At 39.9% G+C, this 57,671-nt stretch carries 54 protein-coding genes and 1 pseudogene (2 of these 55 running past the window's edge); 22 read left to right on the forward strand and 33 right to left on the reverse strand.

Features of this window, described 5'->3' with window-relative positions; translation table 11 throughout:
* Both FTU13_RS17420 and FTU13_RS02480 read right to left on the reverse strand, forming a co-directional pair.
* Positions 1-153: the 5' end (the start) of a hypothetical protein gene (locus FTU13_RS17420; RefSeq protein WP_257226681.1), read on the reverse strand. The gene continues 435 nt to the left of window position 1, outside the view; the window shows 153 of its 588 coding nt (coding positions 1-153); the start codon lies at positions 151-153; its stop codon lies beyond the left edge, outside the window.
* Positions 154-482: 329 nt separating this feature from the next.
* The gene (locus FTU13_RS02480; protein WP_180126205.1) at positions 483-1,106 is read right to left on the reverse strand and encodes a LysE family translocator; all 624 of its coding nucleotides are present in this window, start codon (positions 1,104-1,106) and stop codon (positions 483-485) included.
* A 171-nt stretch (positions 1,107-1,277) separates the two neighbouring features.
* Between FTU13_RS02480 and FTU13_RS02485 the strand changes: the two genes are divergently transcribed.
* On the forward strand, positions 1,278-1,733 hold the full coding sequence (locus tag FTU13_RS02485) for a DIP1984 family protein (protein WP_180161094.1): 456 nt from the start codon (positions 1,278-1,280) through the stop codon (positions 1,731-1,733).
* A 226-nt stretch (positions 1,734-1,959) separates the two neighbouring features.
* On the opposite strand, the gene FTU13_RS02490 is transcribed toward FTU13_RS02485, so the two are convergent.
* Positions 1,960-2,163: an NF038215 family lipoprotein gene (locus FTU13_RS02490; protein ID WP_180023154.1), complete on the reverse strand. Its 204-nt coding sequence runs from the start codon at positions 2,161-2,163 to the stop codon at positions 1,960-1,962.
* A 306-nt stretch (positions 2,164-2,469) separates the two neighbouring features.
* Here FTU13_RS02490 and FTU13_RS02495 point away from each other — a divergent pair, with 306 nt between their 5' ends.
* The 5 genes from FTU13_RS02495 to FTU13_RS02515 all read left to right on the forward strand — a co-directional run bounded on the left by FTU13_RS02495 (position 2,470) and on the right by FTU13_RS02515 (position 8,109).
* On the forward strand, positions 2,470-3,018 hold the full coding sequence (locus tag FTU13_RS02495; RefSeq protein WP_180059305.1) for a TetR/AcrR family transcriptional regulator: 549 nt from the start codon (positions 2,470-2,472) through the stop codon (positions 3,016-3,018).
* 6 nt (positions 3,019-3,024) lie between these two features.
* The gene (locus FTU13_RS02500) at positions 3,025-4,674 is read left to right on the forward strand and encodes an MFS transporter (protein ID WP_180126202.1); all 1,650 of its coding nucleotides are present in this window, start codon (positions 3,025-3,027) and stop codon (positions 4,672-4,674) included.
* 62 nt (positions 4,675-4,736) lie between these two features.
* Positions 4,737-5,855, forward strand: a complete 1,119-nt coding sequence (locus FTU13_RS02505; RefSeq protein ID WP_180126200.1) for an HlyD family secretion protein — start codon at positions 4,737-4,739, stop codon at positions 5,853-5,855.
* Between the two features lie 130 nt (positions 5,856-5,985).
* Positions 5,986-6,876, forward strand: coding sequence for a 1-aminocyclopropane-1-carboxylate deaminase/D-cysteine desulfhydrase (locus tag FTU13_RS02510; protein WP_180126198.1), 891 nt, complete (start codon positions 5,986-5,988; stop codon positions 6,874-6,876).
* Between the two features lie 33 nt (positions 6,877-6,909).
* Positions 6,910-8,109, forward strand: a complete 1,200-nt coding sequence (locus FTU13_RS02515) for an NAD(P)/FAD-dependent oxidoreductase (RefSeq protein ID WP_180126196.1) — start codon at positions 6,910-6,912, stop codon at positions 8,107-8,109.
* A gap of 95 nt (positions 8,110-8,204) precedes the next feature.
* On the opposite strand, the gene FTU13_RS02520 is transcribed toward FTU13_RS02515, so the two are convergent.
* The 4 genes from FTU13_RS02520 to FTU13_RS02535 all read right to left on the reverse strand — a co-directional run bounded on the left by FTU13_RS02520 (position 8,205) and on the right by FTU13_RS02535 (position 11,083).
* The gene (locus FTU13_RS02520) at positions 8,205-8,366 is read right to left on the reverse strand and encodes a hypothetical protein (RefSeq protein WP_162689753.1); all 162 of its coding nucleotides are present in this window, start codon (positions 8,364-8,366) and stop codon (positions 8,205-8,207) included.
* A 124-nt stretch (positions 8,367-8,490) separates the two neighbouring features.
* Entirely contained in the window at positions 8,491-8,673 is a 183-nt protein-coding gene (locus FTU13_RS02525; RefSeq protein ID WP_111884901.1) for a hypothetical protein, read from the reverse strand.
* A 68-nt stretch (positions 8,674-8,741) separates the two neighbouring features.
* Positions 8,742-10,520, reverse strand: coding sequence for a mechanosensitive ion channel (locus FTU13_RS02530; RefSeq protein WP_180126194.1), 1,779 nt, complete (start codon positions 10,518-10,520; stop codon positions 8,742-8,744).
* Between the two features lie 284 nt (positions 10,521-10,804).
* Positions 10,805-11,083, reverse strand: coding sequence for a hypothetical protein (locus FTU13_RS02535; protein ID WP_111884899.1), 279 nt, complete (start codon positions 11,081-11,083; stop codon positions 10,805-10,807).
* A gap of 361 nt (positions 11,084-11,444) precedes the next feature.
* On the opposite strand from FTU13_RS02535, the gene FTU13_RS02540 reads away from it, so the two are divergent.
* The 5 genes from FTU13_RS02540 (at position 11,445) to FTU13_RS02560 (ending at position 15,389) form a co-directional block, all read left to right on the forward strand.
* Entirely contained in the window at positions 11,445-11,867 is a 423-nt protein-coding gene (locus FTU13_RS02540; RefSeq protein ID WP_078192409.1) for a hypothetical protein, read from the forward strand.
* 337 nt (positions 11,868-12,204) lie between these two features.
* The gene (locus FTU13_RS02545) at positions 12,205-13,152 is read left to right on the forward strand and encodes a transporter substrate-binding domain-containing protein (RefSeq protein WP_180120498.1); all 948 of its coding nucleotides are present in this window, start codon (positions 12,205-12,207) and stop codon (positions 13,150-13,152) included.
* Positions 13,153-13,222: 70 nt separating this feature from the next.
* Positions 13,223-13,966, forward strand: a complete 744-nt coding sequence (locus FTU13_RS02550; RefSeq protein ID WP_078192284.1) for an amino acid ABC transporter permease — start codon at positions 13,223-13,225, stop codon at positions 13,964-13,966.
* Positions 13,966-14,649, forward strand: a complete 684-nt coding sequence (locus tag FTU13_RS02555; RefSeq protein ID WP_180126192.1) for an ABC transporter permease subunit — start codon at positions 13,966-13,968, stop codon at positions 14,647-14,649. The genes FTU13_RS02550 and FTU13_RS02555 overlap by 1 nt, the downstream gene beginning before the upstream one ends.
* On the forward strand, positions 14,646-15,389 hold the full coding sequence (locus FTU13_RS02560; protein WP_373423824.1) for an amino acid ABC transporter ATP-binding protein: 744 nt from the start codon (positions 14,646-14,648) through the stop codon (positions 15,387-15,389). The genes FTU13_RS02555 and FTU13_RS02560 overlap by 4 nt, the downstream gene beginning before the upstream one ends.
* 68 nt (positions 15,390-15,457) lie before the next feature.
* Here FTU13_RS02560 and FTU13_RS02565 read toward each other — a convergent pair whose 3' ends face one another.
* Positions 15,458-16,219, reverse strand: a complete 762-nt coding sequence (locus FTU13_RS02565; RefSeq protein ID WP_180126191.1) for a ferredoxin--NADP reductase — start codon at positions 16,217-16,219, stop codon at positions 15,458-15,460.
* Between the two features lie 85 nt (positions 16,220-16,304).
* Here FTU13_RS02565 and gigC point away from each other — a divergent pair, with 85 nt between their 5' ends.
* Positions 16,305-17,183, forward strand: a complete 879-nt coding sequence (gene gigC / locus FTU13_RS02570) for a LysR family transcriptional regulator GigC (RefSeq protein WP_111884894.1) — start codon at positions 16,305-16,307, stop codon at positions 17,181-17,183.
* A 23-nt stretch (positions 17,184-17,206) separates the two neighbouring features.
* Here gigC and FTU13_RS02575 read toward each other — a convergent pair.
* The 16 genes and pseudogenes from FTU13_RS02575 to ndhC form a co-directional block, all read right to left on the reverse strand.
* Positions 17,207-17,963 (reverse strand): annotated as a pseudogene (locus FTU13_RS02575) (cold shock domain-containing protein).
* Positions 17,964-18,069: 106 nt separating this feature from the next.
* Positions 18,070-18,363, reverse strand: coding sequence for a cold shock domain-containing protein (locus FTU13_RS02580; RefSeq protein WP_180126189.1), 294 nt, complete (start codon positions 18,361-18,363; stop codon positions 18,070-18,072).
* Positions 18,364-18,448: 85 nt separating this feature from the next.
* Positions 18,449-19,084, reverse strand: coding sequence for a uracil phosphoribosyltransferase (upp, locus tag FTU13_RS02585; RefSeq protein WP_078192289.1), 636 nt, complete (start codon positions 19,082-19,084; stop codon positions 18,449-18,451).
* Between the two features lie 126 nt (positions 19,085-19,210).
* The gene (nuoN, locus tag FTU13_RS02590; RefSeq protein WP_078191095.1) at positions 19,211-20,755 is read right to left on the reverse strand and encodes an NADH-quinone oxidoreductase subunit NuoN; all 1,545 of its coding nucleotides are present in this window, start codon (positions 20,753-20,755) and stop codon (positions 19,211-19,213) included.
* 3 nt (positions 20,756-20,758) lie between these two features.
* The gene (nuoM, locus tag FTU13_RS02595) at positions 20,759-22,372 is read right to left on the reverse strand and encodes an NADH-quinone oxidoreductase subunit M (protein ID WP_078192291.1); all 1,614 of its coding nucleotides are present in this window, start codon (positions 22,370-22,372) and stop codon (positions 20,759-20,761) included.
* Position 22,373: 1 nt separating this feature from the next.
* On the reverse strand, positions 22,374-24,263 hold the full coding sequence (gene nuoL / locus FTU13_RS02600; RefSeq protein WP_180105811.1) for an NADH-quinone oxidoreductase subunit L: 1,890 nt from the start codon (positions 24,261-24,263) through the stop codon (positions 22,374-22,376).
* The gene (gene nuoK, locus FTU13_RS02605) at positions 24,260-24,568 is read right to left on the reverse strand and encodes an NADH-quinone oxidoreductase subunit NuoK (protein ID WP_067665227.1); all 309 of its coding nucleotides are present in this window, start codon (positions 24,566-24,568) and stop codon (positions 24,260-24,262) included. The genes nuoL and nuoK overlap by 4 nt, the downstream gene beginning before the upstream one ends.
* A complete protein-coding gene (gene nuoJ, locus FTU13_RS02610; RefSeq protein WP_171262661.1) occupies positions 24,568-25,086 on the reverse strand; it encodes an NADH-quinone oxidoreductase subunit J in 519 nt (172 codons plus the stop codon). The genes nuoK and nuoJ overlap by 1 nt, the downstream gene beginning before the upstream one ends.
* Positions 25,086-25,628, reverse strand: a complete 543-nt coding sequence (gene nuoI / locus FTU13_RS02615; protein ID WP_078191099.1) for an NADH-quinone oxidoreductase subunit NuoI — start codon at positions 25,626-25,628, stop codon at positions 25,086-25,088. Before nuoI ends, nuoJ begins: the two co-directional genes overlap by 1 nt.
* 18 nt (positions 25,629-25,646) lie before the next feature.
* Entirely contained in the window at positions 25,647-26,663 is a 1,017-nt protein-coding gene (nuoH, locus tag FTU13_RS02620; RefSeq protein WP_078191100.1) for an NADH-quinone oxidoreductase subunit NuoH, read from the reverse strand.
* 3 nt (positions 26,664-26,666) lie between these two features.
* Positions 26,667-29,345 carry an NADH-quinone oxidoreductase subunit NuoG gene (gene nuoG / locus FTU13_RS02625; RefSeq protein WP_180126188.1) on the reverse strand — a complete coding sequence of 893 codons (2,679 nt, stop codon included), beginning with the start codon at positions 29,343-29,345 and terminating at the stop codon, positions 26,667-26,669.
* 11 nt (positions 29,346-29,356) lie between these two features.
* Positions 29,357-30,688, reverse strand: coding sequence for an NADH-quinone oxidoreductase subunit NuoF (nuoF, locus tag FTU13_RS02630; protein WP_180126186.1), 1,332 nt, complete (start codon positions 30,686-30,688; stop codon positions 29,357-29,359).
* Complete coding sequence (gene nuoE / locus FTU13_RS02635; protein ID WP_078191103.1) at positions 30,685-31,194, reverse strand: NADH-quinone oxidoreductase subunit NuoE; 510 nt, start codon at positions 31,192-31,194, stop codon at positions 30,685-30,687. The genes nuoF and nuoE overlap by 4 nt, the downstream gene beginning before the upstream one ends.
* A gap of 14 nt (positions 31,195-31,208) precedes the next feature.
* Positions 31,209-32,996: an NADH-quinone oxidoreductase subunit C/D gene (gene nuoC / locus FTU13_RS02640; RefSeq protein WP_180126184.1), complete on the reverse strand. Its 1,788-nt coding sequence runs from the start codon at positions 32,994-32,996 to the stop codon at positions 31,209-31,211.
* A gap of 87 nt (positions 32,997-33,083) precedes the next feature.
* Positions 33,084-33,761: an NADH-quinone oxidoreductase subunit B family protein gene (locus tag FTU13_RS02645; RefSeq protein WP_078191105.1), complete on the reverse strand. Its 678-nt coding sequence runs from the start codon at positions 33,759-33,761 to the stop codon at positions 33,084-33,086.
* 6 nt (positions 33,762-33,767) lie between these two features.
* On the reverse strand, positions 33,768-34,316 hold the full coding sequence (ndhC, locus tag FTU13_RS02650; RefSeq protein ID WP_078192295.1) for an NADH-quinone oxidoreductase subunit A: 549 nt from the start codon (positions 34,314-34,316) through the stop codon (positions 33,768-33,770).
* A gap of 557 nt (positions 34,317-34,873) precedes the next feature.
* On the opposite strand from ndhC, the gene FTU13_RS02655 reads away from it, so the two are divergent.
* Complete coding sequence (locus FTU13_RS02655; RefSeq protein ID WP_078192296.1) at positions 34,874-35,230, forward strand: hypothetical protein; 357 nt, start codon at positions 34,874-34,876, stop codon at positions 35,228-35,230.
* A gap of 91 nt (positions 35,231-35,321) precedes the next feature.
* On the opposite strand, the gene bfmS is transcribed toward FTU13_RS02655, so the two are convergent.
* Positions 35,322-36,983: a sensor histidine kinase BfmS gene (gene bfmS, locus FTU13_RS02660; RefSeq protein ID WP_180126182.1), complete on the reverse strand. Its 1,662-nt coding sequence runs from the start codon at positions 36,981-36,983 to the stop codon at positions 35,322-35,324.
* 44 nt (positions 36,984-37,027) lie between these two features.
* Positions 37,028-37,744 carry a response regulator transcription factor BfmR gene (gene bfmR / locus FTU13_RS02665; protein WP_067764711.1) on the reverse strand — a complete coding sequence of 239 codons (717 nt, stop codon included), beginning with the start codon at positions 37,742-37,744 and terminating at the stop codon, positions 37,028-37,030.
* Between the two features lie 588 nt (positions 37,745-38,332).
* Between bfmR and FTU13_RS02670 the strand changes: the two genes are divergently transcribed.
* From FTU13_RS02670 to FTU13_RS02680, 3 genes are all read left to right on the forward strand, one after another.
* On the forward strand, positions 38,333-41,164 hold the full coding sequence (locus FTU13_RS02670) for a ribonucleoside-diphosphate reductase subunit alpha (RefSeq protein ID WP_180126180.1): 2,832 nt from the start codon (positions 38,333-38,335) through the stop codon (positions 41,162-41,164).
* Between the two features lie 131 nt (positions 41,165-41,295).
* On the forward strand, positions 41,296-41,490 hold the full coding sequence (locus FTU13_RS02675) for a hypothetical protein (RefSeq protein ID WP_180004740.1): 195 nt from the start codon (positions 41,296-41,298) through the stop codon (positions 41,488-41,490).
* A 417-nt stretch (positions 41,491-41,907) separates the two neighbouring features.
* Positions 41,908-43,191 (forward strand): ribonucleotide-diphosphate reductase subunit beta, encoded by a 1,284-nt coding sequence (locus FTU13_RS02680; protein ID WP_078191110.1) that lies wholly within the window; start codon positions 41,908-41,910, stop codon positions 43,189-43,191.
* 142 nt (positions 43,192-43,333) lie between these two features.
* Here the strand turns inward: FTU13_RS02680 and FTU13_RS02685 are convergent, their stop codons facing one another.
* From FTU13_RS02685 to FTU13_RS02700, 4 genes are read right to left on the reverse strand one after another with little or no spacing between them, the layout of a single operon-like run.
* Positions 43,334-47,326 carry an NACHT domain-containing NTPase gene (locus tag FTU13_RS02685; protein ID WP_180126178.1) on the reverse strand — a complete coding sequence of 1,331 codons (3,993 nt, stop codon included), beginning with the start codon at positions 47,324-47,326 and terminating at the stop codon, positions 43,334-43,336.
* Position 47,327: 1 nt separating this feature from the next.
* A complete protein-coding gene (locus FTU13_RS02690) occupies positions 47,328-47,819 on the reverse strand; it encodes a DUF6375 family protein (protein ID WP_180161095.1) in 492 nt (163 codons plus the stop codon).
* Positions 47,820-47,829: 10 nt separating this feature from the next.
* Positions 47,830-48,723, reverse strand: coding sequence for a radical SAM protein (locus FTU13_RS02695; protein WP_130073942.1), 894 nt, complete (start codon positions 48,721-48,723; stop codon positions 47,830-47,832).
* Positions 48,724-48,761: 38 nt separating this feature from the next.
* The gene (locus FTU13_RS02700; protein ID WP_130073943.1) at positions 48,762-48,992 is read right to left on the reverse strand and encodes a helix-turn-helix transcriptional regulator; all 231 of its coding nucleotides are present in this window, start codon (positions 48,990-48,992) and stop codon (positions 48,762-48,764) included.
* A gap of 117 nt (positions 48,993-49,109) precedes the next feature.
* Between FTU13_RS02700 and FTU13_RS02705 the strand changes: the two genes are divergently transcribed.
* Positions 49,110-49,352 carry a transposase gene (locus FTU13_RS02705; protein ID WP_130073944.1) on the forward strand — a complete coding sequence of 81 codons (243 nt, stop codon included), beginning with the start codon at positions 49,110-49,112 and terminating at the stop codon, positions 49,350-49,352.
* Positions 49,353-49,409: 57 nt separating this feature from the next.
* Here FTU13_RS02705 and FTU13_RS02710 read toward each other — a convergent pair whose 3' ends face one another.
* A complete protein-coding gene (locus tag FTU13_RS02710) occupies positions 49,410-50,279 on the reverse strand; it encodes a hypothetical protein (protein ID WP_180126176.1) in 870 nt (289 codons plus the stop codon).
* 135 nt (positions 50,280-50,414) lie between these two features.
* Here FTU13_RS02710 and FTU13_RS02715 point away from each other — a divergent pair, with 135 nt between their 5' ends.
* The 5 genes from FTU13_RS02715 to FTU13_RS02735 all read left to right on the forward strand — a co-directional run bounded on the left by FTU13_RS02715 (position 50,415) and on the right by FTU13_RS02735 (position 56,404).
* Positions 50,415-50,681, forward strand: a complete 267-nt coding sequence (locus FTU13_RS02715; RefSeq protein ID WP_180126174.1) for a hypothetical protein — start codon at positions 50,415-50,417, stop codon at positions 50,679-50,681.
* Between the two features lie 238 nt (positions 50,682-50,919).
* Positions 50,920-51,624 (forward strand): TnsA endonuclease N-terminal domain-containing protein, encoded by a 705-nt coding sequence (locus tag FTU13_RS02720; protein ID WP_180126172.1) that lies wholly within the window; start codon positions 50,920-50,922, stop codon positions 51,622-51,624.
* 1 nt (position 51,625) lies between these two features.
* Positions 51,626-53,506, forward strand: a complete 1,881-nt coding sequence (locus tag FTU13_RS02725) for a Mu transposase C-terminal domain-containing protein (protein ID WP_180126170.1) — start codon at positions 51,626-51,628, stop codon at positions 53,504-53,506.
* Entirely contained in the window at positions 53,493-54,437 is a 945-nt protein-coding gene (locus FTU13_RS02730; RefSeq protein WP_180126168.1) for a TniB family NTP-binding protein, read from the forward strand. Before FTU13_RS02725 ends, FTU13_RS02730 begins: the two co-directional genes overlap by 14 nt.
* Positions 54,438-54,445: 8 nt before the next feature.
* Positions 54,446-56,404 carry a TniQ family protein gene (locus FTU13_RS02735; protein ID WP_180126166.1) on the forward strand — a complete coding sequence of 653 codons (1,959 nt, stop codon included), beginning with the start codon at positions 54,446-54,448 and terminating at the stop codon, positions 56,402-56,404.
* Positions 56,405-56,428: 24 nt separating this feature from the next.
* On the opposite strand, the gene FTU13_RS02740 is transcribed toward FTU13_RS02735, so the two are convergent.
* Positions 56,429-57,367, reverse strand: a complete 939-nt coding sequence (locus FTU13_RS02740; protein WP_180126164.1) for a hypothetical protein — start codon at positions 57,365-57,367, stop codon at positions 56,429-56,431.
* A 32-nt stretch (positions 57,368-57,399) separates the two neighbouring features.
* Positions 57,400-57,671, reverse strand: the 3' end of a protein-coding gene (hxsA, locus tag FTU13_RS02745; protein ID WP_180126162.1) for a His-Xaa-Ser repeat protein HxsA. The gene runs 391 nt beyond the window's last position; only the last 272 of its 663 coding nucleotides appear in the window; its start codon lies off the right edge, out of view; the stop codon is at positions 57,400-57,402.

A 57,671-nucleotide genomic window follows, 5' to 3' on the forward strand; every position in this document is an offset into this window, starting at 1 on the left:
ATTACCTTCAACTTTTTCTGAAAAATAAAAAGTCATTTCATAGTTATCGTAAATTTGAGTCTTTTGCTCTACTAGACCTACTGACTCGAGTTTTTCGAGTAATCCCTTCATTTCAGAAAATTTTAATTTATATATATTGTATGTATTGATCATTTTTTCATCTAATTATGTTAATTATTAATCCTATAAATTTGTACAAAAAATGTAAAGTTTTTTTATCAATACTTTTTTTAGCAAAGATAATCTATTTTAAAGTCCTTAAATAAATGCCATAAACAAGAAAAATCCCTTTAAAACTTATAACAATCCTAAGAAAACTTTATAACCAATATTTTTAGTAATTACCCTAAGCTACTTTCAGTAAACTCTCCCCTTACGAAGCATTGCTTCTCCTCTCCTAAAAGGAGAGGGAATTCATTGTAAATTTAAATATAAACCCAATAAAAAAGCCTCTATCAAAGAGGCTTTTTTGCTTCGTTCAATCACTTCATCCCAAAAATCAGCTTTAAACCAAGCACTGTCATCACTACCCCAGCTGCCCGATCAAAACCCGCTTTAAACTTCAAATAGACTTTACGTGGTTTTTCTGCTGACAAAGCCACAGCGACCAATGAGCACCAGCCTGCATCAATAAAGAAACACAAAACTGGCAATACAAAGTAGAAATAAGTCGGAATCTCTTTCGGTAAAAGTGCCGTAAAAATACTGGCTAACACAATTGCAATTTTCGGATTCGACAATTGGGTAATTAAACCAGTGGTAAATGCACGACGGAGTGACATCTGCGAGCTGCTGGCATCACCAGCTTCAATCGGTTCTTTGGCATGTTTTATAATTTTAAATGCCATCCAAAGCAGGTATAAACCACCACAAATTTTTAAAGCCAAATATGCAGAAGGTACAGCCAATAAAAATGCTTGCAACCCCAATACCGCTAAAAGCCCAAATATTGCAGCGCCCAATCCTGTACCAAGTGCAGTAAATAAACCGTGTTTACGTGAAATCGCAATGGAATTCTTCGCCACATAAATTGACGTTGGCCCTGGGCTCATTGCACCAAGTAATAGTGCTGCCGCAATCGAGCCTAATATCCAAAATGATTCCACTATCACACCGTTTTCACTTAAATTTGTGGCAATTTTACAGATAGAATCTCTGAATTTCTCCCTATAATTTGCAGTGTTTATTTTAATTGACCAAATTTTTCACTATAAATAACTTGAATACTGCATTAATCCATCGCATGATCGCTAAAAGTACAAATTAATATCAAGACAATGAAATTAGCCGAAGCCCTACTTTTACGCAGTGACTTACAAACAAAATTGGCTTCACTGCAACAACGAATCAATAACAACGTGCTCATTCAAGAAGGTGATGCACCTAGCGAAGAACCGAATGCTTTAATTCAAGAAGCATTTGCCGTAAATACAGAACTTTATAGCTTAATTGAAAAGATTCACGCCACCAATGCACAGGCTAAAACCAGTTCTGGACGCTCCATGCTTTCAGTGCTCAATGAACGTGATTTATTGACCCAGCAGCATCGAATCTTGCAACAAGCAATTGACAGCTCACGCCGTGAAAATGGTCGTTATAGCTCAAGTGAAATCCGTTGGATTAAAACCATTGCAGTGGCAGATTTACAAAAACAGGCCGACAATATTAGTCAGCAACTTAGACAAAATAACTTAGAAATTCAGGCATCAAATTGGCAAATTGACCTGATTTAATCAATTGAACCGCGGTTCATTCCAGTTCGGGCATACTGGGCGAGTACAGAGCCTTTTTAAATGTTTGTAAGGCTTTAATCCAACAAACTACACTGCAGAAGTAAGACGTCTACTTCAAAATATTCACACATCTGACGTAGCACACTGCATCTGTGACTCTTTACATGTCACGTCTCACTACCGTGTACTGACAGTATGTCCACCCTATTTTTTATGCACCTATGTGCTAATCGTCATCTGCAGCGGCTTCATTGAGTGCAACATCTTCACGGGGCAATTTATAGTCATGGTCATTCACAGGGACACCGCCAATGATCATGGTGCGATGTTCATTTTGAGGACGATGCAATTCGTCAGTCGTATCACAACCCACCATCCAAAAACTGCACAGGCACAGCATAGGCAGCACAGCCCGACTTAATTTGCGCATTGGATGCCCTCCATTTTTATAATTATCTTGTTTATAAAATCAGCATAGCATTTTTGTGCAGATATTCACCTTATTTATCTGCCGATTTAGGGTCAATTGTCAGGAATTATGTCTCAACGGTCTTACGAATGCGGATGAAAATAGATGCCAATAGAAAAATATTTCCTTTTAAAATAAATAATTTATTCATTTTATTAAAACTACATAAATAACAAGTTACAAAACTGCTATCGAATACGATTTTACTTCGGACACTTTTGTCCGTTTAATATCTAGATAAATTTAAAATGATGCTGTCAAAGAATAATGTCCACACGTCAACAACTCGCTGCACAAAATCGTGAAATCCTTTTAGAAGCTGCGATTGAGGTATTCCGTATTCACGGAATCAATGCGCCTTTACAACTCATCATGGATCAAGCTCAAGTTGGACGTGCGACGTTTTATCGTAATTTTAATGACCGTCGTGAGTTGGTACTCGCCTTAATGCAAGCTGCCTTGAACCGACTTGAACAGCGTGCGCTTAATTATGCACAGTTCGATGATGGATTTATTCGCCTCATTCAAGACCATATTTATAATATTCCCTATCTCACAGCCCTAATGGAATATTGGCGTGTGATCGATCGGGATGATCCTGCCATGGTTGAAATATACCAACGACGTGATGCCATTTTGCAACCGATGATTGATCAGGCCATTCAAAATGGTCGCTGTCGAGCAGACTTTAAACCGGCAGACTATGCCATGGTCACTTCCATTTTACGTGCAGCTTTACAAGGCCATACCGAAGCAGATCAGGAAAAACTCGCCAAACGTGCCGTTGAGTTTTTACTACATGGTATTTGCGGGTAATACGTCATGTCCAAACCTCCACGTTTATTGGAACCTGCTCCGGATTGGACACCCGAAGAAAAACCGACTTTGCCCGGCTCTCCTGCTGCGATTGCGCATCCCACCTATAAGCGTTTTTTATACTTCTTTATCGGTTTATTTGTTGCGATCTCGGGGAGTTTAAGTAATGGATTTATCACGGCAAATCTTCCCCTTCTACAAGGTGAATATGGTTTAACGCCTTCAGAAGCGGCTTGGATTCCTGCGGCATTTGTTATGGCCAATGTCAGCTCTAATCTGATCTTATTTAAAGCCCGTCAACAATATGGACTTAGGCTATTTTCAGAAATTGGTTTGGTTTTATTTATCGCGGTAATGCTGCTGCATTTATTCGTCCATACCTATGAAATGGCAATTTTTGCACGGGTGATTAGCGGCTTACTTGCAGCTCCACTCAGTTCGCTTGGGATGTATTACATCATGCAAGCCTTTAAACGTGCTCATTTTGGTCGTGGGCTATATCTGGCTTTAGGCTTTCAGCAGTTGGGGATTCCGTTGGCATGGATCATGTCTCCCTATCTGGTCGATGTCAACGATTGGTCTATTTTTTACACCTTTGAATTAGGTTTAGCCTTATGTTGTTTGGCGATGGTGGTCTCTCTAAAACTGCCACGAAGCCTACGTATCGAAGTGTTTGAAAAGCAAGATTTATTCACCTTTGCATTATTGGCACCCGGCTTTGCTTTGCTATGTATCGTGCTAACTCAAGGCCCGATTCTTTGGTGGTTTGAGGCTGAATGGTTGGCTTATTTACTCATCGCCGCTTTGATTCTTTTAGTCGTCGGCCTGACCTATGAACATTTTCGGGTCAACCCCCTGATTGTCACACGCTGGCTCGGAACATCGTCTACCGTAAGTTTTATTATCGGTGCCTTTGCCATTCGCTTCCTCATGTCAGAACAAAGCTATGCGGCCGTGAATTTTTTGAAAACCATGGGCATGGGACCCGACCAATTCGTTTCTTTTTATACCGTTGTGCTGATCGGAATTGTCTTAGGCACAGTGTTTAGTGCCCTGACCTTTTCCAAAGAAAAAATCGTACTTCATCTACTTGGTGCAGCAGGTCTCGTGCTCTTTGCCTGTGCACTGGATTACCATCTGACCAGTGATGTACGACCACATGATTTTTATTGGAGTCAGTTTTTGGTGGGCTTTGCCAGTGGCATGTTTATTGGCCCACTTTTGCTTACAGGCATTGTCAGTGCTTTGCAAAAAGGCCCATCGCACATGGTGACGTTTATCGTACTATTTTCTGCAACGCAAACTTTTGGTGGTCTCGTCGGCTCATCGTTCTTTTCGACCTATCAGCAAATGCGTACCCAAACCTATCAGGCACAGATTTATAATGATTTATCGAAAACCTCCCCTATAGTCGAACAGCGCCTACAACAATTGGCGCAAAGTGCGCATCAATATTCTTTAGACTCAAATTTAGACCAACAACAAGCCATACGTAGCCTTAATCAAACCATCACTCGAGAAGCCCAAGTTCGAGCATATAACGATGTGATTTTTTTAAATGGCATATTCGCCGTTTTATTGTTGCTTTGGGGTTTATTGCTGATGGGTAAAAATAAATATCAATTACGCCAACAGCAACGCACGGATAGTAGTTAAAATTTTCCCGACTTAAACAACATAAGCAACCGCCAAATGACCTAATTGATATTGAGAACAACATGACCGAAGACCATAAACCCACTGAGCAAGCAGCACCGCAGCAACCACAAACAGCAACCGCTATGCCTGCGCCATCGAGCAAGCTTATTTCTACGCCGCAGCGTACCCTGGTTTTCATGTTGATCATCCTCTTGTTGGGAATTGCACTGATCTTATGGGCGTGGCGGATTGGTCCATTTCATAACAGTATCGAGTCGACTGAAAATAGCTATGTCAAAGGCAAAACCACGGTGCTTTCATCACAAATTAATGGTTATGTGAAAGATGTATTAGTGACAGACTTCGATCATGTGAAAAAAGGTCAAGTGCTTATGCATATCGATGCAACGACCTATGATCAAAAAGTCACACAGGCTGAATCTGGGGTGGAACAAGCACAGAACTCACTTGCCAATCAAAGCCAGGCCATTGAACAACGCAGAGCAGATATTACGGCAGCCGAAGCGAAAGTGGACCAATCACGTGCGGCCTATGAATTAGCTCTTGCACAAATGACGCGCTACCAACAACTCGGCAATACTGGCGCTGCATCGAAATCAGAACAAGATAAAGCCACTGCAGACGCTAAAAATAGTTTGGCCCAACTTCATCAAGCAAAAGCCAATTTGCTGGTTGCCAAAGAATCATTCAAAACTGCACAAGTTGCAGCGACAGGGCTTAAAGCGCAAGTGAATAGTGCCAAAGCACAATTTGATCAGGCAGTGACCACTAAAGACTACAGCACGATTGTGGCACCTATGGATGGTCAGCTTGGCGAAGTCAGCCCACGTATTGGTCAATATGTTGCGGCAGGCACTCAACTGATGTATTTAATTCCACAGCAGCGCTGGGTGACTGCTAACTTTAAAGAAACGCAAATTGCAGATATGCATATTGGTCAAAAAGCTTGGTTCAGCGTCGATGGCATGAAACATCAAAAATTTTACGGCAAAGTTGAGCAAATCTCCCCTGCGGCTGGTTCTGAATTTAGTGTATTGAAACCTGACAATGCCACAGGAAATTTCACTAAAGTCGTGCAACGCATTGCCGTGAAAATTGCAATTGATCCCAATCAACAAGGTTTGGAAAACTTAAGACCCGGTATGTCTGTCGTCACCTCCGTTGATGTTGCTAGTTAGCAGATATCAGCAGTGAAGTGCTATAAGCAGAGTTGAACTGACTAAGATGCAAAGGATTTTATCTTCTGCACCTCCCGTTTTACAATGCCTACCCATTTGAACTCTAACCACCAAGATAACGATTACCAACATGTTTGAATCTATCGCCCACGCCATTCCTGAGCAGACTATTCAATATCAAGGGGTTAATTTGTGTATTAAGCGTTTGGACTTGGTACACCCACAAATATCAGGCAATAAATTTTATAAACTCAAATATAATTTTATTGAGGCGCAGAAATTAGGGTTTAAACAGGTGCTTAGCTTTGGTGGTGCTTATTCAAATCACATTGCAGCCACAGCATATGCTGCACATTTATTTGGATTCGGTAGTCTAGGCATCATTCGTGGAGAAGAATTACAACATCAATCCCGAAATCCTACTTTAGCCACCGCCCAACAGTTTGGTATGCAGCTCAGTTTTGTCACACGCCAACAGTATCGGGAAATGAAACAAGTTGACGCTTTAGCGCAATTACAACAGCAATATCCCGAACATTATGTCATTCCTGAAGGTGGAACCAATGCATTGGCTATCCGTGGCTGTACGGAAATCTTAAGCCATGAAAATCAACAAAATTTTGATCTCATCTGCTGTGCCGTCGGTACAGGTGGAACCATAACGGGCTTGATCGAAGCCAGTGCGGAACATCAACATGTACTTGGTTTTTCTGCCCTCAAAGGCAATTTTCTTTGCGACGATGTTGCTCAGTTGACGCAGAAAACCAATTGGAACATCAGTGATGAATTTTGCTGTGGCGGCTATGCCAAAATAACGCCGGAACTATTACAGTTTATGCATGACTTTGAACAACGCTATGCGATCCCATTAGAACAAGTTTATACGGCTAAAATGCTGCGAGGTATTTTCAGCATGATTGAGCTGGGTCAGATTACAAACCATCAACGTGTTTTAGTGATCCATACTGGTGGCCTACAAGGTCGCCTGAAAGGTTCAACCGAAGCACTAAAAAGCGTATAATCCTGCGTCCTTTCTTCCATGCGGAAACTTACCATGTCGCAAAATCAATATGATGTCCTTGTTTTAGGTGCTGGTGCATCAGGCTTAATGACGGCATATAAAGCGGCACAGCGTGGACGCAAAGTTTTGGTGGTTGAAAAAGCTAATAAAGTTGGCAAAAAAATCCTAATGTCTGGCGGCGGTAAATGCAATTTCACCAATTTGTATGTCGAACCAGAAAATTATATTTCACATAATCCGCACTTTGTTATTTCGGCATTAACTCGCTATACCAACTGGGACTTCATTGGTATGGTCTGCGAATATGGCATTGAGTACGAAGAGCGCAAACATGGGCAGTTATTTACCCAAAATGGTGCAAAAGAAATTCTCGCCATGCTATTGGCAGAATGTGACAAAACTGGTTTGGTCGATATTAAAACCAACTGTGAAGTAAAAGCAGTCAATGCCTTGCCTGAACAAGGCTTTCAAGTGGCAACCAATCTAGGCTATTTTGAAGCAGAATCGGTGGTTATTGCCAGTGGTGGTCTGTCCATTCCAACGTTAGGTGGTTCAGGAATTGGCTATGAGATTGCTAAACAATTCGGACATTCCGTCTACCCCACTCGCGCAGGCTTAGTACCCTTCACTTTCTCAGATAGTTTTAAAGAAGTAACCACTCGCTTGAGCGGCAATGCTGTTGAAGCCACGTTATCGAATGAGTTAAATAGTTTTACCGAGGCTTTACTCTTTACTCACCGCGGTTTAAGTGGCCCAAGCTCATTGCAACTTTCAAACTACTGGGATGTCGGTCAACGTTTTAATATCAATTTCCTGCCAGCTTTAGATGTTTTAGATTTCCTCAAATCTAAAAAATCCAGTCAACCAAAAGTGTTACTGCGCACACTGTTCAATGAACACTTACCGAAAAGCGTGGTTGTGGAATTACAAAATCTGATTTGGCCTGAACAAGCTGAATTAGCCATTGGCAATATCAGTGATGAAAAACTAGAAAACATTGCAAGCCGTTTAGAAAGCTTTGAAGTGAAACCATCAGGCACTGAAGGTTACCGTACTGCTGAAGTTACACTTGGTGGTGTGGATACCACTGAAGTCTCATCAAAAACCATGGAAAGTAAAAAACAGAAAGGCTTGTACTTTATTGGTGAAGTACTTGATGTAACAGGTCATTTAGGTGGATACAACTTCCAATGGGCATGGGCTTCTGCGCATGCAGCTTCTGAATACGTCTGATCTCGACATAGAATTAATTAAATATAACCTGCAGAAGATCTCTGCATAAAAAAAGGGGCTGATTCATTCAGCCCCTTTTTCTTGCTCAATCGGACTTATTCAAGATAGTCGGTTTTAAATAATGATACTGACGACGTCGAAGTTCGTTGAATTGTCAGATCCATTTTTTCAACGGCAACTGAAATATGTTGTGGTTGCACGCTTGCGGTTTGTTTGAGTGTCGATACTAAAGTATTGAGCATTGAAATTACCCCCATTTTGCCATTCCTTTGCACAGATCATAAGTGTCATTCATGACAGCAATATGAATCCTAAGTTTTTATATTTTAAGTAATATTCCATATATCACTATTACTTAAAATACCAATTTTCGGGTAAATTTCAACCATTATTTTTGGACTGATTGGTATAATTTTTTTCACTGTTTAGCGGTGATTGTTCTGTCTGCTCCAAATCAGTGCGTTTTGGTTTTGCAAAAATAAAGCGTCGTGCGCTCGCCAAAAAACCCACCGTGATCCCTGCAATAATCACTGGGGCTAAAAATTTATTCGGTGCTTTTGCCATACAATATTCCTTATAGAGCATTAAAATCGACCACCTAAGCGTGGCCGATTTTGTAAAGACAGAACAGGTTAATTAGGATCATTCGGTTTTGGCGGAGCTACAGGTGCCGAAGGTGCATCGACCTGTTTTTCAGCCTCGCCTGTCGATCCAAATGGATTATTTTGTGGTTGATCACTTGGGTTTACATCCAACTGATCTGGTGTAGCAGTTTCTTTTTCACTGACGCCCGGAGCAGCTTGCTGAATGTTTGGATAGCCATCATCTGTTTTCACTTCAGAAGTCATGACAGATGTTGATGGTGTTGGACTCGCTGCAGACGATGTAGGCGTATTAAAGGTGGTTTTCGCCTTTGCCTGCTCCTGTACTGGATTCGGTTCATTGGCTTCGCGTTTCGCTTTATCGATAAGATCTGATAACAATCGTTCCGCCGGATTGCGACCACCTAAACCAAAGGCCAAAGCGAAAGCAACTGCAACCGCACCGAGAGTTAAACCAAAGGCCAAATTCACGATCGAGTCGGCAATACCCATGGCACGCAAGCCCATAGCTACAACCAAGCCCATAATCAGCACACGAACCAAATTACCTAACCAACGCGAACTGTTGTATTCCCCTCGTTGAACTACATTTGCCACAATATTGGCAAGCCAGAAACCCACCACCAAGATTACAGCACCAAGTAAAATACTTGCACCGAACTGGATAAACATAGCAATAAGGGCACTGATTTGCTCAAAGCCTAAACGGTTAGCAGCTTCAGATACCGCAAACAACATGGTGAAAAATACAATGAGGCAACCGACCACATCCGACACTTTGGTTTTGCCCAAAAAGCGTTGAATGTCTAATTTTTCTGGCACAGTATCAACACCTGTACCCGAGATCACATCCACAACTAGACGCGCTACAAAGCGTGACACCACATAGGCCAAGATTAAGATTAAACCTGCGGCAATGATGTTCGGTATCGCATACATGATCTCATGTAACATGGCTGTTGCAGGCTGAGAAATCGCCTCGATACCAAGTGCTTCGAAAGCCACAATTAAAGCCGTGATAATAACTATAGCAAAGACAAAATTACCCAAAACTTGAGCAAGTTTTGCATTTTTGAACATGCCCACTTTTTCGACTTGCTGCTGCAAACTCAAACTGTTTACCAAGCCTTCCACAATGCCTCGCACAATCTTCGCCAAGATGTACCCCACAAATACGATGACACCGGCAATAAAGATATTTGGAAGATAAGAAACAACTTCAGTGACCATATTTTGGATTGGGAACAAGAGACCGTTCAAACCCAATATCGATAAAACAATCGGTAGGAAAAGTAACAAAATCAGCCAATATACAATTTCACTGATATTTTGACTGATTGGACTGACGCCAACCTCAGAACTAAGTTTTTCATCGAGTTGGGTTTTATCAAGCAGTTTCTTTGAACCGACTTTGACCAAACTCGCCACGATCCAGCCAATAAAACCTACAGCTACTGCAGCCAAGAGCTGTGGAATAAATAACAAGAACTGCTGAATCATGTTACTGAATGGGCCACTGACACTAGTCAAATTCAGTACATTGAGTGCACCAATGACGGCAATGATCAAAATAATCCAGAACACAACTCTGGAGACTATATTTTCAACATTGGAACGGTGCCCAGTTGCATTTGAAAGTTTTTGATTTGTACCTAATTTTTGCAGAACTTTTTTGACGCCAGCAGCAACCAATAAAGCAATGACCCAACCTATCAGGAGAATTGCTACTGCACTTAAAATGGGGTGAAACTGTTCCCAATAATACATGGCATCAAAACGGCCACGCGGACCACCCAGATAATCATTCATACGTTCGCCCTCATTGTTATACATGATCTGTTGTTATGTGCATTTTTACGTATGCCGCGATATCACACAGCATTAGTGCTTTGAACTTAAGCTTTCTTTTCCACCTTAGTTTTTGCGTATTTTTTAATCAACCAAAGTATGCATAACTCCAACAAAAGCTCACAATTGAATGTAAAAAAGCCTTGGGACAACCAAGGCTTTATTTATGTCAGTCTGATGAGATACTTAAGGTTCAGATCTTGCACTCATGTAACTCTGACTCATGTATTTATCATCAATTATTATCAACGATCTGTCGCAGTTGCAGTATTTGAATCATTAGCAACAGCTTCATCCCCCGCTGTACCGCTAGTCGTATCATTGGCTGTTGCAGTTTGTGCATTGGGTGCAGGATGATCAGGCGGTGCATCCGAAGCAGAAGGTTTCATATCTGCAAACATATAAAATAATAATGCGATTAAAAAGATACCCACTAAAATCAGTATGTACACAGGGATACGTTTTTTTTGTGTTGTTTCTTCCGTACTGGTGGTATGGGGTGGTTTATTAAAATCGTGTGTCATATTCCCCTCGCTATTTTGTTGTTCATAGTTGAATTTTTATACTAGCAATACAATATCCTGTATTGTGTGAAGAACAATTACAATCAGTGAAAACGTGTAACTTGAATGATAAATCTCGAATGATCAGTTTAATAAATATACTTTCCTTTGGAGCTAGATGAGTTATTTTCAAATATAAATCAATATATAAGGGCGCAAATATCGGGCAAAGATTTAAGTGCAATATTTAAATCTAAAGCATTTTTTTATTGTATGACCTCTTACAAAATAAATGCTTTTTTGAGCCCGGTGGAATTATCTGCTTTTGATGAATGAAATGAGCTATAATCATCCACCTTATTTTTCACCTGTTATCAAATCTATGGCGTACCATCAACAAGGTGTAACGCTTGATCTTGACACTGACGTCACTCATCAATGTTCCCTTCATTACACTCGCGATCAACATCTTATTGGCATTATTGAATTTAGTAAGCCAAGTTATGTGTTGAAATGGGGTGATTTGGAATATTTTCGCCGCCGTACTGAAGAGTTTTCAGTGATGCCATTCCCTGAATGCATCAATGCGATGGTGATTGATATTCGAAATATTGCGGCTTTTTTAGATAATGAAGTGCCTATTATTCCTTGGCGCTTGCTCGAAGAAGAATGTCCGATTCGCTTAGTTGTTCCCCAAGATCGACTGGAGCATTATGCTGGCTTTTTTGAACCGACTTGGTTGACTGCTGACGTAGACACAGCGATTCAAGAAATTCGTGAATTTATGGATATGTTTGTGCATTAATACAGAGATTAAACTAAAGTTTAATCCCGAAAACCTCCATTTGGAGGTTTTTTTATGCCCTTTTATTTTAATTATTTATTTCACAATAAAATTAAATTATCTTATATTCAATAATTTATAGCAAACCTTCTTATAAAAAATGTTCATAACTTATCCCATCTCTTAGTAACAATTCGGCAATAAATTTTGCTTGAGCCTTGCTCGATTTATCACCTAAGATGTAGAAAATGATCTCTTTTTTATTGTTGAAACATTCTTAAAAACAAAGCAATAAAATCTAACGAGAAACAAGATCATAAAAAGTAGATATTAAATCAGGGTAAAAGGAGTTTTAACGATGACGTCAAAAAAACATTTAGCAACTTTGTTCTGTGCAAGTGCGCTCACTTTAGGGCTTAGCGCATGTAGTGACAATAAAGCACCTACAACGGATAAAGCTGCAGGAAGTGAAGCTGCTGTTTCTGACTCAGGGACTTTAGATAAGATCAAAAAATCCGGCACGATTGTATTAGGCTATCGCGATTCATCGATTCCATTTTCATATATCGCAGATAATCCAAACCAACCTGTAGGTTATGCACACGATCTTCAATTAAAAGTAGTTGAGGCGGTTAAAAAGCAATTAAATCTTCCAGATTTAAAAGTCCGTTATAACTTAGTGACCAGCCAAAACCGTATTCCATTGGTTTCTAATGGCACCGTCGACTTAGAGTGTGGTTCAACCACAAACAATAAAGAACGCCAACAACAAGTAGATTTCTCAACAGGTTTCTTTGAAGTGGGTTCACGCTTACTTACTGCAAAAGACTCTGGGGTTAAAGATTTTGCTGACCTCAAAGGCAAAAAGTTAGTGACCACAGCAGGAACGACATCTGAGCGTTATATTCGTCAACATGAAAAAGAGTTAGGTATTGGTGAAGTCATTTCTGCCAAAGACCATGCTGAGTCTTTCCTCATGCTACAAAATGGTCGTGCAGCGGCATTTATGATGGATGATATTTTGCTGGCAGGTGAAAAATCGAAAGCCAAAGATCCTAATAAATGGGAAATCGTGGGTACAGCACCGATTCATGAAATCTATGGTTGTATGATGCGTAAAGGCGATACTGGCTTTAAACAAGTGGTTGATGATGCAATCAAAGCAACTTATAGCTCTGGTGAAATCAATGACATGTATAAAAAATGGTTCCAAACGCCAATTCCACCAAAAAATATCAATTTAAATTTCCCGATGTCTGATCAATTAAAAGCATTGATTAGTAATCCACATGACCGTGACGAATAACTTTCCCTAAACATTCTAAAGATGCTTAAGCCAAACGGATTTTGGCTTAAGCTCATTATAGGGAGTTCCTATGAATTATAGCTGGAATTGGGGTGTGCTGTTCCAATCTACAGGTGTAGGTGATTCGACCTACCTGAATTGGATTTTAATTGGGATCGGCTGGCTGTTTGTCATCGCTTTGGTGGCATGGAGCATTGCGATGGTGCTCGGCAGCATCTTGGGTATTATGCGTACCCTACCGAGTCCTGTAGCACGAGGTATTGGTACGGCCTACGTGACTATTTTCCGAAATGTACCCTTATTGATTCAACTATTTATATGGTTCTATGTTGTACCCAACTTCCTCCCTGCTGCGATTAAAAGCTGGTGGATGAATGACCTTGGGGCAAATACGACCGCCTTAATTTCCGCAAGTGTCGGCTTGGGTCTTTTTACAGCTGCACGGGTCTGTGAGCAAGTCAGGACTGGTATTGAAGCGCTTCCTTTGGGGCAAACCAATGCTGGTTATGCCATGGGATTTAGCACGACTCAACTTTATCGCTATGTGATCTTACCTCAGTCGTTCCGTACGATTTTGCCACCACTGAGCTCTGAGTTGACCAACTGTGTCAAAAACACCTCAGTTGCGTCTTTGGTCGGTGTTGCAGAAATCATTTCACAGATGAAAACCATCAGTGAATACACGCAAAACACTATCGAAATTTATACCTACGTCACCATTATTTTCATCGTGATCAACATCTGTTTAATTGGTTTAATGAATTTTCTGGAAAAACGCCTACGCGTTCCTGGCTTAATTGCAGGAGATAAATAATGGAATGGCTCAGTTCTTTTATTCAAGACCTTCAAGCGTCTGGCCCTGCGCTATGGCATGGTTTCAGCATCACACTCAAAGTGGTGATCACGGCAACCATTGGTGGTGTCTTTATTGGGACCTTACTGGCGTTGATGCGCCTGTCCTCGATTAAAGCTTTTAATATTTTTGCTAAAGGCTATGTGAACCTCTTTCGTTCTATTCCTTTGCTCTTGGTGCTGATGTGGTTCTACTTTGCAGTACCCTTTATCTACACAGGGATCACCGGTAACTATCTAACGATTGATACTGCCCTTGTGTCGAGTATCGTGGCCTTCATGTTATTTGAAGCGGCTTACTTTTCAGAGATTGTCCGTGCCGGGATCCAATCGATTCCTAAAGGTCAAACTTCTGCAGCTTATGCTCTCGGTATGAGCTATAGCCAAACGATGCGCTTAATTATTTTGCCGCAATCCTTTCGCAAAATGACGCCACTGCTTTTACAGCAAACCATCATTCTGTTCCAAGATTCAACCATGGTTTATGCCATCGGACTGTTAGACTTTTTCCGCACCAACTATGTTCGAGGCGACCTCATGTCATTGTTAACTCAATACATTCTGTTTGCCGGTTTGGTGTATTTCACTATTAGTATGATCGCTACCTATGCAGTTAAAAAATTACAACGGAGGTTAAGTGTATGACCGATCAAAAAACGATGATTGACCTCCAAAATGTCAGTAAATGGTATAAAGATTTTCAAGTGCTTACCAATTGCACGACTCAAATTAAACAAGGTGAAGTGGTTGTAGTGTGTGGACCTTCAGGTTCAGGTAAATCAACGCTCATTAAAACCGTTAATGGACTTGAGCCTTTTCAGGCCGGTACGATTTTAGTCGACGGTATTTCCATTAATGACCCAAAAACCGATTTAAATAAATTGCGTAGTCGTGTCGGCATGGTGTTCCAGCACTTTGAATTGTTTCCACATTTATCCATTACCGAAAACCTGACCATTGCGCAGGTTAAAGTCTTGGGTCGATCAGAAGCCGAAGCCAAGAAAAAAGGTTTGGCTTATCTAGACCGTGTGGGTTTAAGTGCGCATGCCGCTAAATTCCCTGCACAGTTATCAGGTGGACAACAACAACGTGTTGCGATTGCACGTGCGCTCAGTATGGACCCGATTGCCATGCTGTTTGATGAACCGACTTCGGCACTTGATCCAGAGATGATTAACGAAGTGCTTGATGTGATGGTGGGTCTTGCCAAAGAAGGTATGACCATGATGTGTGTAACCCATGAGATGGGCTTCGCGCGTCAGGTTGCGGACCGTGTGATCTTTATGGATCAAGGAAAAATTATGGAAGACTGCAGTAAAGATGATTTCTTTAATGCCCCTCGTGGTGAACGAGCGCAGCAGTTCTTAAATAAAATTCTGCATTAACAACAAAACGTATTTAATTTCCGAAAATAAAAAAGCTCATCCATCGATGAGCTTTTTTTCATGGCAGATTACCAATAATTTTCTACAGCAATATTTCCTTCACCACGACGGTTCATAGTCAAACCACGCGCCTTTAATGCTGCTTTGGTATCATCAACCATTTGTGGATTACCACACAGCATGACATGCGTCGTTTCCACATTAAACGCTAAGCCTGCCGCCTGTTCTAACTCGCCATTTTCAATTAAAACTGGTAAACGGTCATGCAACGGTGCATTTGGATCACGTGTCACAATAGGAATAAATTTGAAGCCCGTATGCCCTTCACCAAAGCTCTCGGCGATTTCTTTTATCCGCTCGACATAAGCCAGTTCTGATACGGTGCGCACACTGTAGACTAGATTAATTTTTTCGTATTTAGTCCACGTTTCAAAGTCTTGTAACATTGATAAAAACGGTGCAAGACCCGTTCCTGTCCCCAACAGCCATAAGTCCTTCGGCAATGGCAACTGATAACGCGCCAAGGTAAGGAAGCCATATGGTATTTTTTCTAAATACAGCTCATCGCCCACTTGTAGATGCTGCAAATTTGAAGTAAACGCACCATCTGGAACGACGATAGAGAAAAATTCTAAAGTTTCATCAAAAGGTGACGACACCACAGAATAGGCACGAACCACCAATTCATCGCCCACTTTCAAACCAATTCGTGCGAACTGACCAGCGGTGAATTTAAAATGTGCAGGGCGTGTCATGGTAAAACTGAACAAAGTATTGGTCCAACGGTGTACAGATAAAACCTTTTCTAAGCTAAATTTTTCAATTGACATGATTTGAACGTGGCGTGACAGACTGTGCTCATGTTAGCATGACAGCATAATTTATTAATATTTTTTAAATGTTAAGGCCTGATTCATGCGCATGACTTTACGCCAGTTGGCTGTTTTTGTAGCAGTCGCTCAAGAAGGTACCGTTACCAAAGCCAGTGATGCTGTCAAACTTACTCAAAGTGCAGCAAGTATGGCATTGGCAGACCTCGAAGATGGTCTCGGTGCTCCACTGTTTGACCGACTTGGTAAACGCTTGCAATTGAATGACTTGGGTCGTTTTTTATTGCCACAAGCTTTGGAAATTTTAGGGCGCTGTGAAGCTTTTGAACAAGCAGCTAAAGGTGAACTACAAAGTATTGATCTGCGTTTAGGTGCGACCCTGACCATCAGCGACTACCTGATGCCAGACCTCATGGCAGATTTCCTACAAATTCAGCCTCAAGCACATTTACAACTTCAAGTCGGCAATACCCGCCAAATGATTGAAGCGGTGAACCAATTTCAGTTGGATTTGGCCTTAATTGAAGGTTCATGCCATCTGCCACAGTTGCAATGTATTCACTGGCGTGACGATGAACTTGCGGTGTGCTGTTCACCAGAGCACCCTTTAGCGAAGCTGGATCGTGCACTCACTGCAGCTGACTTTGATAACGTGGAATGGATCTTACGTGAAGAAGGTTCAGGCACACGTGAAGTATTTGATAACGCAATTTTAAAAGACCTGCCAGATGCCAATATTCGTTTAACCTTGGGTCATAACGAAGCCATTCTAAAAATCGTGGCAGGTGGTCTTGGTATGTCATGTATTTCTAAACTTGCGATTGAGCCTTTACGTGAAAAAGGTCAATTGGTGGTTTTAGATACGCCGTTCTGGCAACTAGCCCGTCCATTATTCATGTTGGTACATCGTCAGAAATACCAAGGACCGGGTCTCAAAGCCTTTATGCAATTTTGTGAAAAATAAAAAAAGCGCCTTAAGGCGCTTTTTTATCTATTTTTAAATTGGCGTTCACATGGTTCGCCATCATTATTGCCGTCCATTTTCGTATTTGGACAATTATTATTAAAGAACACTGCTTCTTCGTATGAACGCATCTGACTACAATGCGTACGCCCATCACAACTAAACTGTGCTTTCTCTACTGCCCTTGGCGTATCACTTGAAGAAGGTGCCTGCGCAGTGTATTGAACAACAGACTGAGCTTGCGTTGAAGCTGTGCCGTATAGATTTTTTTCACCTTGCTCAGTCAGCACCCGATCGGGTAAATCCCCCTGAGCTTTACGTTGTTCTTTTACAATGTTTTCATTTTCTTGCATGAGCTGTTGTAAATGTAGCTGCTTCTGTTCTTGGTACTGCTGATATTTCCCATATACAGCCACAGCTAATACTACAATTACGATGAGTCCAATCATGCTGAAGATTTTACTGCCCCAGACTGTGCCTTTGGCTGTATCGTGAGGAGTAGCTTGGTCATTCACTCGATCCGACCTTGATTCAAATGACGGATTTATCTGTTCATGAGTGGACTGCTCTTTTTTCAAATCTAAACGGATGATATTTACCGCTTTAAATTTACCTCGATCTGCTTCAATCCTGTATTTGAGATTTTCTCCAACACGTGGTTCGATGTGTCGGCTAGGAAAATCACGAATATGAAAAAAATAAATCCTGTGCTTGATCTTGTTGTATAAATCCAAAGCCGCGCTCAACGTTATAGCTTTTGATTTTCCCCTCTTTAAACATAAAAATTGTCTCTCACATTTTCTTTTAATGCTCTTATGATAATAAAAAAGAGGTCCTACAGACCTCTTTTTTATTTCAAAGATTTCCATTAAATCTTAAAATCACATTATTTACGCAAATTCGAAAGCAAAGCTGAAGTAATTGACTGGTTATTTGCCACTACTTTAGATTTTTTAGCTTTTGCAGATTTGTCTTCTTCACGCTCAATGTTTATGGCTTTATAACGATCACCATTTTTCACCACATTAAATTTCACACGATCATTACGTTTTGGCTCGACACCATCTGCGGGAAAGTTAGAGATATGGAAAAATACATCACCTTCTTCACATGAAAGAAAGCCAAAGCCCTTTTCAGGATTGTACTGCTTCACCTTACCTTTATATTGTTCGGACTTCATAAAGTACCCTATTCCATTTATTCCAATGTCTTTAGTATATAAAAAAGAGGCTATAAAAGCCCCTTTTCTGTTCATGATGCAAAAATTAGTCTTTTTGAACTGAACCGAAAATTTTATCGCCTGCATCGCCAAGACCAGGAACGATATAACCGTTTTCATTTAAACCTTGGTCTACAGATGCTGTGTAAATGATCACATCTGGGTGAGCTTCATTCACACGTTTAATGCCTTCTGGAGCGGCAACAAGCACCATGACACGAATATCTTTACAACCACTGGCTTTTAGAACGTCAATAGCGGCAACGAGCGATGAACCCGTTGCAAGCATTGGGTCAATAATCATCGCTAAACGGTTTTGTACGTCTGGTACTAATTTTTTGTAGTAAGTACGCGCTTCTAAAGTTTCTTCATCACGCTCTAAACCCAATACAGATACTTTCGCACTTGGAATCAGGTTTAAGAAACCATCCAACATACCAATACCTGCACGTAAAATCGGTACGACTGTTATTTTTTTACCGGCAATACGATCTACAGTTACTTTACCATTCCAACCATCAATTTCATGATCGACCATTGGTAAATCTTTCGTTGCTTCATAAGTCAGAAGCATAGTCACTTCTTGAGCAAGCTCACGGAAGTTTTTAGTACTAATATCTGCACGACGAAGTAAGCCGAGTTTATGTCGAATAAGCGGATGACGGATTTCATGGATAGCCACGGGAGAACACCTAAAAGGTTAAGATAAAATTTCAACCATTATAAAGCTATTTAACAAATGATAAAAATAAAAAAGCCCCCTTTACAGGAGGCTTTTTTGTAATAAGCAAATTAATTGCTTAATTCATTAGTTAAAACCACTTTGAATTAAGCTAAAAATGAACTGTTGTAATTCAGGTGAGATCGCAAAGTATGCCACTTGAGAAACTGCAATGATTGGATCTGGATATACACCGATCAACAACACAAGTGCAGCTGCGCCAAGCACCATAATACCACCCACTTTTTGACCCCAATGATCGACAGCGTCGATACGTGGGTTTTCTGGTGGAGTCATGTACATCACAATCATCACACGTAGGTAGTAGTACAAACCGATACCTGAACCAAGGATCACCATCGCAGCTAAGAACCATGAACCACCAGCAACTGCTGTTTTGATCACAAGGAACTTACCAATAAAGCCCGCTGTTAATGGGATACCTGCAAGAGATAACATCATGACAGTGAGTGTTGCAGTCAACACTGGACGACGCCAGAACAAACCACGGTACTCAGCAAGACTACCTGCTTCGTCTTTGTTGTTGTAAGGGCTAGACATCAGTGTCACAACACCGAACGCACCAATCGTTGTTAATACATAAGTGATCACATAAACGTTGACACTGCTAAATGTTGCAAAGCCTTGTACTTGAACAAAGTCAGTATTACGTGCACTTACAATCGCAACAAGTAAGTAACCAAAGTGAGCGATTGAAGAGTATGCAAGGATACGTTTCAAGTTCACTTGACGTACTGCTAGTAAGTTACCCGCAAGGATAGACAATACTGCAATGATGGTCACGATTGTAATGAAGCTATCAGAAAGGATTAAGCCAGAAGCTAAGAAGTAACGAACGAATAGACCGATCATTGCCACTTTAGCCACAGTCGCTAAGAATGTCGCGATTGGCGCTGGCGCACCTGCATACACGTCTGGTGTCCATTTGTGGAATGGCGCAAGAGACAATTTAAATGCAACAGCAAAGACAATTAGTGCAAGACCAAGGACTACGCCCGGTTGGCTGAAAGTTGTGAACATTTTGCCTGGTTCAGCAACGAATGCCATTGTACCTGTGTACGCATATACATAAGCCATACCCATCAACAACATCGCAGAAGCAGTTGCTGAAAGTACCAAATATTTCACACCCGCTTCAAGCGACTGTGAACGTTGGTGTGTATAAGCCAATAGGCCGTATACAGGAATCGACATTAACTCAAGACTAATAAAGAAAGACGCATAGTGCGAACTTGCAACCATTAACAATGCACCTGTTACAGAGCACAGCATCAAGATATAAAGTTCTTCACGGTTATCTTTATAGGTTTCGATATACGCATGTGACAATGTGCAGCAAGCAAGTGCTGCAATCAAAATCACGAATTGGTACAACATCGTAAATGGATCTACGATGAACAAATTCATTACGTTTGCAGGTGCATACTGCCCTGCAACGAAAACAAAAATAATATAAAAGGCTGCAAGGTTCAGACCGATAACGGAAGTCGTTGCAACTAAATTGTGGTTACGCTTGATTGCAATTAGCAACATCACGACGATCGCAGTTAAAGCCACGATCATCACAGGAGCTAATGGCATAAGCTCAGAAAATGACATTGTGAAGTCCATGGCTTATTGCATCTCCACATTTTCAGGTTGTACAGCAATCTGCTGCACAACATCAACGACTTCTTGAACTGGGATATAGCTATTTGCAATCCACGCCATGCTTGAATTTGAAATATCAAGGAAGCTTTGTGGGAATAGACCAAGCCATACTAGACCAAGAGCACAGATTAAAAGAATCACAACTTCACGCGCATTTAAGTCTTTCAACGGATTTGCGTAATGCTGTTTTTGTTCTTCGTTTGGTGTACCAAACAACGCTTTGTGGATCAGAATTAAACCGTAAAGACCGGCAAATACTAAGCTTACTGCAGCAAGGATTGTGTACACAGGGAACTTGTCATAAGAACCCATCAAGATCAGGAATTCACCGATGAAGTTACCTAGACCCGGAATACCTACAAGTGCCGCAACAAAGAACATTAAGAAGAATGAAAGGTATTGGAACTGACCACGGATACCACCCATCAAACGCATGTCACGTGTATGCAGACGTTCGTAAACCTGACCACACATAATGAACAATGCAGCAGAAGATAGACCGTGAGCCAGCATCATAATCATCAAGCCTTGGAATGTCAGGATGTTACCTGCATACAAAGCAAGAAGTACGAAGCCCATGTGCGAAATAGATGTGTACGCAAGCAGACGTTTCATGTCTGTTTGTTGGAATGCACACCATGCACCGTAGAAAATACCGATTAGACCAAGAATGATCGCGATGTCAGCAAACTGAGCAGATGCTACTGGGAAGAATGGAATAACGAAACGTAAAAGACCATAAGCCGCAGTTTTAATCAAGATACCTGCAAGGTCGACAGAACCCGCTGTAGGTGCTTGTGCATGTGCATCGGGTAACCAGCCGTGTAATGGGAAAACTGGAAGTTTTACCGCAAAACCAATGAACATACAGATCATGAATGCATACGCAAGTGCTGGAGCTTTCGCCTCAACAGTGTGTGCAACACTCATCAAGAAGTCATAGTTAAAGCTGATTTGACCGTGAAGTTGGAAGCCAACAACCACTAGACCCAAGATACCGATCAACATGATCAGACCCGCAACCTGAGTATAGATAAAGAATTTAGTTGCAGCGTAAACGCGTGACTTACCTTCTGCCCCTTTATGACCCCAAAGTGCGATCAAGAAGTAGATTGGTACCAGCATCATCTCCCAGAAGAAGAAGAATAGGAACATGTCAATCGCTAAGAATACACCGATCACACCACCTAAAGACCAAAGTAGGTTTAAGTGGAAGAAACCAACGTTCTTTTGAATCTCACCCCATGAACAGCCGACCGCAAGTACACCCAGTAATGCAGTTAAACCCACCATAAGCAGTGAAAGACCATCCACCGCAAGGTGAATGTTAATCCCTAAAGTGGTAATCCACGGTAGGTTAAATTGAGCAGCCCACTGTGGAGCTTGTGTACCCAACTCATAGTTATAAGTACCGCTTTGCCATAAAACGACGGTTAACACCAACGTTAATAGCATACCAATTAAGGCAATATAGCGTGGTAAGTGCTTGTCGAGTTTATCGACAAGCCAGCATACAAAACCTGCAATGAACGGAATAAGGATCAGAGCGGGTAGAATTAAATTGTTTGGAGTTTCCATTTTATTTCCCCACGACCTGAATCACGACCAGGATCAATAGTAATGCAAACGTACCGAATGCCATACTAGATGCGTATTCACGCAATGAACCTGTTTGACGTGAACTTGTAAAGCTATTACCGCCTTTAACAAGTGCAGGCAATACAAGCCATAAGCCGTCAATTGGATCACGACCAAAGATTTTAGCCAGTAGCAAATAAGGCTTAACGAAAACAATGTTATACAAAGCATCGAAACCAAGTGCATTACGACAGATATTTGCAAGACCCGCGCCCAGTGAAGTTTTCGCGAATGATTTCACTGCACCATAAGCAAAGGCAAATAACACCACGCCAACTGCAAGACCTGCAAGTGCAATACCTACAGCTGTGTATTCAGCGCTATGCATACCGTGTTCTAGTGCTTCTGGAATATCAAACGCTGGGATTTGTGCAGCATTTAAAATATTCGTTACTGGTGCTTTTAATACATAAGCTAAACCAGTTGAAAGCACTGCAAGAATCGCCAATGGACCCCAGTAAGTAACACCTTTGATTTCATGGTAAGGCGTGTTTTCTTTACCAAAGAATACAACCCAAATAAGACGGAATGTATAAATTGAAGTTAAGAACGCACCTGCTACACCAGTCCAGTACAAGCAGTCATAAACTGCTATTGCTTGACCTTTCACCCATACCGCACCAAGAATCGCATCTTTCGAGAAGAAGCCGATCGTGATGAATGGAATCGCTGCCAATGCACCACCACCAATCGCGAAACAAGCAAACAAGAATTTGTTTTTGTGGAATAGACCACCCATCTTGAAGATGTTTTGTTCGTGATGGTAAGCCAAAATCACTGCACCAGAAGACAAGAATAATAATGCCTTGAAGAATGCGTGAGTCAGCATGTGGAATAGACCAGCTTGGTAAGCTTCAGCACCTACAGCCATAAACATATAACCCAACTGACTCATAGTTGAGTAAGCAAGAATACGCTTGATGTCTGTTTGTACCAATGCAGCAAAGCCTGCAACTAACAATGTCACCGCACCTGTGATTGAGATGAACATCATCACTTCTGGCGCTTGTTCAAACACGCTGAACATACGGCTACATAGGTAAACACCTGCTGTTACCATTGTTGCTGCGTGGATCAATGCAGATACTGGTGTAGGACCAGCCATCGCATCTGCCAACCATGTTTGTAATGGGATCTGAGCAGATTTACCTGCAGCCCCCAAGAACAACATCAATGCAGTCCAAATCGCAATTGAAGAACTCTGAGCCAAAACTGTTGGCGCAGCAGCTACAACTTCTGCAATGTTTAAAGTGCCGAATTGTTGGTAGATCAAGAACAATGCGATCAGTAAGAATACGTCACCCACACGTGTCACGGTGAATGCTTTAATTGCAGCAAAACCGTTTGCAGGTGTTTGGTAGTAGTAACCAATCAATAGGTATGAACATAGACCTACACCTTCCCAACCGAGGAATAACAACGCTAAGTTGTCACCCAACACTAAAAGCAGCATGCTTGCTACGAATAGGTTGAAGTATGAGAAGAAACGTGCAAAGTCTTCTTCGCCACGCATGTACCATGTTGCAAAGATGTGAATTAAGAAACCCACACCTGTGATCATGCCCATCATCAATAATGATAAGCCATCTAAATGAAGCGTGAAGCCCGGTGCTAAGTTACCTGCACTGAACCAAGTCCAAAGATGCTGAGTTGTTGCAACTGAACCATTATTAACAAAGTCGATACCGGCAATTAATGCAAATAAAGCTGAAAGACCAACTGAACCTGCACCAATAATTGCAGCAACTGATTCAGGAAGGTTTTTACGACCTGCCGCCAACAGGATAAAACCAATTAGCGGGAAAAGTACTGTTAAATATAAATAACTCATCCGCGCATCTCACTAGCAGCATCCACATCCAGATGATGGAAGCGATGATAGAACTGAAGGACGATCGCAAGACCGATACAAGCCTCTGCTGCAGCAAGCGTTAAGATCAAGATAAACATCACTTGACCATCTGGCTGTGCCCATGCGCTTCCTGCCAATACGAACGCTAAAGCAGCAGCGTTCATCATGATTTCAAGGCTCATTAAAATAAATAGTAGGTTGCGTCGAACCATCACACCGTAAAAACCCAGTGCAAAAAGAATGGTTGCAACGATCAAACCATGTTCTAAAGGGATGTTGCCCATTATTCTTTGTCCTCTTCTGCACCTGGCTCACGTTTGCCAAGATGGAATGCAGCGACAAGTGCGCCAAGCAATAACATCGCAGCAACTTCAACCAGCAATAAGTACTGAGTAAAGAGTGAAGTACCCACTTCTTTCGGACCGACAACTTGAGCACCCATGACAGTGCCAGCAGTTGTGTAGTCTGACTTCAACATCCAAACAAGGATTAGACCCATTAGGAAGCTCATCAACGCAGGATATGCCCACGCTGAAGAAGTCAGCCATTTGCTTTCTTGTTCAACTGTATTTTGACCAAGATTCAGCATCATCACGACGAATACGAATAGCACCATAATTGCGCCAGCGTAAACGATAATTTCGAGGGCACCGGCAAACGGCGCACCCACGATCATGAAGATACCTGCAACTGCAAGTAAAGAGATAATCAAGCTTAATAAAGCGTGTACTGGGTTCGTGTTAGTTACAACACGAACGGTAGAGACGATGGCCACAAGCGCCATCAAATAAAATGGCCACATCATGGTAATAGACTCCGTACATCAACTGGTGTGCTTTCGCGTTGAGCCTGACCTTTATCTTTACCGGCAACAGCCATACCTGTTACGCGATAGAAGTTATAGTCTGGGTATTTACCAGGACCTGAGATAAGAAGGTTTTCTTTCTCATATACTAAGTCCTGACGAACATACTCACCTAACTCAAAGTCAGGTGTCATTTGAATCGCAGTCGTAGGACATGCTTCTTCACACATACCGCAGAAAATACAACGTGAGAAGTTGATACGGAAAAACTCCGGATACCAACGACCATCTTCTTTTTCAGCTTTTTGTAGTGAAATACAGCCGACTGGACATGCAACCGCACAAAGGTTACATGCAACGCAGCGCTCTTCACCATCAGGGTCACGCGTTAACACGATACGACCACGGAAACGTGGTGGTACGATGTCTTCCGCTTTAACCTCTGGATATAAAATGGTGTCACGTTTACGTGTCGCGTGTGAGAATACCATCCACAACGAACGTACAATTGACCCAAATCCAGCTAGAAATTTAAACATTTTATTCTCCCTGCTGTCTTAGGCCTGATTCATCAGAATCACAGCACCAGTTACCAGAAGGTTAACCAACGCCAATGGCAAGCAAATTTTCCAACCAAAGTTCATGACTTGGTCATAACGTGGACGCATTAAAGAACCACGAGCCAAGACAAACATCATTACAAAGAATGCTGTTTTAATAATGAACCAGAACGCAGCTGGAATGAATGGAATATCTAGGTTAAAAGGCGCTAACCAACCACCGAAGAATAAAGTCACGATTAATGCAGAGATCAGTACGACGTTGACGTATTCCGCAACGAAGAACATACCCCATTTCATACCGCCGTATTCGACATGGTAACCTTCCGCCAATTCTTGTTCTGCTTCTGGTTGGTCAAATGGATGACGGTGAGTTACCGCAACACCCGCAACCACAAAGATTAAGAAACCTAAGAACTGAGGAATAACAAACCAAACATCACGTTGAGCTTCAACAATTTCACGCATGTTGAATGAGCCTGCAATCGCAACCACACCCATCAGTGAAATACCCAAGAACACTTCATAAGAAATGGTTTGAGCAGCAGAACGTAAACCACCAAGTAATGCGTATTTGTTATTTGATGACCAACCACCGAACAATACTGCGTATACCGCAATACCAGCCATTGCCATAAAGAACAATAGACCGATGCTCATGTCTGAAACACCTAGATAAGGTGAAACAGGAATAACCATGAACGATAGCACCGCAGTTGCCATCGCAACTGCTGGAGCCATACGGAAAGTCAATTTGTCAGCAAATTTTGGTGTCCAGTCTTCTTTGAACATGATTTTCAGCATGTCGGCAACAATCTGGAACATACCGCCCGGACCTACACGGTTCGGACCGTAACGGTCTTGCCACAAGCCGAGTAAACGACGTTCAATAAAAGACATCAACGCAGCGATCAATACCACAACCAGTAAGATCACAATTGCTTGAAGAACTGAATAGGCGATTGGCCAGTTTTCAGCCCACAGCGGCGTTTGACGGATTAATTCTTGTTCCATGAATTACACTCCTACCGCGACTGAAACAGGTTCTGCAAGCGATACTGTAGGTGCTAGACCCACTGGGTAACCGATATAACCTGTAGGTAAGTATTCAATCACTTGAACTGGAAGGACGATTTCAACATCCCCTGCTTTCACAGCGATACGTTGACCATCTTGAACATTTAAGCGTGCTGCATCTTGTTCACCCACAGCAAACATTGCTTCAGGAATACGTGATTCCATCGCAGGTGTTTTCACTGTAAATTCACCAGAAGCGAAGATGTGATGCATCGGTACAAGACGGAAGCTTTCACCATTAACCGCAACAGGTGCAGGTGCAACGAATGTACGTGCTGGACGTTTCGCTAAACGATCAAATAAACGAACGCCTGCATCACCACCTTTTAAGTGACCACCCACGTTGTCTTGGAATTTGTTCCAAGCTTGTGGTGAGTTCCAACCTGCAGACCAAGCAAATGGTACAAGTGAAGCTGGAGTTTGGTTACCTACATAACCTTCCATAGAGAACGTCAACGCAGAGTCTTTATCGACTGGTTGTTTTGGTTCATGAATAGAAAGTGGTGCGCGCATCGCAGTACGACCTGAGTAACGACGTGGTTCACGTGCCACTTTCAGACCATGTACACGGAAGCCAGCATCTGGTGCTACATCTTGAATTGCTTCAAGTGCAGGAACGTTTTTCGCTACTGACTCAATCACGTCATCAAGAACTGTCCAAGAAATCGCTTTGCCTTTCACGCCAGTTTCAATGGCATGTAACCAGCGCCAAGATTCTTTGATCGCAAGTTCTGGTTTGTAGTAGCTTGGGTCATACACTTGGTAGAAACGTTGTGCACGGCCTTCCTGAGAGACAACAGTACCATCACCTTCAGCAAATGAAGCAGCAGAAAGTACGATGTTGGCTTTTTTCACAGTTTCAGTTTCAGAATGATCAAGTACGATCACTTCTTTACCAGAAAGTGCAGCATTCACCTGCGCGGCTGGTAAACGACGATAAAGGTCATTTTCCACCACGATCACGGTATCGTAATCTTGTGCGAATGCTTGTTCTAAACTTTGACCACCAAAGATCGCTAAGCCCATTGAGTTCACTTCAGGAACAGTCAATGTTAAGCCCGCATTACCAAGGTTCTGTGCAACTTGTGCAGCAGCTTCCATGATTGATGCGTCTTGCAAGCTTGTACCAGAGATGATTAATGGTTTTTTCGCAGCTTTTAAAGTGTCAGCAATGGTTTGTGCAAATGCTTTTGCATCGTCATCCAAACCTAAGATCACTTCACCTTTGACAGCAGCTGCGACCGCAAAACCTAAACGTGCAATGTCGTTAGGTGATGCAACAACTTCACCTGTTGCAACATCAGCTAAACGTGTTTGAGTTGCAGCAAGGATGTAAATCGGAGATTTCGCATCTTGAGCAATACGTTGTACAGGCTCAGCCAACCACTCTTGCGTACGGCGCTCTGCAGCCATTTCTTTGGCTTTATTTTTCGCAGCTTGGCGAACAGATAGAGCCATACGTGGTGCAGTTTGAGTTAAGTCTTCACCCAAAATCAACACAGCATCGTAGCTTTCGATTTCACGCATACCTGGGTTATAAACACCTTCGGTTTGCATGATAGAAGCTGCAAGCTCAACAAGTTTTTGCTCTTTTTGAGACATACCTGTTGAGAAGTTGTCTTGACCTACAAGTTCGCGAAGCGCGAAGTTTGATTCAAGTGACGCACGTGGTGAACCGATACCCAATACTTTTTTGCCTTGGATATTTTCAATTACGGTATCCAATGCTTGGTCTACAGAAACTGTAGTCACATTTGCACCAGAGCGGAATTGTGGTTGACGTGGACGATCTTCACGGTTCACATAACCTGTACCGAAACGACCTTTATCGCAAAGGAAGTATTGGTTAACTTCGCCATTGAAACGGTTTTCGACACGACGAAGTTCGCCATAACGTTCACCTGGAGAAATGTTACAACCTGAAGAACAACCTTGGCATACGCTTGGCGCATACTGCATGTCCCATTTACGGTTATAGCGTTCTGAGTGAGTTTTGTCGGTGAATACACCTGTTGGACAGACTTCAGTCAAGTTACCTGAGAATTCAGATTCTAATGTGCCTGACTCTGGACGACCGAAATACACACGTGATGCATTGGCATACACGCCAAAGTCTGTACCACCTGCGTAGTCTTTGTAGTAACGAACACAACGGTAACATGCGATACAACGGTTCATCTCGTGCGCAATAAACGAACCTAATTCTTGGTTGTAATGCGTACGTTTAGTGAAACGGTAACGACGACGGTCGTGTTGCGTCATCACAGTCATATCTTGTAAATGACAGTGACCACCTTCTTCACAGACTGGGCAGTCGTGTGGGTGGTTGGTCATCAAGAATTCAACAACAGAAGCACGGAAATCTTTTGCTTCTTTGTCTTCAATCGAGATGTAGGTATTGTCAGCAGCAGGTGTCATACATGACATCACCAAGCGACCGCGAGTATCTTCAGGGTTCGCATATTGAGTGACAGCACATTGACGGCAAGAACCGACAGAACCTAAGGATGGATGCCAACAAAAGTATGGGATATCAATGCCAAGACTCAAACATGCTTGTAGCAAGTTTTCCGAGCCGTTGACTTCATACGATTTGCCATCGACATGAATTGTAGCCATAGTCGAATTCCTTAAGCTTGTTCTACGTTGCTAGTTTGAGCAGCTGCGTTTACAACTTTTGCTTCAAACTCGCCACGGAAATGTTTGAGTGCGCCCATAAGTGGTTCCATCGCACCTGGAGCGTGAGCACAGAAAGTTTTACCAATCCAAAGCTTACGAGTTAGTTCTTGTAAGTGATCGATATCTTCTTTTTTACCTGTACCATCTTCCAATGCTTTAAGCGCTTTAACCGCCCAAGGTAAACCATCACGGCATGGTGTACACCAACCACATGATTCACGCGCAAAGAATTCTTCTAAGTTACGGGTTGCTGAAACCATACATTGAGTTTCATCTACAACCATGAGCAAACACGTACCTAAACGTGAACCTGCTTTCATGATGTGTTCCGCATCCATAGGAAGATCAATGTGCTCTGCTGCCAAGAAGTCAGTTGATGCACCACCTGGTAACCATGCTTTCAGTTTTAAACCGTCACGCATACCACCGGCATGTTCTTCAATCACTTCACGTGCAGTTGTACCGAATGGTAGTTCCCAAAGACCTGGGAATTTTACTTTGCCTGAAGCGCCATAAATTTTAGTACCTGGATCTTTCGACTTACCTTCAGATAAACCGATATACCATTCAGGACCACGAAGCATAATTGCGGGTAAGTTGTTGTAAGTCTCTACGTTGTTAACAATCGTAGGACGACCCCAAGCACCTGCAACTTGTGGGAATGGCGGTTTAGTACGAGGGTTCGCACGGCGACCTTCAAGCGAGTTAATCAATGCAGTTTCTTCACCACAGATATAACGACCCGCACCAGTATGCACGTGTAACTCGAAGTTCCAACCTGTACCTAAGATGTTTTCACCCAAGTAACCTTTGGCACGAATTTGGTCCAATGCTTCATTTAAGTATTGAGCCGCTTCGATGTATTCACCACGGATGAAGATATAACCCTGTGTTGCTTCTAATGTATAAGCAGCAATCAACATACCTTCGATCAACTGATGAGGAAGTTTTTCCATCAACAGACGATCTTTAAAGGTACCTGGTTCCATTTCATCGGCATTACAGATGAGGTAACGAGGGCCTGAGTTATCATTTGGCGCCATAAGCGACCATTTGATCCCTGCAGGGAAGCCCGCACCACCACGACCTTTTACAGTCGCAGCTTTGATCACTTCAAGCACTTCTTTCGGTTGCATGCCAACAGCCTTCTTAAAGCCAGCATAACCTTCAAGTGCTTCGTAATCATCTGCACTGCGAACGTGTTCCTGTTTGCTCAAACGCCAAGTTAATGGGTGAGTTTCTGGGTTACCGTCGCCATAAATTGGTTTTGGTTCAGTATTCATACATACTTCTCCAATAACTGTTTAATTGAAGTCACTTCAACTAGACCGTGAGTGTCTTCGTCAATCATTAACGTCGGACCTTTGTCACAGTTACCTAGGCAGCAAATTGGCAATAAAGTAAAGCGACCATCTGCAGTCGTTTGACCAAATGAAATGCCTAATTCACGCTGGAATGCTTCAGCAAGTGTTTCCGCACCCATCAAGAAACAAGCAATCGAGTCACATAATAAAATTACGTGGCGACCAACTGGTTGACGGTAAATACGGTTATAGAAAGTTGCAACACCTTCTAGGTCTGCAAGGCTCATGCTAAGCAATTGCGCAATAGCATTCATCTGTGCATCATCTACCCAGCCATTACGGCGTTGTACACACTTCAAAGCATCAAGACATGCTGCGCGTGGGTACGGATAGTGACCAATGTGATGTTCGATATCGTGGATTTCTTCCGCAGTTAAAATCCCTTCAACATTCACACGTGGTTTTTTGTCAGTCAAAATCATCATAATGCGATTACCCCTTAGCGATCCACGTCAGCCATTACGACGTCAATTGTCGCTAAATAAATGATTAAGTCAGACATTAAGCTGCCGTTAATCACAGAAGGCATTTGCTGTAAGTGCGTGAAGGTTGGTGTACGGATACGTGTACGGTAACTCATCGTTGACTTGTCTGAAGTCAAGTAGTAGTTCGACGCACCTTTTACCACTTCCGCCATTACAGAGCTTTCGCCTGCTGGCATTACAGGACCCCATGACACGCTCAAGAAGTGCGTAATCAATGTTTCGATGTCTTGTAAAGTTTTATCTTTTGGTGGTGGAACAGCCAGTGGATGGTCTGCTTTGTATGCACCAGAAGGCATGTTGTCTAAACATTGCTTGATGATTTTCAGCGATTCTTCAATTTCACGGAAGTGAACAAGAACACGTGCATAAGCATCGCCTTCGTACTCTAAAGGCACATCAAAGTCGTAGTTTTCGTAGCCGCTATAAGGACGGTATTTACGAACGTCGAAATCAATACCTGTAGCACGTAGACCAGTACCCGTTACACCCCAAGCCAATGCAGATTTAGCATCATACTGAGCAACATTACGGGTACGACCGATAAACACTGAGTTTTTAAGTGCTGCAGTGTAGTACTCGTTCATACGCTTCGGCATCCAATCTAGGATTTCGCGAATGAGGTGCTGCCAGTTGTTTGGCAAGTCGTGCGCTGTACCACCGATGCGGAACCATGCTGGGTGCATACGGTAACCCGTGATCGCTTCGATCGCGTCATAGATTTTTTGACGGTCAGCGAACATATAGAATACTGGGGTCATACCGCCGGCATCCTGAATCGCAGTACCAATGAACAATAAGTGGTTATTGATACGGAACAATTCAGACATCATGACACGGATACATTGTGCACGATCAGGAACGGTAATCCCTGCCATTTGCTCTACGCCAAGAACGTAAGGCATGTTTTGCGCACAACCACCTAAGTAGTCAACACGGTCTGTATACGGGATGAATGAGTGCCATGTTTGACGCTCAGCCATTTTTTCCACGCCACGGTGGTGATAGCCGATGTCAGGAACACAGTCTTTCACTTCTTCGCCGTCCAACTGCAAGATCACACGGAATGCACCGTGCGCAGATGGATGGTTAGGACCCAAGTTTAGGAACATGAAGTCTTCATCATCGTTCCCACGCTTCATACCCCAATCTTCAGGTACGAAACGAAGATGTTCTTGTTCGTAATCCTGTTTCGCTTGGTTTTGGCGATAAGGCGTGTATTCAGTCGCACGTGCAGAATATTCTTTACGTAACGGGTGACCTTCCCAATATGTTGGCAACAAGATACGACGGAGCATTGGATGCCCTTCGAAGTTGATACCAAACATGTCGTAAGCTTCACGTTCGTACCAGTTGGCATTTGGCCAAATGTTGGTTGCCGTTGGAATGTTCAAATCTGACTCATTCAATGCAACTTTAATACGAATATCACTGTTACGCTCAAGCGATAACAGATGATAGAACACAGTGAAGTCAGATGCAGGCAGACCATCGCGGTGTGTACGTAAACGCTCATCAACCGCAGACAAGTCAAACAGCATCACGTATGGACGTGACACCGTACGCAAGAACATTAAAACTTCTTGTACACGTGCGCGCTCAACCCAGACTGTTGGAAAGTCTTCAAAAGTCGTTTGCACGTAGAAGTTCTCACCAAATTTGGTTTTGAGCTCTTCTACAATTGCAAATGCAGGGCGGGAATCAACTAGAGTTGATTCTGGCATAGCAATGTCAGTTTCAGCCATTGGCTTGGCTTCCTATTTAATACAAATTCAGTCAATCAAAACGACAATTACACCCAGTCCGGGTGTATCAATATTTCGTCGCAGTGATTATTTAATTTCATCCATTGAGCGTAAGTTTTTCACTGCAATACGCTGTGCGTTCTTACGGTCACGTTCTGGCATCATCTTTGGCTTATACACTGGCTTAAGATCATCACCAATCACTGCCGATAAAGGACGGCGCTCAAGTTGAATCTGGTCTTGCAATAACATCAATGCCTGAATTAAAGCTTCAGGACGTGGTGGGCAACCCGGGATATACACATCGACAGGGATGATTTTATCCACACCTTGTACAACTGAATAAATGTCGTACATACCACCAGAGTTTGCACATGCGCCCATTGAGATTACCCATTTAGGCTCAAGCATTTGCTCGTACAAACGTTGAATTACAGGCGCCATTTTCATGAAGCATGTACCTGCAACAATCATCAAATCAGCCTGACGTGGTGAAGCACGAATAACCTCGGCACCGAAACGTGACAAGTCATGCACGCCTGTTAAAGTCGTTGCATACTCTACGTAGCAGCAAGATGTACCAAAGTTGAACGGCCAAACTGAGTTTTTACGACCCCAGTTTACTGCTGTATGTGCAACATCCTCTAAACGAGTCATGAACACATTTTTATTCACTTCTTCTTCAAGCGGATCGGTGACGATTTGACGCTCTTGAAGTGGATATTGATCAGCATCCGGATTCGCACGGGTTAATGTATATTTCATCCCGTCTTACTCCTTGTCAGATGATGCAGTCGGTGACTTAGATTTCACACGACCAGATGATTGCGCTGGAATTTGACCTGTAGGGTCCATAACCAACTCTTCAATAGAGTTAAAGCGTGTGATTTCTGCGATATCCATATTTGGCGAACCAATTTTAGGTTTAATTCCCGCCGCTTTACGCTTGTCAGAAGGTGACCAATTCAAACCACCAGAAGACAATTCATAAACCAAACCAGCAAGTAAAACTAAAATAAAGACTGCTGCAGCTGCAAAACCAACCCACCCAGTTTCACGAACAGAAGATGCCCATGCATAAAGGTAAAGTGCTTCGATATCGAACACCACGAAGAAGATCGCAACTAAATAGAATTTCGCAGACAAGCGAATACGTGCACCACCAGCACCTACTACACCTGACTCAAACTGCTCTTGCTTAGCACGACCCCATGATTTACCCCCAAGGAGTAAAGGGACGGTCAGCATAAAGACGCAAAGGAATGTAACGCCGATCACGAAGGCAATAATTGCCCAATCGTATGGAGTAATGGCACTCATGCGGGGATAACTCCTGGCAGGCCTATTTATTAACAAAGAATGTATGTATTGGCCTTCAAATACACCAAACACAAAATTAATCCCGCCAATTGTACCTGATTGAGGAGGCTTCTTGCTAGCTTATCGATATTCGTCTTTAGGATGATTTTTTAATCATTTCAGCATTTAAATTGGGTTTACTCCCTTAAATTTAGGATTAATCGCTTAATTAGATTAGATTGCATTTTTTTATTAATTATTACATTTATGTGATTTTAACAGAAAATTATGACTGTTCAGTTTCATGAACAAATCCTTTAACTTTTAGCTCATCTATTAAATTTTCATGGCCGTATCATTTATTAAATAAATTCCATCATGTGTCAAATTGGTTGCCTGTTTGATTCCATCTATTAGCTTTGATCTTTCCCCTAAAATGAAAAACAAGTTGAATTTGCACAAAGAAAAAAGGCTTTTTTTAGCTTCTTGTGACTTTTTTGCAATTCTTTGACACGACCCACAAAGAGTGTGATATTTGTAGTTAAAACAGAAAAAGCAATCACAACGGAGAGACAATAATGACTTTAGAATTTACGCATAAACCTGATTATTTTCTATCTGCACAATTGGTGATTCACCATATTAAAAGCTACTTAGATAAGCATCCTGATGCTCAAAATGCCATTTTTGATTTACGTGATATCTATGAGTTGTTACGACAAGATTTAGCTTCTGCAACAACCAACCTTAACGGGATTATGAATATTGCAGATGAATATAAACTTGAAACTTTAAACGGTGATCAAAAACTTATTAGCAATTATTCTATCGATGCTAAAAACAACTCCTTACTCATCGATTTTAATGCAGATGCTCTTGCCGCATTAAAAAATGGCAAACCTATTATTGAACCCGATGCAACAATTACGGAATAAGTAGAAAACTGATATCAAAAAGCCATTCAAATTGAATGGCTTTTATACTTATCATTCACTAAAATCAGCTCAGCTACATATCTAAGCTTACTTAATTTCCATTGGTACTCGGCTCTTTAATATCTAACTTCGGTTTATTTTTCTTAAAACGAGTTGCAGGCCATGTCATGGTGAAACGCGCTCCACCTAATATTGGACTTTCATCAATATCAATAGTCCCGCCAAACCAATATGCAATACGACTAACAATCGATAAGCCTAAACCATAGCCCCCTGAAGCACGGGTACGACTATCATCTAAACGTGCAAAAGCATCAAAGATACGCTTACGATCTTCTTCTGGAATGCCGGGGCCATCATCTTCAACACAGATATAAGCCATACCTTCATCATTCACACCACCACTAATCAGCACTTTATCGTCACAATATCGCACTGCATTCCCCACCAAGTTTTGTACAACACGGTGTAAATAGCGACGCTCGGTTTCCACAACCACTCCAATTGGTGGTGCTTGCAATTCCAAGGTTTTCCCAGTCTTTAAGGCTTCAGTTTCAATCAAGACCTGATCTAAAACTTCAAACAAGCTAACATCTTCAAATTCTAAAGATGGCATGCCCTGTTCGAGCTTAGCATAGGTCATGATTTCATCAATCAAGGTATTAAGCGCTTCGATATCTTTGTCGATTTGTTCAACTTGTTGCTGCCGGTAATCATAATCATCTTCATCCGCCATCATTTCTACACCAAAGCGAATACGTGCCACGGGTGTCCGCAGTTCATGCGATACCGCGCGCATCAACTCACGCTGTGCTTCAATTAAACGCTCAATATGATCTGACATGGAGTTATAGCTCGATGCTAAAGTACCAAACTCATCCGTGCTTTCGACAGGCAGACGTACAGATAAGTCCCCGCCCTTCATTTTATTTAACGCATAATTTACAGCACGCAGCTTACGTTGCATCGGCACCAATAGACCATAAACACCCAAGCTCAAGACAAACAAGCTCAGTAGCGTAATACCCGCTGCCAACTGGAAAGGCATCCAATTAAATAATGGTACCGGCCCCATGACCAAGACTTCTGAAGTTGAGCTTGGAATTGGTGATACGATCGAAATAGTTGTGCCGCGCTCAGTCGCACTATCACGATACAAAATAATGCTGTGATCTAAACGTAGTCGGCCGATTTGCTCAGAATCTAAAGGCAAACTTTGAACATTTTGAATTGAAATTGGATAAGAAAAATGATGTTGGATTTTTTCAAGATATTGTTTTTCTTGACCAGGGTAATACACCAAATAATCCAGTATAAATACAGGCAATGCTTTCATTTGGCGTTCTGAAATATTATCAGCTTTTATATACAGTAGATGTGCAGGATCATCTTTTAAACCAATAATAATATAAGCTGCTGTGGTTTGTGCGTCCCAACGCACTACAGCTTTACGCTCTTCTATACGTTTTGTTTCCGCTCGGGTTAAATCAACCTGATTAGCTTTTACATAATAAATAGGCAACTCAAGTAGATCGGATGCATCTGACACCCAATCTGACTTTTGTTGTTCATTTGGCTGACGTGCAATACCTTCACTTATAATGAAAGCCAAACCGTCAGTAAGCGATTCACGATATTCTTGCGCGCGCTGGTAGTTAATGATTTGCACCAGCAAATAGCCAAATGTAGCGACTAAAAAGACTAAAATCAGTAGCCCCGCATAAACGCGCAAAAATATACTGTGTTTAAACACGTAAAAGTGTCCTACTTTGCCAAACTAAGGGACGGTATTTTACATTAAATGCCGTTGGTTTCTTTTACGAATAAATAACCTTTACTACGTACGGTCTTAATACGTTTCGGGTTTTCTGGATCATCACCAATTTTTGGACGAATTCGCGAGATACGCACGTCAATTGAACGGTCTTGACCATCGTATTCAATACCACGCAGACGCTCAAAAATATCTTCACGAGAAAGAATGCGACCCGCATTAGATGCCAACAGCCATAAAAGGTCATATTCTGCACTGGTAAAGTCAACCAACTCATTATTGAGTGTGACAGAACGACCACCATTATCAATTACAAGATCATCAAATTCGATGCGCTGTGCAACTTCATCTTCTGGTGCTTTGTCTGTACGACGTAATAATGCACGAATACGCGCAAGTAAAACGCGAGGTTGAACAGGTTTTGCAACATAGTCATCTGCACCCATTTCTAGACCCAACACTTGGTCCATGTCTTCGGTACGTGCAGTCAACATTAAAATTGGTTGATGGTAGTGTGGACGAACTTCACGACAAATGGTTAAACCATCGGCACCCGGAAGCATCACGTCGAGTAATACCATATCTGGTTGTTCAGCGATAATACGGCGAATCGCACGATTACCGTCTGGTTCTACCCCAACTTCAAGTCCGTTACGGATTAAGTATTCTTGAGTTAAACGAGCAAGACGCTCATCGTCTTCAACAATTAAAATTTTAGGTAACTTTTCTTCTTGGCTCATTGATTGCCCCTTATTTGATTGGGCGTATCCTATTTGAAATCCGATAGATACGCTTAAACATAGTTTGCAATATACACACGTTTACATTGTAAACAAGATGGCATTCACCAAACTGATACATCAATATCGTATTTTGTAATAAATTTTAACCTGCTACATTTTTGCAGCCGTATTTACCAATCATTTCCATACCCTATTGCTCACAATACCAACAATTATAAATTTGGATACATTTTCATCGAATAAAAACTGACTGATTAATTCACAACTTTTTAGGCTTTCTGAAGTTATCCACAATGTTATCTATAAGCACTCTTTTTCGACTTTGCTATGCTATGCCCTTGTCGGATAAGGCATATATAACAAAGATAAAAAATAGGGATTTTTTGAGATGGATTTCTGCCAGAAAAGTTCAAAGCATTTAGTAAAATGTCAATATTGATATACCCTGAATTTTCCCGTATCTTGTGTTCAATAAATTTTTAAACCACTAGGTCTTGTGTTTAAACCTCAAACACTGTGGCATAAAAATTGCCCAGTTCAAACGGTCCTAACATAAAAATAGATGACAAATGGAGCTATGCTAGCATGAGCGTAACGAATTCAACCCCTGGTCAAATTCAGGTGATTAAACGCACCGGTGACGTTGCACCTTTTGATGCAGAAAAAATCTCTGTGGCGATTGGTAAAGCGTTCTTGGCCGTTGAAGGCCAGCAAAGCGCTGACTCCAGCCGTATTCATGACCGTATCTCTCAATTAACTGAGATGGTGTTGAATACCTTTAACCGTCGTTTACCTTCTGGCGGTACCATTCATATTGAAGAAATTCAGGATCAGGTTGAACTTGCGCTTATGCGTACAGGTGAGCAAAAAGTTGCTCGCTCTTACGTGATTTACCGCGAACAACGTGCCGAAGCTCGTAAACAAACTGGTGCTCACCACCACCCTACTTTACAAGTGACAGGTTCAAACGGTCAGCTTAAACCGCTTGATCTTGGCGCACTTGAGGCAAATATTGTTAAAGCAGCTGAAGGTTTAGAAGGCATCGATGTTCGAGCGATTATCGATGAGACTGTAAAAAACCTTTATAACGGCGTAAAAGAGTCAGACATCTCAACGACCATGATGATGGCTACTCGTACACGTATCGAACAAGAACCAAACTATACATATGTGACTGCGCGTTTATTGCGTAACGACCTTGTTGCTACAGGGTTAGAGTTCTTAGGTTTAGATAGTGACACGAATGAAGGCGACGCTTTAGAAACTTTCTTGAAGAAAGGTATCGAGCTTGATCTTCTTTCTCCAGAACTACTTAACTTTGACCTTGCAAAATTGGCTGCTGCGATTCAACCAGAACGCTCAAACCAATTTACTTATTTAGGTCTACAAACCTTATTTGACCGTTACTTCATCCACTCAGATGGTGTACGTTTCGAATTACCACAATTATTCTTCATGCGTGTTTCAATGGGTCTTTCATTGAACGAAGCAAACCGTGAAGAACGTGCAATCGAATTCTATAACTTATTGTCTAGCTTCGATTACATGGCGTCTACGCCTACTCTATTTAACTCTGGTACTTTACGTCCACAGTTATCTAGCTGTTACTTAACAACGATTTCAGATGACCTTTACAACATTTATGGCGCAATGCGTGATAACGCAATGTTGTCTAAATGGGCGGGCGGTTTAGGTAATGACTGGACGCCAGTTCGTGCGCTTAACTCGTACATCAAAGGTACGAATGGTAAGTCACAAGGTGTTGTACCGTTCCTTAAAGTTGCCAACGATACTGCTGTTGCAGTCAACCAAGGTGGTAAACGTAAAGGTGCAGTATGTGCATATCTTGAAACTTGGCACTTGGACATCGAAGAATTCCTAGAACTTCGTAAGAACACCGGTGATGACCGTCGTCGTACACACGACATGAACACAGCGAACTGGGTTCCTGATTTGTTTATGCAACGTGTATTCGAAGATGCTGAATGGACTCTGTTCACACCATCTGAAACACCTGATTTGCATGACCTAACAGGTGCAGCATTTGCTGAACGCTATGCTTACTATGAAGGCATTGCGAAAGAAACCAACATGCTACATAAGAAAGTCCGTGCGAAAGACTTATGGCGCAAAATGTTGTCTATGTTGTTTGAAACTGGTCACCCTTGGATCACATTCAAAGACGTATGTAACTTACGTTCACCACAACAACACGTTGGTGTAGTTCACTCTTCTAACTTGTGTACAGAAATTACGCTGAACACGAACGAAGATGAAATCGCAGTATGTAACTTAGGTTCAATCAACCTTGTACAACACGTTCAAGGCGGTGTGTTAGATCGTGAAAAGCTTGCTCGTACAGTTAAAACTGCTGTTCGAATGCTCGACAACGTGATTGACATCAACTACTACGCTGTTCCTCAAGCACGCAACTCGAACTTAAAACACCGTCCAGTGGGTATGGGTATCATGGGCTTCCAAGATGCTTTATACGAAATGAAATTGGCTTATGGTTCTGATGCTGCGGTTGAGTTCGCTGATGAATCGATGGAAGTGATTTCTTACTACGCGATTCAAACATCTAGCGACTTGGCACTTGAACGTGGTACTTACGAGACATTTAAAGGTTCACTTTGGGATCAAGGTATCTTACCAATTGACTCTTTAGATATCGTACAAAAAGCTCGTCCTGACCGTATGTTCGAAGTTGACCGTACAACACGTTTGGACTGGGATACTTTACGTACTAAAGTTCAAAAAGACGGTATGCGTAACTCAAACGTGATGGCGATTGCACCGACTGCAACCATTTCGAACATTTGTGGCGTGTCTCAATCAATCGAACCAACCTTCCAAAACTTGTATGTGAAATCTAACCTTTCTGGTGAATTCACAGTGATCAACCCGTACCTAGTGCGTGCGTTAAAAGATCGCGGTCTTTGGGATTCTGTAATGGTGAACGACCTGAAACACTTCGAAGGTTCGGTTCAAAAAATCGCACGTATTCCTGAAGAGCTTAAAGCAATCTTCGCGACTGCGTTCGAAGTTGAGCCACGTTGGATTGTTGATGCTGCATCACGTCGTCAAAAATGGATCGACCAAGCTCAGTCTCTTAACCTTTACATCTCTGGTGCAAACGGTAAGAAACTTGATATGACGTACAAAATGGCATGGTTACGTGGTCTAAAAACGACTTACTACCTACGTGCATTGGGTGCGACTTCTGCCGAGAAATCAACCATTAACACTGGTGCATTGAACGCGGTTAAGCCTGCTACTGTTGCTGCACCTGTAACTGCTGTTGCGAAAGAAGAACCTAAAGCTGAAGTTGCTGCTGAAGAAGAAGGTTTTGGTCAAGCAGCTCCAGTGCCAATGGCATGTTCAATTGACAACCCTGATTGTGAGGCTTGTCAATAAGTTAACTGAATTAGGAATCAACCGGGATTTATCTCATCATTGCGATCTAGCAATGGTTGATTCTTATGAGTGGTTAGCATAAGAACTCACTCTTGCTACTTCGTATTGATTGATTCCGTTTAGGAGCGAACATGTCGAAGAAGTTGAAAGATTTTCGGAAGAAAGTGCGTGTAGTTATTGAAGAGTCTGAAAGAGTTATATACCGAGTACTTCTAGTTTGTTACTTAATGACAAGTGGAAGCGCTGGACACTCCTCAGATATTCAAGCTCAAGATATTGAAGAGACATTAGTGACTCAAGTTGCTAAATCTCACAAGGAAATATAATTCAACAAATTATATTTCTAATCCCCCTAAATCCCCTTTTTCCAAAGGGGGACTTCCGTGAAAACAAAATAATTCACGGAAATCCCCTCCTTTATTAAAGGAGGGGTTTGGGGAGGATTTAATATTTAACAATCAAGGACACCACCATGCCACATATGACGCATAACTATCAGTTAGGGCTTATCGCTTTGGTGGTTTCTTTTATTTTGACTTTTTATGTCCCGATCGCCTATTTCTGGTTTAAGGCATATAAATCGCGTAATCAAAATAAGTAGTGGGGATATTTGCTCTACCGAACACTTTTAGAGCAGTGATCGACAAAACTTAATTTTGCTTACACAAATTGAGCGTATAGTAGGACATCTCAGCGACGCTGGATGTCTATAAAAGATATAAAGCAACGAAGAGAGAACTGTTATGTCTATCCTAAGTTGGGACGATTTCGAAGATGATGAACCGAAACAAGCTGCACAAGCTCACCAGCCTGCGCCCGTCGAACCGCAAAAAACGACTGATTCGCAAGTGGTATCTAATGCACAGCACTCATCGCCGAATTTGGCAGCTGCACAACCCGCTCGAACCAGTACGAATCGACCAACAGATCCAACCGATCCGTTGGCAAGAGCATCTAACGCTCTAGAAAATCTAGACGTTGCACCTGGCTTAGAAGAGCTAGAAATGGGTGCTCAGCGTGTTCAAGTTGACGATAAAGCGATGATCAACTGCCGCGCTGACTTAAACCAACTTGTACCATTCAAATACGAATGGGCTTGGCAAAAATATCTAGACGGTTGTGCAAACCACTGGATGCCACAAGAAGTGAACATGAACCATGACATCGCACTTTGGAAGTCTGAAAATGGCTTAACCGAAGATGAGCGTACCATTGTTATGCGTTCTTTAGGTTTCTTCTCGACTGCGGATTCATTAGTTGCGAACAACTTGGTTCTTGCAATCTACCGTCACATTACTAACCCTGAATGCCGTCAGTACATCTTACGTCAATCATTTGAAGAAGCGATTCACACGCACGCTTACCAATACTGTATCGAATCTTTAGGTATGGACGAAGGCGAAGTCTTCAACATGTACCGTGAGATTCCTTCAGTGGCTCGTAAAGCAGCTTGGGGTCTGAAATATACACAATCTTTAAGTGATCCTACGTTCAAAACAGGTACACCTGAAAACGACCAAATCTTGCTTCGCAACTTGATCGCGTTCTACTGCGTACTTGAAGGTATCTTCTTCTACTGTGGTTTCAGCCAAATCTTGTCTATGGGTCGTCGTAACAAGATGAATGGTGTTGCTGAGCAATTCCAATACATCTTACGTGATGAATCTATGCACTTGAACTTTGGTATCGACATGATCAACCAAATCAAGATCGAAAACCCTCACCTATGGACTGCTGAGTTCCAAGAAGAAATCATTCAAATGATTCTTGAAGGTACTATGCTTGAAATCGAATATGCTCGTGACACTATGCCACGCGGTGTATTGGGTATGAATGCAGGCATGATGGAAGAATACTTGAAGTTCATCTGTAACCGTCGTTTGAGCCAATTAGGCTTACCTGAACAATTTGCTGGTGTGAATAACCCATTCCAGTGGATGTCAGAAATGATGGACTTACGTAAAGAGAAGAACTTCTTTGAAACTCGCGTAACGGATTACCAAACTGGTGGCGCGTTAAGCTGGTAATTGATATTCAAAACATTGCGCGACACATAAGTTGTCATTTGCGACACATAAAATGTCATTGCGCGACACATAAGTTGTCATTGAGAAACCGCCATTCATGGCGGTTTTTTCTTTAATCCAAATTGAATTTTAATCACATGAGTTAATCTAATTTAACTATTTGATCATCTTTCCAAATATAAACTTGTTTATGCCGATGTTGGTTAGTTCTGAAATATTCATACACCTCTACACCACCCTTATAGTTTTGTGTCCGCTCCCCACACAATATCCACACAAAAGTTTGTTCAGTTTCCGTCAGATATTTTTGAAAAAGATCTTTTCTTAAGTATGATAAATTGCCTCGCAAAGTATCATTATCCGATTTAAATGTTCTAAAAATAGATCCTACCCCATCAAGATCATATAAGTCTGGATCACCATTATGATATTTTAAACCTAGTCTCTGGCATAGTTCAGGGGTTGGAAAATCAATTCCTCCAGCTTGATTCAAAGTACTGTGATAAGACTCCCATGCATAAGATTGCACAGGAAGTTCTATTGGAAAGCTAGACTCATCTGATCCATCAAAATTCATTTGACTACTTACATTGTGATTTAGTTTAAAAAATGTATTTCCTAAAACCATTTCACCTGCGTATTTGTAATGGTATTCAGGAGTTTGTGGCAGAGCATTATTACCAAGATAATCTTCATTAAAAACAAAATCACTTATTTTGGAAATGTGCTCATTAGCAACAAAAAAACCTCTCATGAATGTAGATATTTCACGGTAATCCGTTTTTGAGCCCTCTTTCAGAAATCCATTCAGCAAAATCCAGCTATTAGTTTGGGTAAACTGCTGAGTCTCTAAAAGATTCAAATAATTCGGGGTTGGTCCATTTAAAATCCACTCCCCAATATCATTTGGAGAATCAGTAAATATATTTGTAAGTTCAGGACCCCAAGAATTATCAAGCTTAGGGAACGTTGGATCGATACTTACATCGCTGCATCTTTCATTAACACGCCAATCATCTAAAAGTTCTCTATCAGCCTTCCATCCATACATTTCATAAAAAGCAATCCAACTATATTTTTTCCCATACCTATCTATTTTTACATCACGGTTATAGTAAGAATTCGAACTTATGTCTCGATCAATTTCTTGAAATTTTTCAGGTTCATATCCAAGTTGAATCATTCTCTTTAAAATAGTTCTTCGTGTATGAACATAGTCAGGATGTGAATCATCATAATTAGCTCTATCAGTGGTAAGTCTTCCAATAGTGTAATTATTAAAGTCCATACGGAGGGCTGCTTCTTTGACTTCAACTAGTTTCTCTTCACTAATATCCGGCAGACTCTCAAATAGATTTGGTAAATGTTCATAAGGTTTTCGACAATAATCCAAATACTTTTGACAGATAAAATTCTGATTTACTGTTAAAGCATAATTAATAGTCCCTAGTAAATATTCTCTCAGAATTGTATGTGTAGTAGAGTATTTGGCATTAGGTATAAAACAATTTTCTATAATTTTTTTGGCGAAACCGCAAACATTACTATTTATTTTTTCTGCATCAATAAAATCAGCACTCAAAATAGCCCCATATGCTGCCGCAAAAGTTCTTTCTGGCACATATGGATCTGTAATATCTAATGAGTTAATTGCCATCTCAAAAAATGATCCTGGATCTTTTCTAGCATATATAGACAGTACTTTTGTTGCTTGATCCCTTAAATCTCTATGATTAGTTGTTAATAACCATTGAACCCATATAGCTCGACCTTTTTCGCTAGAACCAATTTGCACTTCAGACAATCTTTTTTCAAGAAGCTCTAAGTCATTTTTAAGTTCTTTAGAATTTTTCCTTACCCATTCAGACCATGTTAAATCACGGTATGTATTACTCATATTTCGTAAAGCTTTATCTAAGAAAGCGGCATCAAATGGATGAGCATATGCTGACCGAGTAGTTTTCAGCTTTTTAAATGCTTGAGAAGCAAATTGCTCTGAGGATAATAAATAGTTCTGAAATTCTTGAATGGTTTCCCTATTGATAAGACTTGCTTGCTCTTGAGTTGTTTGTAAAAGAGCACGTTCTTTAAAATCACCCTCTAACAATTGCCAAAGATGTTTTCTCACATAATATTTAGGATATAGACCAACTAATGAGTTAAAAACATCATAAGCCAAGGTGTTTGAATGTGGTTGATTATACTGAATTTTATGAATATTTTTCCTAATCCAACTATTGAAATCACCTTTCAAAAGGTATTCAGCTATTTTAAACCCAGCCATTAAATCATAAGAAAAACCTATCTCATGATTACCATTTTGTGATCTATACTTTAATAATATACCCTCGGATTCAAGGCTTTTTATTAAGCTGCTTCCTGACCTCACGACTTCATTAGCAATACTACGAGCCTGATTAAAATCTAATGTCCTACGATTTTCTGCCCATAACACTTCAGCAATTTTCAATAAGGTATCTTCAATATCTTCATGATATAACCTTTGATTTGACGGAGATAAATCTACAATATGATCAATTGCTTTTTCAAAGTATTTCTCAAATATAGCAACTTGAGAACGGGGTAATGCTTCTACACCTACAACTATTCTTCTTTCTGAATTTGCTAATTCACAGTAAAGTCTTAACGTTAAAGGATGTGAAAGTAGTTCGATTGGTATATCTGCATCTAAAGCATCTATTTTGTAATGTTCAAAATAACAATGTATCGCCGCAATTGGATCATCTACAAACCCATTCAACTCAAAAGTTGGAGTTTTTTCTGGAATACAATCTTTATAAAACTCCCCTCTCAAAGTTAGTACTAGTAATATATTTGGATAGTTTTCTAGTAATGCATTTGCTTTAGCTACTTCATTTCTCCAATTTCTTGGGTCTTCAGACTCACTTAGCCCGTCAATTATAATTGGAATACGTTTACAAAGGCGTTGACCTGCTGCATCTACTGCTTCTAAAAGTTCCTCAAATGTATTAATAGGTCGTCCATATATCTTAAAATTTTTGACTAAATGATCTAAAGTTTCGCCTGCATTTAAATCTTTTCCTAAAAAAAGAACTCCAGCATTAATGCCATCTCTTGGTCTACATATTTCTAAAGCAAGATCTGTTTTACCATCGCCAGCCTTACCAACGATAGTAATGACCTTGGCATTTAAAGCATTCCTTACCTTTTTTATTTCTTCTGAAAAAGCATAAAATTCTGCTAACAAATTTGCTGCAAACATAGCAGTATGGCTTCTGTTAGCTCGTAATCGAGCTAACGTTTTCCTATATTTAGACCAATCACAACTTAAATCTTCAACCAAAAGCTCTTTTGCTTTTTCAAAATTTCCTGCTGCCAACTCTGAAAATAAAGAATTTAAAAAACTACTCAATCTTTCCCCATCAGCTATAAAATCGGGCAAGGTGGTTTTGACATAGCTATCCTCAAGATTAACCGCATCTTTGACTATTTTTAAATTATTGCCTATAGATTTCTCAAGGCTATCTAGTGATTCCCAAGAAGCGTGCCTTCCTAAACATTTCTCAATTATCTTTTCAGCTTTAACTGTTTGGTGCACTTCAGGTTGAAACTTTTTACTATGAGTAGATGATATGATTTGGTAATGTTGATTTAATACCTGCTCATCAATCACCAACTCACCAAAATAAGCCTCTCGCAAAGCTAATGCTGGCCCAACCAATAAACTCTCAATGTCATCACAAGTTTGAAGATGGAGTTTAAATGGATAATCAGCTTGTAATCCATAAAACCACTTTTGATCGCCCTCTGTAAGAATATATTTAGTCCATAAAACCCAATCCGTTAAATGAGGTAAATATTTCTTAGATTTAGTAAGTCCATCAATAATTTTTTCTTTTCTAGTTGTTCCTATTGCTCGTGCTCTAGGTAGGTCATACCATTTACATTGCCATCCATACCATCGTGTAGAGCCTCCTAAAGCACAGTCTTGTTCTAACTTTAGATGGAACTCAACCCCAGCCTGATTAGCAAGCTCTTTAAAAGAACCATATTGACCATAGTGCCTTCTTATTAAGGATCTACAAAGTTTTTCAAAGTTTACGTCAGCTGCACCAGATAAATTTTCAAATTTACTCCAATTAAGTTGAGACATTCTATTTTCCCTCAACTTTCTCAGGATTCTCAGGATTCTCAGGATTCTCAGGATTCTCAGGATTCTCAGGATTCTCAGGATTCTCAGGATTCTCAGGATTCTCAGGATTCTCAGGATAAAAATGCTTGGAGTAAACTTCTACTTTTGCACCAGCATCCACAAAAATTTTAATAAATGCGGATATATCAATCTCATCCGTATCAATCGTTATCTTATTTTCATCTCGCTCTAAATAATAATCAGAATTAAATTGGTCTATTTCTAATGGAGATAAATGATTAACTTGCTGTTCTTGAAGAGCCTCTAAGACTTCTTTAGAAAATTTATGATTTTCTGGAGATTGACCAGATAAGTAATATTCCTCATGTTCAGAAGCTTTTTTCAACTTTGCAATAAGCTTTTCTATATTTTCAGCATCTTTAGCCTGAACAAATGATCCTATTAACACCAAATTCATTGAATGCTCTGAACCATAACTATTCCAAATTTTCACACTTTCCCCCTTACTTACATTCTTTTAATAACTGAAGTACATCCAAAATACTTTTTTCACCAATTTGCTGACCACTCTTTGAATATGAACTCGCTTTAAGAAAACCCAAGGCATCTATATGGGCATAAGCATTAAGCCCAGTTTCCATCAAAAGTGGATTACATATAAAATTTGCTTCAAGCCCAATATCACTTATAGTTAAACGAGTTTCGCCACCATAACCTTCTATCCATTTCGTCATCTGCTCATAAGAATCTTTTGATAAACCTTTGACAGTTTCAGTAGCTTGCTGAGGTAAAAGTAGAACTTCAGATATATCAAATTTCTCTGCAATTTCAGTCACCTTATCAAGTTCCTGTATAGTCAAATCATTAATTACAACATTAAAACCCAAAGAGGTGATTTGTCTTGTTCTTTCAATGCGTTCTATTAATTTATCAAATTTTCGACCACGAAATTTTTCATAAGTAGCCCCGACCCCGTCAATACTTATTCTTATGAAATGCACATTTCCTTTAAGATCAGCCAATAGATCATCATTTAGACGATGTCCGTGAGTAGTGAATGTTACTGCTAAATCCGTCTCATTAGCTGCAAATTCACATAACTGAGCAAATTTTGGATATAAGGTTGGTTCGCCCCCTCCAAAACCCACTCCCAAAGTACCAAGCTGATCAATTTCTTTTAACCATTTTTTTAAGTAATCAAATGAAAGAGTTGCTTTGATTTTAGGTGCATAGCAGAATTTACAATGCAAATCACAAATATTAGTAAGTGCTATAGAAACCTGTCTTGGGGCTAGAGACCATTCAGATTTAGGTAGAAGGCATTCGTCTATTAGAATATTGTTGCCAGTAGTTCGGTCAAAAAAATGAATCCCGTCTGGGCCTATTCTTTTTTTCATTGTAAATAAATGAATCAGTTAAAATAATGATTTTAACCTTAAAAGTTAAATTGATTTATGAAAATCGTTATTTCTTTATCTAATACTTTAAGCCAATCATTTAGCTCAATAACATCTAAACGTCTTTCTAAAATTTCAACTTTTGAAACATACGATTGAGGCTTATTCAAACGACGAGCAAGCTCAACCTGAGTCACATTTTTAGACTCACGAAGTTCTATAAGTTTCTTAATTAGGTCTTGATACCTAGGATCGTGTATTGAGCGCATGGCTCAATATCAGTTACAATTAAAAATATCCCAAAATAGGATATTTTTAATTTAACCCTATCTGTTTACTGATTTTTTCTTTTGGATAATCTTTGAGCGATAGTTTAGGAATGCACTGTGAAGCAAAAATTTTCTATAGTCAAAATCAATAGCATTGTCAAAAAAAATTTAGCAGGTGTAACTGTTGAACAGATTTGCGAAGAGTACAAAATTAGTGTTGCTACTTTCTATCGTTGGAAAGCAAGTTATATAGATATCAATGAGCAAATTTTGACTCGATTAGATAAATTAGAACAAGAAAATTTGGCTCTCAAACAAATGTATGCTGAAGAAAGACTGTCTAAGCGCCTAGAAATGTAATATGTATTCATCAAATCTCGCATGTATATTACAAAGACAATTTATGTGCAAAAAATTTTAGATAGCTTCTACTGTCATGATAGTCGATTCTTCAAAGAGATTATGAAACCTTACCTTCTCCAGAAAATCTGATGAGACCCTAACGTCTTCTTTCCAAGTATTATCGGCCGATTTTTCATTATCCATCTTTGAAAATTGAGTCATTAATATTTGTAGATCCATTAGAAAATCTTCTTTGAAGCTATCGCCTAATATTGATTCCTTTTGGCCTACTAAAGAAAACACTTGGGAATGCATCAATAAAATTAAACTTTCACTAAAATTTGAATATGGTTTTTTCATGCAAATAATAAGTAAGGTTCGATAAATAGCTCTACTGATATCGACAATGCTACTAGTTTCTTCGGCTCCGATTCGATAAAAAATTACTAGTGCAGCTAAAGCATCTAAGCCAGCTAATCGTTCCAGCTGTATCAGTTTTTTAGATGATAAACTCTCAACTAACGTCCTATCACAATTATATTTATTAGGTTTATAAAGTATCCTTTGAACTTCCCACGACAGTTTTCCAATACCCTCTTTTAAAAGTAAATCTAAATTTATTGAATTTTTCATGGCTTGCCAAAGTACGTGATTAATTATTAATGAACTACCTTGTACGACTGCTTCAGCTTTATCTATAAGTTTTGGATGAGGAACATTTAAACCATTCTTATAATTTCTCCACTTCCGATCATTATCAGTTACATATCCATTCACTACTCTGATTTTATCAGGCTCAATCATTTTTGCTATTTGAGAAGGTATTTGTGCATCTAAACCAAGCTTTATGTGCGAATACCATAGTGCAACCCGTATTTGATCGATTACATCCCTTTTATTAATTCTAACTTTTCCAATATTTTCGTTTTGCAAAACACAACCCATGAAATTCAAACCAAATCCTTAAATATCAATTATTTAAAAAAATATTTTCGGAAAAAGTTTAGTGATTTATTCAACTTGTACAGATATAGACTCAAGTATAAGCTTTTGTTGAGACAGGTTACTACCAGGAACTCAATGGAAATCCATCCCATAGTCGATGCATCTACAATAGAAAAAGAGTTATTCGATCGTTACGGCCCGCTAATGACAGATGATGCACTACGAATCGCTTTAGGCTACAAATCCACGGAAGCCTTTCGACAAGCTTTAACGCGTAAAACAGTCCCAGTTCCTGTTTTTAGTATCCCCAATCGTCGTGGCAAATATGCCTTAGTAAAGGATGTTGCTACATGGCTGGCAAATCAAAGGAATGCAATTTTAGATTCTCAAGATAACCATTAAATTCTCAATAATCGAAAATGACCTTGGAGTGATTATGAAAAGTTAGAAAAAATCAATAAAAAACGGACCCTAAAAAGGATCCGTTTGTGACTTTATATAGAAGAATATAAAGACCTGAGAATCATAGTATCTTCTCTATATCGTCACCAGTCAAGTGAGTGCTATTCAATAGTAATAGTACAGATAAGCTCATTCTCTAAAATTTATTGAGAATAGGATTACTTCTGGATGAACAGATATGCCTTTTCAAACCGTATTATTAAAAAGTGATATTCAAACAAGTATCCTAGAACAAATCAGGATAGCCTTTGAATCGACTGCAAATGTAGCAGCCACACTTCATGGACAACGCAAAATCTACCAAGGTGCTTTTGGTCGTCGAACTTCACTTTTCCCGAGTGAAAAGTGTTGCGGAGCAATACCCTTAGAAAGCCGACTTGAACTCGCTCATGCAATATCATTAGAACAAGATCCCAACATCTTAAATTATCGCTCACAAGCATTAAAAATCCTGCTAGCCAATGAACAGTATTGTTTTCCAGATTTCTTGGTTCAAACCAAAGAAGGTGCGTATGAGGTTCATGAAGTCAAACCATCCATAGAATCATTGTCAACTGAAGACTTAAATCGCTTTGCGATACTTTCTGATCTACTCCACTCAATGGATATTACTTTTAAGCTAATAGATCACACAAACTTACCAAGTGAAACAGAAATATCTCAACTGCTTTACTGGTATCAGAGAGGACATCGATTCAGCTGGAGTACTTTCGAAATCAATTATGCTTTAGAACTGTTAAACCTCAATGAGTTTGAAAACTCAAATCAAGTCTATAAAACACTTGAATCAATAGGCCTCAAACAAGAACTAGCTGATTATTTATTTTTTCATCAAAAAATTGCAATTAGCTCCGATAAACAAAAATATGGCGAGACTTATTAATATGAAAAATGCGCTTTTCATTCCGCAACCAGGTTTTCGCTTTTATTTTAAAGAACACCCTGATTATATTTTTGAAATCGGCTCTGTAACCTATAATGATATACGATATGCAGCCATTGCTGGTGGGAAATCATTTTCAATAACTCCTGATGATTTTGAAAACCGCTATACATCAGGCGAAATTTTATGTGTATTTGCACCAGATAAACTAATCATTAATCCCAAACATAGTATTGAAATTCATCGTAGAGAACGCTACGTATTAAGTGCATTACAACTTTTAGAATTTCCAACAAGTGACCATTTACTGTCAGACTTAATTCCCAAAATTTCAAAAGAAATTCAAGACCCTAATCCCCCTTCCAGCCGTACGGTTGCAAGATGGATAGCTCAATATAAATTTTCTTTAGATAATAAGCTCAGCTTAAAACATAAATCTAAAGGCAACTTTAATTTACGTTTCACTCCAGAATTTTATCAAATTCTGAATCAAGCTATAGATGAAGTATATCTAAAACCTGAATACAGAAGCAGTAAAGATGTTCAGGCACATATGCTAGGTCAGTTCATGGAGCAAGGTATCCCATTAGATAATTTACCAACACGCAGGTGTATTCAACGGTATATCAAAAAATTAGATCCATTTATTAAACTAAAAGTAAAGAAAGGCTCTCGTATAGCAAAGAAAAAATTTCAAGCAGCTGGTAAAAGCATTATTAGTCCTTTCGCTATGTACATGGTTGAAATTGATACACATTATCTCGACATTATTGTTATCGACCCAAAAACAAAAACAGCTTTGGGGCGGCCTTTTCTCGCTTGTGCAATTGATGTTTATTCAAGAACAATTGTTGGAACTTATATCAATATGTATCCACCGAGTGCTGCAACAACATTAGAAGTCATTAAAGATATGATTACTCGCCCGAATCATAAATTACCAGGAGGAATTCCAAGCATTATCATTCCAGATAATGGTGTGGAATTTAAAAATAATGCTCTCGAAAGAGTTTGTGAACAACTAAAAATCACTTTAACTCCATCTCAAGTTGGTACACCCAACAACAAACCTCATATTGAACGTTTTTTTAGCACGCTGACACATGGAATTCTTCAAAAACTGCCTGGTACAACTTTCTCAAATCCAACTGAAAGAGGTGAATACGATTCGAGTAAAAGCGCACAATTAACTTTGGAGCAACTAAGAGAATATATAAACAAATGGATTAATGAGGTCTATCATCAATCTATCCATCATACTACTGGACGCTCACCCATCATCATGTGGCAGGATGCTATTGAAGATATTCAGCCTAGTTTTCTAACAGAAATAGATGCCAAAATCCTCTGTCGTAGACCCATCGAACGAAATATCAATCATGGTCAAGTACGTGTAGATAATATTAGTTATTTTTCACATGCACTTACAACGCTACAGGCACAAGGCGTAAAGACAGTAATCGTGCTTATTGATGACTTAAATTTGAATGAAGTTTTTATCATTGATCCCAACAATAAAGATGTCGTCATTCAAGCGGACTCAAGCAATCAAGACTATACATTTGGCTTGTCCCGAGTAACCCACTTCGAAGTTCAAAAACTAAAGAAAGCCCAGACTCGATCTGACAAACAAAGGATTGGACCAATGTCGGATTTATATCACCTGTATAAACTTATGCATGAAATTCAACATAATCTCGTGAGAAAGAAACCAAGATTAAAGCCTCTTAGCTTAGAACTTCCCAAACAACTAAAAAGAGTTGAAGAACAGCTTTTTTCGGAAGAGAAGCATATTTCTGAACAACCTGCTCCTACTATAAATACACCAACACCAATTGAGCAGTTTGGTTCTTTGGAGGTATTTAAACATGGAAAAATTTGATAATCGATTCGATAAAATTAGATCTATTAACAATATTGTCATTACTTCAAATGAATTTATGACAGCTTTTACAGGTATCCAAGATTGTGTCAAAAGAAGTATTTCCTATAGTGAACCAGTTGGAAGTATGCTGCTCGCAGAAGGTGGATTAGGAAAAACAACCTTGTGCAAAACAATCTTAAGCTTAATGCCACGTTCAGAAAAAGTAGAAAAGGACTATAAAAGATCTATTATTCCAGTATGTTATGTCGAAGTCCCTTCACCAGCTACTGTAAAGTCATTGGCCATAATGATGCTCAAAGAACTGGGAGATATTACTTGTGAAAATGGATATGGAACAACTGAATACCTAACAAGTAGGCTTATTCATTTACTTGCTCAATGCGAAACTAAGCTCATATTTTTAGATGAGTTCCATCATTTATTTGAGCGTAAACCTACATCGACGAGAATGAATCGGACTACAGGGAATTGGATTAAAACTTTAGTGAACAGAACTGGGATCAGTTTTTGCTTGGTTGGTTTACCAGAGTTCGTACCACTACTTCAAATTGATAGCCAAATTGCACGTAGATTCCCATTCATTTACCAGTTAAACCCATTAACTATTGATCCCATACAAGGTGGGAGTATGTTTGCCTTTCTCGCTGAAGTTTCAAGGACTCTTAATAAACAAAATATCACCTTCTCTCCAGCACTGGAAAGTCAACTTGTAAGCATGCAAATTCAATTGGCAACGAAAGGTTATCACTCATACATTATGAGTCTAATTAGAGAAAGTATTACACATGCATTAAACGATGGTAGGCAAATCATTAATTCTAATGATTTCAGTTATGCCTGGAAATTAGGTATCACTTTATACATTAGTAAACAAAGTAAAAACCCTTTCGAAATGAATATTTCTCAAATCATCGCACTCATGAAATAAACATAAATATGCAAAATTCTCTTTTAATACAAGCAATCCCTTATGAAGATGAATCGCCAATCAGCTTCCTACTCAGAACTGCAAAACTCAATGCACATAGCTCAATCCTTAATTTAGTTGGCAAGGAAAACTATCAATCCATCATTAAGAAATCTCTTAATTACCATCTAGCGGATGATGTTCGCTTTAGTTTAGTTTTGAATGCTTTAATTATAGATAGTGAATATGCTTGTCTAGCTTTTGAAAGATCTGGCCCTACAAATAGATCTCCAAGGACAATAGGTGCTATTGAAGTTCCCCATGAATTATTTGAATTAGACAACATACGCTACTGTCCGATTTGTCTTGGAGAAAGTGCTTATCTAAAAAAATTGTGGATGCTCAAACCAATTTACGCATGTCCTATTCACTCATGCTTTTTGATTAATTCTTGTCCAAAGTGTGAGAACCCAATTACATCAAAAACAGGGATTCAAAACTGTTCTTGCTGTGGTTTTGAATTAGACAAAGCACCAATTAGAGAAGCAAAATCAATTGATACTATTTATTGGTTTATCGACGTTCTAAATTTCAACTCCAACAAATTATTCAAAGAGTTTGCAGCTTGCTGGAATGCTTTTAATAACTTCTTTAAGTTCGATGAATCTAACACCGATTTGAAAGTTTTCCTTTCTGTCTATGAATATTTTCATCATCCTGAACTTTCAGCACTCAAGCTCAGCGCTCTTATTAATTCTAGAATCAATTACTCACATCCTAGGGTACAGTTAATACCGTTTTTAAAATATGAGAATTTTTTTAAGAAACACATTAAAGTCGTTGAACAAAATGCCAATGAATACAAAATTAGTGAAAAAAGTATTTCTATAAAACTTAGAAATCATCAGATAAAACGTATCTTAAAAGTTTCACGTTTTGAGCTTGAGAAGTTAATTGAAAGCGACTATCTAAAGCTAGGGAAAAAAGAGCTTTATCGTGGAAATATATCGAGTATAGATATAGAACGCTTTCTTTTGTGTTTAATAGACAATGATGAGTCTATAGCTGACACACTGATTAACATGACTATCGTTAATGACCACATTTGTCTAAAAGAAATTTCTGAAGTTTTAGAAATCAATTATGAAACTGCTCGTAAACTAGCAAATATTGGATGGTTCAATTTAGAAAAAAATGAACTAGATGTAGATGGTCCTAAGCAATACTCAAAGAACAAGCTTAATGAATTCGATAGAAAATATATGCTGATTGCTCTTTTAGCAAAACGGTTGAAAGTACCCCCAACAAATCTCGTGGAGAAATTAGCCTCAATAGGTATTAAGCCCGTTTATGGACCTCATATTGATTCAACACCCATTAATATTTTTTTAAAGACAGATGTTCAAGATATAAGTACAGCTGATTTAGAGGCAATTCAACACTATCCAACACGTACAGGTAGACAAAAAGACAAGTCAGAATCAATAACTACCGGTACAGATTATTACTCTTTAAAAGAAGCAGCTGCACTTTTAGGAATTAGCCCAAATAAAGTTGCGGTACTGGTCCAAAGAGGTATTCTTAGCAAAGATAAGAACGATCCTCACTCAGTTCAAATCCTGACTAGTTCGCTATTAAATCTTAAGAAAAAACTTGATAGTGAGGATTATATTCCTTATTCAGAGGCAGCGAAGCAGTTAGGTTGTCCTATAAATTGGATGAAAAAATATTGGTGCGAAACAGGATTTTTGCGTATTGAAGATTTAGTTTATTGGAAGCTAATCAGAAAAAATGAACTGGTTGAAGTATTCAAGCTTAAAGAGGAATACGTTACTGGTTCTGAAGCAAGTACTATCTTAGGTATGCGTCATTCTCACATCACCAACTTACAAAATCAGGGACTTATAAAACCTTATTATTTCGGAGGCCCTAAAAATAAAATAAGGCTTTTCAAGAAAATTGAAGTTTTAAAGTTTGTAATACAGTAATTTAAGGTGTTCTTTAGATCCCATCTAATCCGTATGTTGGGATCTTCTTACAATAAGAAGCGCTTCATTAGGAACCTCTACTTTAACTTTTATTTTAACTTCATTTCCATTTTGATCTTTGATTTTAGTCATATATTGCATTAGGGCATTCTTTCCAACCCCTTTTAAAAGGATTTCACTTCCTTTTATCTCAATATATTCACCCTTTTCCTCACCATGTTTTGATTCAGGAAAAAAGTCTTTAAATCCCTTTTTAATAAAGATTAAGCTATTCTTTTCATCTTCCCTTACTGATTCCAAGGTTTGGCTTATGAAGAAATTTTTATTTTTATCCGCATATATCAGGTAGACAATACTAGGTATTATAGCTATATAAAGCAACATAATCAGAAGCCTACGGTTTTTAGCTTCTATTTCATCAGGACTCGCACTCCCAATATTATCTCGATATTCCTTTAAAAACTTATCTATTGAGAACTTAACAATTAAACTCAATAGAATCATTATTAATAAGTTTAGAATCTGATTCTTATAAAATGCTATAAGAAATAAAACACCAATTACTGAAAGAAGAATTTCAAAAAAAAATCTACCTGATTTATTTAAAGAGTCCTTTAATTCAATTTTTTTTAAAAATAAATCCATTATTTTTTGTGGAAAATTTTTTCTTAACAATAAAATAAATCTAAATATTTTTTTAAAAAATCGAAAAACTCCTAACAGAAGACTGCCTAGAGCATAGTGTGAGCTTATGAAAACAAAATAAACAAATAGGAATTTTATAGTTATTAAAAAGAATAAAAGCCCATCGCCTAAAGATAAGTCTGTAGGAAAATACCCTATGTACATAAAATACATGAGTATTAAAAAAACACCAAAACCTATAATAAATTTGGTTAATAGGCCACCAAACCCCATTAGCCACTCTAATTTCAAGAATAAAAACTTAATGAATTCTGACATTATTTATATTATCTGGACTTAAATTCAGACCCTTAATTTAAATCTTCAACAAAATTAATCGCAGGTATTCCTAGACTATTTAATAATTCTGTAGTCATTCGACCATTAACTGTCAATGCCTTATCAACTTGATAATTTGCAATAGCTTTTCTTGTGTTTTTACCTAAATCACCATCAATTTTTCCAGAATAATAACCGAGTCGTAGTAGAGACATTTGTACACGTTTCACCTGTAGCACACGAGCCAATACTGGATCTTCAATTGCTCCAGTATTAACTGAAGTAGAATTACCATAAAAAGGGT

This window comes from Acinetobacter sp. YH12064 (genome assembly GCF_013419735.1).
GTDB lineage: Bacteria > Pseudomonadota > Gammaproteobacteria > Pseudomonadales > Moraxellaceae > Acinetobacter > Acinetobacter amyesii.

What these genes read in the sequence shown, in the direction of transcription:
- FTU13_RS02485 (WP_180161094.1), top strand. Translation starts at nt 1,278, where the DNA reads ATGAAATTAGCCGAAGCCCTACTTTTACGCAGTGACTTACAAACAAAA.
- FTU13_RS02490 (WP_180023154.1), bottom strand. Translation starts at nt 2,163, where the DNA reads ATGCGCAAATTAAGTCGGGCTGTGCTGCCTATGCTGTGCCTGTGCAGT.
- FTU13_RS02495 (WP_180059305.1), top strand. Translation starts at nt 2,470, where the DNA reads ATGTCCACACGTCAACAACTCGCTGCACAAAATCGTGAAATCCTTTTA.
- FTU13_RS02500 (WP_180126202.1), top strand. Translation starts at nt 3,025, where the DNA reads ATGTCCAAACCTCCACGTTTATTGGAACCTGCTCCGGATTGGACACCC.
- FTU13_RS02505 (WP_180126200.1), top strand. Translation starts at nt 4,737, where the DNA reads ATGACCGAAGACCATAAACCCACTGAGCAAGCAGCACCGCAGCAACCA.
- FTU13_RS02510 (WP_180126198.1), top strand. Translation starts at nt 5,986, where the DNA reads ATGTTTGAATCTATCGCCCACGCCATTCCTGAGCAGACTATTCAATAT.
- FTU13_RS02515 (WP_180126196.1), top strand. Translation starts at nt 6,910, where the DNA reads ATGTCGCAAAATCAATATGATGTCCTTGTTTTAGGTGCTGGTGCATCA.
- FTU13_RS02520 (WP_162689753.1), bottom strand. Translation starts at nt 8,366, where the DNA reads ATGGGGGTAATTTCAATGCTCAATACTTTAGTATCGACACTCAAACAA.
- FTU13_RS02525 (WP_111884901.1), bottom strand. Translation starts at nt 8,673, where the DNA reads ATGGCAAAAGCACCGAATAAATTTTTAGCCCCAGTGATTATTGCAGGG.
- FTU13_RS02530 (WP_180126194.1), bottom strand. Translation starts at nt 10,520, where the DNA reads ATGAATGATTATCTGGGTGGTCCGCGTGGCCGTTTTGATGCCATGTAT.
- FTU13_RS02535 (WP_111884899.1), bottom strand. Translation starts at nt 11,083, where the DNA reads ATGACACACGATTTTAATAAACCACCCCATACCACCAGTACGGAAGAA.
- FTU13_RS02540 (WP_078192409.1), top strand. Translation starts at nt 11,445, where the DNA reads ATGGCGTACCATCAACAAGGTGTAACGCTTGATCTTGACACTGACGTC.
- FTU13_RS02545 (WP_180120498.1), top strand. Translation starts at nt 12,205, where the DNA reads ATGACGTCAAAAAAACATTTAGCAACTTTGTTCTGTGCAAGTGCGCTC.
- FTU13_RS02550 (WP_078192284.1), top strand. Translation starts at nt 13,223, where the DNA reads ATGAATTATAGCTGGAATTGGGGTGTGCTGTTCCAATCTACAGGTGTA.
- FTU13_RS02555 (WP_180126192.1), top strand. Translation starts at nt 13,966, where the DNA reads ATGGAATGGCTCAGTTCTTTTATTCAAGACCTTCAAGCGTCTGGCCCT.
- FTU13_RS02560 (WP_373423824.1), top strand. Translation starts at nt 14,646, where the DNA reads ATGACCGATCAAAAAACGATGATTGACCTCCAAAATGTCAGTAAATGG.
- FTU13_RS02565 (WP_180126191.1), bottom strand. Translation starts at nt 16,219, where the DNA reads ATGTCAATTGAAAAATTTAGCTTAGAAAAGGTTTTATCTGTACACCGT.
- gigC (WP_111884894.1), top strand. Translation starts at nt 16,305, where the DNA reads ATGCGCATGACTTTACGCCAGTTGGCTGTTTTTGTAGCAGTCGCTCAA.
- FTU13_RS02580 (WP_180126189.1), bottom strand. Translation starts at nt 18,363, where the DNA reads ATGAAGTCCGAACAATATAAAGGTAAGGTGAAGCAGTACAATCCTGAA.
- nuoN (WP_078191095.1), bottom strand. Translation starts at nt 20,755, where the DNA reads ATGGACTTCACAATGTCATTTTCTGAGCTTATGCCATTAGCTCCTGTG.
- nuoM (WP_078192291.1), bottom strand. Translation starts at nt 22,372, where the DNA reads ATGGAAACTCCAAACAATTTAATTCTACCCGCTCTGATCCTTATTCCG.
- nuoL (WP_180105811.1), bottom strand. Translation starts at nt 24,263, where the DNA reads ATGAGTTATTTATATTTAACAGTACTTTTCCCGCTAATTGGTTTTATC.
- nuoK (WP_067665227.1), bottom strand. Translation starts at nt 24,568, where the DNA reads ATGGGCAACATCCCTTTAGAACATGGTTTGATCGTTGCAACCATTCTT.
- nuoJ (WP_171262661.1), bottom strand. Translation starts at nt 25,086, where the DNA reads ATGTGGCCATTTTATTTGATGGCGCTTGTGGCCATCGTCTCTACCGTT.
- nuoI (WP_078191099.1), bottom strand. Translation starts at nt 25,628, where the DNA reads ATGTTTAAATTTCTAGCTGGATTTGGGTCAATTGTACGTTCGTTGTGG.
- nuoH (WP_078191100.1), bottom strand. Translation starts at nt 26,663, where the DNA reads ATGGAACAAGAATTAATCCGTCAAACGCCGCTGTGGGCTGAAAACTGG.
- nuoG (WP_180126188.1), bottom strand. Translation starts at nt 29,345, where the DNA reads ATGGCTACAATTCATGTCGATGGCAAATCGTATGAAGTCAACGGCTCG.
- nuoF (WP_180126186.1), bottom strand. Translation starts at nt 30,688, where the DNA reads ATGAATACTGAACCAAAACCAATTTATGGCGACGGTAACCCAGAAACT.
- nuoE (WP_078191103.1), bottom strand. Translation starts at nt 31,194, where the DNA reads ATGATGATTTTGACTGACAAAAAACCACGTGTGAATGTTGAAGGGATT.
- nuoC (WP_180126184.1), bottom strand. Translation starts at nt 32,996, where the DNA reads ATGGCTGAAACTGACATTGCTATGCCAGAATCAACTCTAGTTGATTCC.
- FTU13_RS02645 (WP_078191105.1), bottom strand. Translation starts at nt 33,761, where the DNA reads ATGAAATATACATTAACCCGTGCGAATCCGGATGCTGATCAATATCCA.
- ndhC (WP_078192295.1), bottom strand. Translation starts at nt 34,316, where the DNA reads ATGAGTGCCATTACTCCATACGATTGGGCAATTATTGCCTTCGTGATC.
- FTU13_RS02655 (WP_078192296.1), top strand. Translation starts at nt 34,874, where the DNA reads ATGACTTTAGAATTTACGCATAAACCTGATTATTTTCTATCTGCACAA.
- bfmR (WP_067764711.1), bottom strand. Translation starts at nt 37,744, where the DNA reads ATGAGCCAAGAAGAAAAGTTACCTAAAATTTTAATTGTTGAAGACGAT.
- FTU13_RS02670 (WP_180126180.1), top strand. Translation starts at nt 38,333, where the DNA reads ATGAGCGTAACGAATTCAACCCCTGGTCAAATTCAGGTGATTAAACGC.
- FTU13_RS02675 (WP_180004740.1), top strand. Translation starts at nt 41,296, where the DNA reads ATGTCGAAGAAGTTGAAAGATTTTCGGAAGAAAGTGCGTGTAGTTATT.
- FTU13_RS02680 (WP_078191110.1), top strand. Translation starts at nt 41,908, where the DNA reads ATGTCTATCCTAAGTTGGGACGATTTCGAAGATGATGAACCGAAACAA.
- FTU13_RS02685 (WP_180126178.1), bottom strand. Translation starts at nt 47,326, where the DNA reads ATGTCTCAACTTAATTGGAGTAAATTTGAAAATTTATCTGGTGCAGCT.
- FTU13_RS02695 (WP_130073942.1), bottom strand. Translation starts at nt 48,723, where the DNA reads ATGAAAAAAAGAATAGGCCCAGACGGGATTCATTTTTTTGACCGAACT.
- FTU13_RS02700 (WP_130073943.1), bottom strand. Translation starts at nt 48,992, where the DNA reads ATGCGCTCAATACACGATCCTAGGTATCAAGACCTAATTAAGAAACTT.
- FTU13_RS02710 (WP_180126176.1), bottom strand. Translation starts at nt 50,279, where the DNA reads ATGGGTTGTGTTTTGCAAAACGAAAATATTGGAAAAGTTAGAATTAAT.
- FTU13_RS02715 (WP_180126174.1), top strand. Translation starts at nt 50,415, where the DNA reads ATGGAAATCCATCCCATAGTCGATGCATCTACAATAGAAAAAGAGTTA.
- FTU13_RS02720 (WP_180126172.1), top strand. Translation starts at nt 50,920, where the DNA reads ATGCCTTTTCAAACCGTATTATTAAAAAGTGATATTCAAACAAGTATC.
- FTU13_RS02725 (WP_180126170.1), top strand. Translation starts at nt 51,626, where the DNA reads ATGAAAAATGCGCTTTTCATTCCGCAACCAGGTTTTCGCTTTTATTTT.
- FTU13_RS02730 (WP_180126168.1), top strand. Translation starts at nt 53,493, where the DNA reads ATGGAAAAATTTGATAATCGATTCGATAAAATTAGATCTATTAACAAT.
- FTU13_RS02735 (WP_180126166.1), top strand. Translation starts at nt 54,446, where the DNA reads ATGCAAAATTCTCTTTTAATACAAGCAATCCCTTATGAAGATGAATCG.
- FTU13_RS02740 (WP_180126164.1), bottom strand. Translation starts at nt 57,367, where the DNA reads ATGTCAGAATTCATTAAGTTTTTATTCTTGAAATTAGAGTGGCTAATG.